The sequence below is a fragment of the Streptomyces sp. NPDC107562 genome (assembly GCF_055657325.1).
On record NZ_JBVKBE010000015.1, the window covers coordinates 1 to 55,669 of the forward strand.

Sequence of the window (55,669 nt, forward strand, 5' to 3'; positions counted from 1 at the left end):
CATCAACCGCCTGAAAGGCTTCCGTGCCGTCGCCACTCGCTACGAGAAACGAGCCTACGTCTACCTCGGCACCGTCACCCTCGCAGCACTCATCACTGGCTCCGCACATGATCCGAGAAACAGCTCCTAAGAGACCTTCTGCTGCTGCGCCCAAGCGTCGAGGTCTGTTTCCTTGAACCTAAGCCTTCCTCCGAAGTAATACCTCGGCAATCCGTGACGTTGGGATTCCCTATACATCCAGCGAGAGCTCATGCCGAGGTAAATGGCTGCTTCATGAACACCCAGATACCGGTTCCTGCAGTCACCTTGTGCCTCATCAACAGATTCCTTCCTCCTCATACTAGGCCGCTTCGCAAGTGACATCCACAACGCTCGGCGTTCTCAAGTGACCACCTTCTGTGGTGTCGTGCTCCCGCCGAAGCAGTTTCCGTACGTGCCCCTCAGACACCTTGAGGGATTGAGCCAATAGGGCAGTAGGGCTCCCAGTTTCAGCGGCCCGTCGAATTAGCTCTTTCCTCTCAGGTTTGGTTAGGTAAACGTCTCTACCGACCAGGGCTGCCTCGACCCTGGCAGGATCGCAACGCAACTCAAATCGCTTTCGGATAAGTCTACGCTCCGTTTCCGTCAAGCCACCCCGTATTCCAGCAGCATCATTGGTCTCCAGGGATGTCTCAAGGCATGTCAGCCTGACAGCGCACGATGCACAGACCTCCTTGGCAAGGCGAATACGGTACTCACTAGCACCCTTACCCGGGAAGAAGAGGTCAGGATCCCACGCCAACTCAGCGGCCACAGCACACGCCGCCCCCGCCTGCCAAGCCTGGTTTCCTCTGACTCGAGGACCGGGGTGTTCATACATCGACAGTTCCCTTTCGTTGCGGACGCGGAGCCTGCGGCCCACGCGGGCCAACAGAGCTACAAGGATCCGGAGCAACGCCGGTTTGGCCAGACGGCGATCGTCGGCTATGTTGCTCGCCGCATCAGTCCATGAAGCAGCCAACCCGACCCTGCACCTCGCCGGCCACCACGAACCCCTGCTCGCCACGGACCAAGGCACCCACGAGTTGCGCGCCAAACAGGGCAGCGCCCTCGGTGTCGCTCCAGGACTCGGGGACGGGCGCGCCAGGGAGCATGTCAACGTACAGCGGCATGAGTCTGACCTGGTATTTTCCGGGAAACCCGTTGAGGCGCAGACATGCGTCGGCACCCGCATCATGAACCCGGCACACAACCTCGTTGACGACAGGGGACCTTCATCGTGGTGTCGCAGCGGCGCGCCACCCAGAATGACCCGTCGTCTGACGGATCCAGGCCGGTGGGTAGTTCCGCTCCTTCACCGGTAGCGACCGGCTTTCGGCGTGCCCTTGACGGCTGGGTAGGGTCGCGGTACCCGAGCTGGAAAGGTAGTTAGATGACCAACGAAATTGTGATCGCGCAGACGACCAGCGACAACGAGGATCAGGCGAAGGCACTGGCCCATGGCGCGGTCGAGGGCAAGCTGGCGGCGGGCCTTCACATTGATGCGCCGATCACAGCCTTCTACTGGTGGAGGGGGAAGCGTCGAGACGGCGCACGAGTCGCGGATCTCGTATATGACTACAACGGACCGTCTCCCGGCCCTGGAGGCGTGGCTGCACGAGAAGCACCCGTACGACTTCCCCCAGTGGATCACGCTGCCCGTGACCTGCGGGTCGGAGGCGTATTTGTCCTGGGTTGTTGAGGAGACGGCACAGGGCTGAGAAACGCCGGGACTACGACCGTTCGCGTCCTGAGTTCCTCCCTGCATCGGCGCAAGGGGGGTTGAGGAGGCGAACTGCCGCAGGTAGGCGGCAAGGTCCTGTTCTCCGGGGAGCGACGCTGCGATAGTCGATGCGCGCTCCTTGCCCATCGTGTTGGGCTTGGCCTGTGCCGCGGCGGCGAACTGGCGTGACACGTAGATCCCTTGGTCGACGTCGCGTCCACGCAGCAGGGCCGAAGCGAGATCACCGAGGACCACGACGCCTCCGTCCGGGAGTTCGTCTCCGAGTCGGTCGACTGCGGTGTCTGCTGTAGCGGTGAGTTCGGGACGCCTCAACTGCACAAGGACCCCGGCCGGGAACCCCGCCCCCGCAGGCGGGCGACCTAAACCCGCCCGCACGGGGTCCGGCACCGGCGCCTGTTGGCCGCCTACGACCTGGCCAAGGACAAGCTCTACGGCCACATCAAGCCGAAGAGGAACCGGACGAGGTTCCTGGTGTTCTGCCGCTACCTGCGCAGCCTCTACCCGCCCAAGATCCGCATCGCGATTGTGCTCGACAACTACTCCCCGCACCTGACCACGAAGAGACACCCGGGTCGGCGTCTGGGCCGAGGCCAACAACGTCGAGTTCACCTACACGCCGACCAACAGCTCTTGGTGAACCGCATCGAGTTCCAGTTCACCGCCCTGCGCTACTTCGCACTGGACGGAACCGACCAGCCAGCCAGCCATAGGGACCAGGGCAGCATGATCCGCCGTTACATCATCTGGCGGAACAAGCATGCCGCCGACGAACGCCTACGCGAGGTGGTCGACAGGGCGAACGTTGCCTGATGCGGCACTGGTGTGATGCGCCAGACATTCTGAGGGTTATTTCTGCTCTGTTTTCTGGCCGGTGGTTCCGACCTTGGTGAGGTATTCGTGCGACGACGACCTCCTCGACTTGGTCGAGGAGGGTCGAAGGCGGCCGGCCCGAGCGTGGCTCGTCATGCAGACCATCGAGGCGTTTTGCGATGAACCGGGCGCGCCAGCGGTCCACGGTCGACCTGTCGATGCCGAGGTCGGCCGCGGCCTGCTGGTTCGTCCCGCCCTCCGCGCAGCGCAGCACGATCTTGGCCCGTAACGCGAGGAACTGGGCGGTCTTGGCCTGCCGCGCCCACTGCTGCAACTGCCTGCGCTCAGCATCGTCGAGGATCAGGTCGGCCTTCGGCCGGCCGATCCAGCCGGCGTCCTCAAGCCCAGCCATCCGTTCTGCCGCGAATGCCCGGCGCCACTTGCCGACCGTCTTGGCCTGGACACCGACGATCCGTGCGACACCGGCGTTCGACATGCCGTCAGCGCACGCCAAGATGATGCGGGCCTTCTCGGCCGAGCGCCGGTGCGGCATTTCCGTCCGGCGTACCAACTCGGCACGCTCAGCCTCGGACAACGTGATCGCCACAGCAGAAGGACCCGAATGCGACATGACAACAGGGTACTTACTAAACCACAGGATCTCTGGCGCATCACACTAGCGTGAGCGCGACATCCGCGGTGTCACCCGGCGCAAGAGGCGTTCGCTGACCCGGCCGGACGTGAAGGCGAAGCACGCCCCGGATCTGATCGGCCGCGACTTCCACGCCGAGCGGCCCGGGACCAGGCTGGTCGGCGACACCACCTACCTGCCCACCGCGGAAGGCTGGCTTTACCTTGCCTGCTGGCTGGACCTGGCCACCCGCGACGTCGTCGGCTACGCCATGGCCGACCACCACCGCGCCGAACTCGTCGTCGACGCCCTCGACATGGCCCACGGCCGGGGCCAACCGGAGCCCGGCTGCGTGATCCACAGCGATCGCGGCAGTGAATACACGTCAGCCCAGTTCCGGGACCGAATAAAGAAGTTGGGACTGCGGCAGAGCTGCGGACGCACCGGATCATGCTTCGACAACGCCGCCGCGGAGAGCTTCTGGGCCCTGCTCAAGGAGGAGATCGGCACCCGCACCTGGCCCGACCGGGCCACCGCCCGAGGCGAGGTCTTCTCCTTCATCGAGACCTTCTACAACCGCCGGCGCCTGCGGAAGCACCGGACTTTCGGCTACCTCACGACCGAGACCAGGCAGCGGCATCAGCACGCCCTCGCGGCATAACCATCACGTGTCCGAGATCACGGGGAAACTTCACGGCCCCCGGTACACCACGTCCATGGACGCGACCCGACCACGCAAGAGCCGACACTTCGCCGGCTTCCTCAACCTTGCCGCCACCCTGATCTGCTACAAGCAGCTCGCCAAACTCACCGCGTGCGATGGCGCCTTAGGGCTTGCGGGGAGAGCGCCATCGCTTCGGGTCACAGAGTTCTCTGCAGCCGAGATGGTGGTCCGCAGGTGTTGTACGTTGACACAGGCTCGGCGCAACTATCCAGTCTCTAGGCACCTTTCCTTGCCTGCCCTGAGCGGATGCACTGCGGGGAAAGGATCGGATTGCGGTCCGCCTACGGGCACTTGCTCTTGGCCGGGAGAAAGCCAAATGGCGAGTCGGCTGCAGCGTCACAGTGAGAAACCGGTCGGGCGCCGAGCCGCATAGTCGGTCCTCGTGCCTTACGAGGCCAGGTCCTGGCGCATCCACACGAACTGGACCGTCACATATCGGATGGTGCCGATGACGACTCCCGCCTTGACGGTCCCATCTACTCGGCGACCGCCGGAGGGGGGCGGCGCGCCAAAATGCCCGACCCCGGCGCGGCCGACGCCAGCGCGCGGATCGCCGATGCCCATTGGGAGCTGGAAGCTGGGCAAGGCTCGCAAAGCGATGGCCGGAACTCGGACCGCGCACGGAGGTGAGGCTGGCCCTGACCGCCCCCGATGTGGGCACCCTCTGGTGCGCGACCGGCGCCGGAGCAGAAGCGCTACAGCTGTCGGGCCGGTGCAAGGCCGGGCCGTTAACGGATCAGGCCGGCGGCATCCACTCCTCGGCGAGGATGCCGTGGACGACGGAGTCCCTCCACTGACCGCCGCGCTGGATATGGCCGCGGATGACGCCCTCTTCGACCATCCCGGCCGCGGTCATGGTACGGGCGGAACCGACGTTCAGCGGCGAGCGGGCGCCCCAGACGCGGTGCAGGCCCAGGTCGAGGAAGGCCACTCCTAGGAGAAGATGGACGGTCTCCAGTCCGTACCCGACGCCCCAAGTGTCAGGGCGCAGCGCGAAGCCCATCGTGGCCGCACGCTGCTGGTGGGGGTCGGTCGCCAAGCGACCGACCCCCACCAAGTGCTGCGTGTCCCGCTCAACGACGGCCAGGCCGTACTCCATACGGGGCTCCGCCGCGGCCGAGGCGACTGACCGCGCCACGATCTGGCGCACCTCGTCGCGTGTGCGCGGCTCGAACGAGAGGTGCCGCGTGGCCTCCGCGCTGCCGTAGATCGCGTGCACGCCGTCCACGTCGCCCAATTCGGTCTCGCGCAGGGCGAGGCGGGCGCTGGAACGGGCGACAGGGTACATGCCGGCGACTGTACCGGCGTGCCGTCTACCAGGGCAGGGCGGGGCGGTTGGGCTTGTAGAGCCCGATCTCCTCGTGCAACTCCCGGCCGGTGGCAGCCTCCCGCAAGGGGCCGGTGGACAAGGCGTGGCGTACGCGGTGGACGGAGGTGACGATGCCGGCGTTGCGGTAGCTGGGGGGCAGGTCCAGGACGGGGCGAACGGCGTCCGCTGCGGCTTCGAGGTCACCGCCGTTGAGCCGGACCAGGGCCAGGTTGCACTGGGAACCGGCGAGGTCGCCGAAAGCCCAGTTCGGGTCGTCCTTGTCGCTCAGGCCCTTGACCGCCTCCTCGGCGAGCCTTCCCAGTCGGTCGTCGCCTTGGCCGAGGAGGACAGCCGCCTCCACGTGGTAGTACCGCTGCTTGGGCAGGGAGTAGGTCAGCAGACCGCCAAGCTCGTCCAGCGCATCGGGGCGGATCGCCTCGCGGAGGCGTTCAGCGCGCAGGGTGGCTTCCTGGACGGCCTCAGCGTCGCCGAGCACCGCGGCGGCGCGGGCTTCAAGGCCGGGCAGCCACACGGACACGCTCCCGCCTTGGTGCCCGGCCGCTGCGCCCTGGCGGGCGAAGTGAACGGCGTCCTCGGGCTGCCCCGCCCAGTAGGCGATGAGGCTCTTGAGCCCATCGACCAGAGCGACGAGTGCCGGTTCCTCGGCCTCCCGGGCGCAGAAGCCGGCGGTGCGGGCCTGCATCCTGGCGGTCGCCGGGTCCCCCATGTCGTGGCTTCCCTTGGCCATCATGAAGGAGAGGATGGCGGCCATCCGCAGCAACTCACGGGCCTGCGTGGGCCGGGCCCGACCGCCCTCGATGAGCCGGAAGGCGTCGTCCTGCGCCTGGGCCAGGTCCTCCCACAGCTCGGGGAGGGCGACCCGCGGGTACTCCTGGGCGATGCGGGACACCTCATCGCGAAGGAAACCCAGCGTCTCCTCCCCCACCTGGTTGTTCTCGGCCCCCAGAGTGAACTCCATCGCACGTCGCGCAGCCATCGCGCCTACCCTTCTCATCTCGCGCAGGTCCGTGCCGAGGTAGGCAGGGACATCGGTGTGTGGCGTGCCGGCCGCCGCGCCAGGGGACACCTCTGCGGCTGGTCCCCAGAGCTGGTCGATGCTGTGACCGAACATGTGGGTCAGGACCCGCTGGAAGTCCTTCTGCGGCTTCCGAGCGGTGTAGTACCAAGCCTCGAAGGTGGCTGCCGCCGGCTCCAGCGTTGCCAGGTGCGGCATCCCATCGAGCTTGGCAACCTCCACGGCGGACTTCCTGAAGTGCCGCAGGAAGACGACGTGGTCCTTCCACGCGCGCCGGTCGATCTCGACGCGGAACAAGGTGGGTTGCACCGGCATATGCCCTCCTCGTGGGCCAGCACGTCAACTCGACTGACGCTAGACCGACTTCAACCTGAAGCTGCCCTCCCCAATGGGCTTTCAGCAAGGTCGAGGAAAGTCCGATGGGACATCGAAGCCTCCTCGGCAAAGGCCAGGCCAAGCCGATGGGACTTCGTGGGTGGTTTCGGTTCGTGGCATTGGCCACGCTCATTGCAGTGATCGCGCAGAGTGCCGAGGTGATCACGGACTCTGTGTATGACCTGGAGGCCAGCGATGAACTCGACGACGAGCAGCAGCGCTCCACCTGCCGAGCGAGGCGGCAAGCGCCGGCGAACTCACGCACCCCTGCAAGGGTTCGACGCCGCCTTTGCACCCGAGCGTTATCGCGTCGCTGACGCCCGCAGGATGACCGCTTCGCACCTGCGCCTGTGGCACCTGTCCGAGTCGCTGACCGCCGACGTCGTCGTCACGGTCTCCGAACTGGTCACCAACGCTATCCAGCACGGCAACGGCGACATCAGGCTGCGGGTGCAGTGCAGCGCTGACCGCCTGCTGGTTGAGGTCAGCGACCATAACCCCGCGCCGGCCCGGATACGGCCCATACACGACGAGGACACTCGCGGACGTGGCCTGCACATGGTCGACCATCTTGCCCAGGACTGGGGCGTGAGCGACGGCGGACTCACCACATGGGCGGCGTTCGGAATTCCCGTTGAGGCGCCGCGATGAACATCCAGGACGCGCAGTCAGACGTGGTCCGTGCCACCACAGGTGGCCTTCGCCTTGCACGTGTTGGCTTCGGCTTAGGACCGAGGACGTCCGTTCGCCTCATCCCAATAGGTCGCGAGCATTTCTCCCGGCCAGGCTGGCTGACGGATCGGGCCTCGCGGGCCCATCTGCTCGAAGTACGGCGCGACGTCGAGGACGGGAGTCCCGTCTACAGCGTCGAGGTCGGTGACGATCAGGTCCCGACCATCGGCCCTGAGCAGCCGCGGGTAGCTGACAGCCAGTTGATTAGGGCGTCGGTGGTTGCGGTGGACGAAGGTCCCTGTGGCCGGCCAGCTCGGATTCCCTCGGGGGCTGCGCGCGTGCAGCTGGACGTCCTCGGGTCGCGCCTGGTGAAAATGCCAGGTCACCGTCAGGTGGGAGAACTCCTCGATGCCCCTCAGGGTTTCGAGGGGGAAGGCGCCGTCCATTCGGATGATCGATTCGACTCCGCCCTGGTAGTCGTCTTGCACGCGGGTGTGGCCGCCCACGACCGTCGCAACTGTTCGGACCTCGTACGTCGTCACGGGTTTATCCTCTCCTCGGGCGATGCTGGTCCGCGGGCTGCCGTCGGGCATCGAACGTCCGTGTCACGATCAGCCTATGGCCCGGAGCATGCCGCGTGCCCGCCGGTCCAGCTCGGTTACGTGGCGGCCTCCGCGTTGCCGGACGGGCGAGAGATCGCTCTGGATGCGGAGGATCACGTCGCGCGTTCGGCCGGACTGGACGCCGGTCATGGCGTCGAGTGCTTCGTTCCAGGTGGCACACGCTTCGTCGAGGTTTCCGCGCTGGACTTGGACGGCTCCGAGGTAGCCGAGCGTCACGCTGTGCGTGCGGGCGAACTGCTGACGTCGGCGTGTGGCCACACTCCGCTTGAAGTGGATCTCCGCGTCGAGGGGCTGTCCTATGTCGCGCAGGGCGCAAGCGGTCTCGTGGGCGAGGGAGGCTTCCTGGAAGAAGCCGACGCGGGCAGGGGCTTCGGCATTGTCAGCGCGGGCGAGGTCGCGCTCCGCTCGACTGATCGCCGCCAACGTACCGGCGCGGTCACCGTCGGCGGCGAGGGCCCGGGCTTGGACAATAGCCAGCAGCGCCTTCTCGCGATGGCTGGCCTGGCCGTAGCGGTCGCGGGACATCGAGGCGTCGGCCAGATCGAGTGCCCTGCGTGGGTGTCCGAGATCCACGGCCTGGTGGGCGAGAGCCCGCAGAACATGGCCGCCGAGAGCTCCGTCGCCGGCCTCAGCCGCGATCCGGACGGCGACAGTGAGATAGCGCTGGGCAGTACGGTGTTCACCGGCGTCGAAAGCCATCCAGCCGGCGAGGTACGCCATCTCCGCGACCGCGGAGTACGTGTCGCGACGAAGCTGATCCGTACGGAATTGGCTTCCGAGCAGGGGCACCGCTTCGTCGAGCAGGTGGCTGGCGAGGGCCTTGCGGCCGGATGCGCCACCGCGCTGCTGGTCGCGTGCGGAGTAGTAGACCGTGAGGTCGCGGACATCGTCGATGTCGGCCTGGGTCACCGCGCGCGAAGAGACCGGTCGGCGGTTCGTCGCTGCGGCGAAGGCGGCTGCCCACCACGACATGGTGGGCAGAGCGAGGCCGGCGGCGGAGTACGCGGCGGTAGCCAGCAACTTGCGTCGGTGCATATCGAGATCGTCGCTTCCCAACTCGGCCAGTGCGGTCAGAGGGTCGACGCTCCAGTCGGATCCGGTGTCGGTCGTGCCGGACGGCGCTTCTTCCAGCCCGAGGTCGGCCAGGGTGAGGCGGCGGCCGAGCCTGCGGGACAGCGTCTCGCGCAGGATATGCGGCGCTCTGCCGCTCGGCTTCGTGCCGAGAACCCACATGGAGATGTGCGAGCGGGAGACCACCTCCAGCTCACGCACCCCGCACTCCCCAGCAACGCGGGCAACAGCGCTGGCGGCTTGCGGCTGGGACCAGCCTGCTTCGCGCAGGAGCGCGGCAAGAGCGACGTTGCGTTCACGGGCCATGGGCTGCCCCTCGGTTCCGAAATGATCTTTGGCGCCTTTGGCGGCCTTCCCCTCCGCGAAGGCATACCCGTCGCGCGGGATTTGCGGTTCGCTCAACGTAGCGATCAGATCACGCACTTCGCACGCTGGTCGTCGGCTCGGACCGGGGTCGTAGCCCCATTTTGGCTTGATCCGAACAGGAGTTGTGTCATGCGCCCTTCGCCGGCCCTTCGCCGACACGCCCAGCTTGCAGACTGGCTCGGGCTACGAGCGTCCGTCACCGAGGCGCAAACGCCGGAGCGTGATCACCTGGTGGCCGCGTCAGAAACGGTCACGCTGGTGCTGGGCGAGGATTCGCCACTGCCCGAGAGCCCTGCCGATGTGGAGGACCTCGTACGCCTCCTGCGCGGCCACGTTGCTCAGCTGGGCGCACACACCGTCCAGGGGATCCCAGCGCTGCTGCGCGCGCAGCAGCTTTGCTCCGAGAGCATCCCCGAGGGCTACATGCCGAGCAGGGTGTACCTGGTCAGACTCGCCGAGGCCACGCGGGAGCTGTCGATCCACGTGGACAGCGACGCTCCCGGCACGAGCAGCGTGAAGCGCTGGTGGCACTGGCGAAAGCCCCCGGTCAACGTACTGCGCGGGACCGTCTTCGCCGTCGCCTTGGCCTGCCTGGCCCTCGCTGCTTCGGTGCCGCGGACATGACGGTAACCGGTGCGGTCGTCATTGCTCTGGTCCTCGGGCCGATGGCCTGGCTGGTGCTGCGCGGCGATCGGGCCGCCAGGCGGCCTCGGACCGTCGAGAAACTTGCCCCCGCCCGGCAACGCTCCCCCTCACCACGGTGAGGACCGGCCAGCCTCCTGCCTACCGCCCCCGGCCGCTGCCGCGGCCCCGATACCACCCCGCACCCGCAGGGCTCACGGAGATCCACACGATGAAACAGCTTCCCCGAATCGAGCAGTATCGCCTGGTCGGCGACACGCAGACCAGCGCCCACGTCCGTGACAACGGCTCGATCGACTGGCTGTGCCTGCCCCGCTTCGACTCGCCGGCCGTCTTCGCCGGCCTGCTCGGCACGCAGAAGCACGGCACCTGGCAGGTCGCACCGGCCTCGTCCGTAAGCCGGGACGGTTCCGGGACGGCGGACGAGCGCCGATACCACGGCGACTCGCTCGTCCTCGAATCGCTGTGGCGTACCCCGACGGGTTCGGTCCGCGTCCTGGACTTCATGCCGCCGCGCGACGGTACCGCGCAGGTGATCCGCATCGTCGAGGGCGTGACCGGTGTAGTGGAGATGGTCTCGGCCATGCGTCCCAAGCCGGGGTACGGCAGCGTCAGCCCGTGGATCCACGAGGTTGGTGGACGCATGGTCGCTGAGGCCGGCGCGGACGCACTGTGGCTCGACACCTGCGTCCCGCAGGTGGAGAAGGACGGCGTCGTCGTCAGCGCCTTCGCCGTCGCCGCCGGGCAGAGCGTGGCGTTCGTGCTCAGCTGGTGCCCGTCCCACGCCGCCGCCCCGGACGTTCCCGACCCGGAGGCCGCGCTCACGGAGACGCTCGCCTTCTGGCAGGACTGGACGACGGAATGCACCTACGGGGGGCCCTACCGCGAGGCCGTGGTCCGGTCGTTGATCGCCCTCAAGGCGATGACGTACGGGCCGAGCGGCGGGATCGTCGCGGCGCCGACCACCTCCCTGCCCGAGCTGATCGGCGGCGACCGGAACTGGGACTACCGCTTCACCTGGCTGCGCGACGCCTCCACGACGCTGGCCGCACTGCTGGGGACCGGATACCGGCAGGAGGCACAGGCATGGCGACGATGGCTGCTGCGCGCGGTGGCTGGCGACCCGGAGAACCTGCAGATCATGTACGGGATCACGGGGGAGCGTGACCTGCGCGAGCGGGAGCTTCCCTGGCTGCCCGGGTACGAGGGCTCAACTCCCGTACGGATCGGCAACGGCGCGGCCGACCAGCTCCAGCTGGATGTGTACGGCGAGGTGATCGAGACCCTGGACCTCGCGCACCAGAGCGGTGTGGCCCACTGCGCCGACACCGCCGTGCTGCACCGGCGGCTCGTGGAGCACCTGTCCCGGCGCTGGCGGGAGCCGGACGAGGGGATCTGGGAGATCCGAGGAGCGCGCCGGCACTTCGTGCACTCCAAGGTGATGGCCTGGGTGGCCGTCGACCGCACCATCCGTCTGGCCGAAGCCGGCGCCCTCGACATGAACCCGGCTCCCTTGGTCGAACTGCGATCAGCGATCCACCACGAGGTCTGCACCGAGGGCTTCGACCCGGTACGCAACACCTTCACGCAGTCCTACGGCTCCCAGGAATTGGACGCCGCCACGCTGCTGATCCCCCGCGTCGGCTTCCTGCCGCCCGACGACCCGCGCGTCGTCGGCACCGTGGACGCTGTAGGCCGCGAACTCTCCACCCCTGACGGTCTCGTGCGCCGATACCCGACCCGCGGCGACCGCACCGGGGTGGACGGGTTGAAGGGTGATGAGGGCGCCTTCTTGCTGTGCTCCTTCTGGCTCGTCGACGGCCTGGCCCTGACCGGCCGCATCAACGAGGCCCGTGCCCTGTTCGAGGGCCTCTTGGAACTGCGCAACAACCTCGGACTCCTGGCGGAGGAGTACGACCCCGTCCAGCAGCGCCAGCTCGGGAACTCCCCGCAGGCGTTCAGCCACATGGGGCTGATCGAAAGCGCCCGGCTCCTTCAGGTCCTGACGGCGGGACCCCCGCACCGCCACGGCCCGGTCTCGGTGCCAGCGCCGCGCTCGGCCGCCTCCAGCACGCGCACGACCAGCCCCGACCTGACGCCGCAGCACGCCACCCACGCCTGACGAGGATCCTCATGCCTGACAGCGCCATCCCGGCACGGCCGGCCGCCACCGACCATCGCAGACGGCGGCCTCCGGTCGAGGCGATCACGCTGCACCGTGCCCGCCGCGCCGTGGCCGTGCCCCTGTTGCTCCTCGGCACGTTGCTGGTAGCCGCCTTCGCCCTCCGGTCGTTCTCTGCGGTGGGCCCCGGCTGGCTCCTGACGGGTCTGGTCTGCGGACTGGGTGGGGTCGCAGCCATCACGGCTCGCCAGGCGCGCACCTTCGCCCAAGCCGTGCAGACGGCAGCAGAGGAAGCCCAGGCAGCAGCGCAGACGGCCGTGGAGGGGGCCAGGGCAGCAGCGCTGGCGACCGTAGCGGAAGCGGCGGCGGCCGTTGAGAAGTCGGTGCAGTGGTCGGCGGACGAGCTGTGCCGCGGCGGGGGCCCCACGCTGCAGGACCCACAGGCGCCGCCACCGGCCGGCGCGAACGACGGCATCAACAACGCGCTGGGTGCACTGCAGGTGCAGGCCATCGCCTCCCTGATACGCGTCCACGACGAGTCCCAGTCCGTCGTCCTGCTGGAAGTGCTGCGCCGCCTGGCCATGCGCGAGCACGCCCTGGTCGGCAAGGCACTCCAGGCGCTGAGTCGGCTGGAGATGCTGACCGACGACCCGGAGCTGCTAGCCGCCATCTTCGAGATCGATCACCTCGTGACGCGGATGCGGCGTCAGGTGGAGAGCACGGCGGTGCTGGGCGGGCAGTCCCTGCGCAGCGCACGTCACCCCGTGCCCGTCACCACCACGCTACGCGGGGCGGTCTCCGAGGTCGTGCAGTACCCGCGCGTGGCCGTCGCCGCCGGGTCCGTAGGCGCCGAGCTCGGCCTCCCCGGCCATGTGGGTCCGGACCTCACTCACCTGCTGGCAGAGCTGATCGAGAACGCGCTTGAGAGCTCCGACCCGGCGACGAAGGTGATGGTGCGTGCGCAGCGAGTGCCGAACGGACTGGCGGTCGAGGTCGAGGACCGGGCCATGCCGATGCACCCGCAGACGCGGGCACAGATGAACCACCTCCTGAAGGCGCCGAGCGAAGTCGACGTGAGCGGCCAGGTGCGGGCCGGGCAGCTCGGGCTGCTGGTCGCGGCCAAGATCGCCGAGTCGCACGGTTTCTCCGTCGTGCTGCAGGAGAACACAACCGGAGGCACCACCGCCCTCGTCGTCATCCCCGCGCGACTCCTCGTCGCGATTCCCCCCGTCGAAGACTCCGGCATGCCCGCGGGGCAGCCTCGGTCCGCCCTTCCGCCGGTACGGCAGACCACCGCAGCCCCTCCTTCAGGCCAGGCCACCCGCCCCTGGCCCCCCGGCACGCCAAGCCCCGCGGCGGCAGGTCATCCGGGGAGCGCGCCCGCCCTACCAACCCGCACCCGTCAGGCAGGCGCGTTCCGCCCACCCCGCGAGCAAGCGCCCGTGGCCGCGCCGACGCCGGGGCTGGCCGCCGCCTTCCGTTCCGGCATCCAGGCCGGCGGCACCACCCCCCCTCACCCTGCTCCGGACGAGCACCCCAACCCCTGAACCATGCACGGCCCCCCTTCCTGCAGGCCCACTCCCACGCGTGGGGCCCTTCCCCTTCTGGAGCGATCCCTATGAGCACCCACCACGAGGCCGGCACCGTAACCGGCGTGTCCGCGTCCGAGAGCAGCCCGAGCGGCCAGCGGGACAACATGGCTTGGCTGCTGCGTCAGTTCGCCGGCGACACCCCGGGCGTCACGCACGCCGTCCTGCTGTCGCGGGACGGGCTGCGTCTGCTGGACAGCGACGTGGACAAGGATTGGGCGGACGAGTTGTCGGCCGCCATCAGCGGCGTCGCCTCTCTCGCCTCGAATATCACCGGCCCCAGCCACAAGAAGCGGCCGGCCCGGCAGGTCATCATCGAGCGGGACGACTGCCTCTACTTCGTCCAGAGCGCGGGACGCAGCGCCGCTTTCGACAAGACCCCCGGCGCCGAGCGCGGTGAGGTGGAGACGATCCTCGTCGTCGTCGCCACCACGGACGCCGACGTGGGCTCCGTGGGCTTCGAGATGGGCCGCCTCGTGGCGAAGTTCGCCCCCTACATGAAGATCCCCGTCAGGGTCGGCACGAGCGGCGACGTCCGGTGACCGGGCTCGGCCGCGCGGCCGAGGAATCGACGTTCGTGCGGACCTACACCCTGACGCGCGGGCGCACCAAGCCGAGGCATCTGCTCGGTCTGGACACGGTGCTGGAAGCGGGGCCGGGCCGGCCCGGCCCGGCACAGGCCGAGGAGTGCGCGGAGATCCTCGCACTGTGCCGGGCACACCGACGGTCGGTGACCGAATTGGCGGGCCGCCTCGGCCGACCGGTCACCGTCGTCAAGGTCCTCGTCTCCGACCTGCTGGACGCCGACGCCTTGGTCGTCCCCGTCACCGCCCCCTATGCCGCATCCGGCTCGGACTCGGATGCGGGCCCCTCCACCCAGCTGCTGGCGGCTGTTTCCGCCGGCCTGAAGAGGAAGTTCCCCAATGCCACCCGCTACCCCCAGGCCGGATGACTCCTGCGTGCTCCTGCGTCCTTCACCGCGCCCGCCCGCCGGCACCGCGCCGATCGTGCTGAAGGCCCTGATCGCCGGGGGCTTCGGCGCGGGCAAGACCACCGCCGTGGGCGCCGTCAGCGAGATCACGCCGCTGAGCACCGAGGAGTACCTGACCGAGGCCGGCGCGGACGTGGACAGCCTGGCCGGCCTGGAGGCCAAGCGGACCACCACGGTCGCCTTCGACTTCGGCCGCCTGAGCCTGCCCGACGCGCCCATGCCCCTGGAGCTCTTCCTGTTCGGCACGCCGGGCCAGGACCGGTTTGTCGACCTCTGGTATGAACTGGCCCGCGGCGCCGTCGGGGCGGTCGTCCTGGTCGACACCCGCCGTCTGGAGAGCAGCTTCACCCCCGTCAGCTTCTTCGAGGACATCGGTCTGCCCTTTGTCGTCGCCGTCAACCACTTCGACGGCGCCTACCGCTACCACCCCGAGCAGGTCCGCACCGCCCTCGAACTCCCGTCCTCTGTACCGGTGGTCGCCTGCGACGCCCGCGACCGTAACCACGTCGCCGGCGTCCTGCTCACCCTCGTCGGCCACGCCGAGACCCGTACCTCCGCCGGGCGCGGTTACTCCGCACCCACCACCCTCCAGGAAGCCTGATGTCCCAGGACCCCTACCGCACGCCGCAGGCCGCATTGCCCGCGCAGTCTCTTCCGCGACGCGACATGCGGGAGGCCGCACGCGGCCCCTTCACCCTGCCGGACACCGCCCTCCCCAGCCAGTCGACCCAGCCAGCGCCGGAGCTGGCGCAGCGCTACGAACTGCTGCACCGCCTGGGCGTTCCCACCACGGCCGACGAGGACTTCGACGACCTGGCCCGGGGCATGGCCACACAGGCCGGGTTCCTGTACGGGTTCGTCAACCTGTTCCTGGAGGAGCAGACTTTCGTCGGGCTGCACCAGCCGCCGGCGGACAGCGGGTTCGTGATCGTCGGCCGCACCATGAGCCGGGACCACGGCTGGTGCCCGGAGGTCATGGCCCGCAGGAAGGCCCTCCCGCTGCACGACGTGCACGCGTCCCCGCGCTTCAGCGGCAACGCGGTGGGCGACGCCGTCGGGATCCGCTCCTACTTCGGCGCTCCGTTGATCCACGACAGCGGCACGGTGCTGGGCACGGTGTGTGTGATCGACCCCGAGAAGCGGCCCCTGGCCGAGGCACGTCGTCTGCGGGACATCGTCATCAACGCCAGTGCACAGGTGATGGACCACATCGCCCGCGCCCCCGTCCGCTAGGCCGTTCCACAACTTCCCACCCGGGAGCCGTAGGCGTTCCCCGGCCGCTCCACGCGTTGCGACCTTCATCCAGGGAGAGGGAGACCATGTCCGCCACACCCACCACGCCTCCACCGGCGCTGCGTCCCTACCTCACCGCCCGCCACGATCTGCTGTGGCAGGAGGCGGACGCCTTCGCGGCCGAGCACGTCGCGCCGCGCGCCGCGCGGATGGAGGCCGCTCCGGGCAGGGTGGAGCGCAAGGTCGCCGACCTGATGGCCGCCCGGCGGTGGTTCGCCGTCACCGTCCCGGCGGTCTTCGGCGGGCTGGGCGCCGGACACGTGGCCAGGACCGTCTTGGTCCACCGCATCGCGCGGGTCTCGGCGGCTGCCGCGGCCATCCTGCAGGCCACATTGATCCCCGTGGGCGCTCTGCTGCACTTCGCCACCTACGAGCAGAAGGGCCGCTGGCTTCCCCGGGTCGCGGACGGGTCCGTGCTGCTGTCGATCGCCGTGACCGAACCGCTCGCCGGCGGACACATCGGCGGCATCGAAACCACCGCCGAACACATCGGCAACCAATGGGTGATCACCGGCAGCAAGATCCATATCGGCAACAGCCACCTCGCCGGAGCCCACCTCGTCGTCGCCCGCACCGCCGCGGCCGGAGTCAGCACCTCACAGGCGCTGACCGCGTTCATGGTCGAAGCCGACCGCCCCGGACTTTCCGTCTCCGACCACCGTGCCGGGCTCGGTCTGCATGGCTTCTCCGCCGGCCGCCTCGACCTCGATCACGTCCGCGTCCCCGAGGACAACGTGGTCGGGGAGATCGGCCAGGGACTGGCCGTGGCCCAGAGCAGCAGCATCCTCTACGGCCGCCCCAACCTGGCCGCCGTCAGCCTCGGCATCCACGAAGCCGTCGTGGACACCGCCACCGCCCGGCTCAAGACCCGCCCCCGCTACCAGGGCGCCCTGTCCGACCTGCCGGTCCTGCGGGACCGCGTCGGCGGCATGGAAGCCCGCCTGCGCGCCGCCCGGATACTCGCCTACCAGGCCGTGCACCTCCTCGACCAGGGCCTGCCCTGCGACACCGACCTGATCAATTCGAAATACCTCGGCCACCAGTGGGCCGTCCAGTCCGCCCAGGACGCCATGGAACTGCACGGCGCCAACGCCCTCGATGGCGACTACATCGTCCAGCGCCTGTGGCGCGACATCCAGCACACCTACCCACCGGCCGGAACCGGCGAAGTCCAGCGCATACGCCTGGCCGACGCCGCCTTCGCAGAGGACCACATCCAGTGGTCCGAGCGCCTCGCCGCCGAAGCCGCCTGGGCACGACCCGATCCGACCGCCGCATGAGCCCCCGTGCGCGGCACCCCGTGACTCCCCATCGCCGCGCACGGGCCCGTGCCGCCGGCCCCCGTCCCCCGCGGGGACCGGCGGCACCCCTCCCAGTGACCATCCACTCAGCCGAGAGAGACACCGTGACCCCGCCCGTGACGACCAGCGCACCGATCACGCCCCTGACGCCGACCCTGCAGCGCGTCGCCCAGCACCTCGCGAACGGCCTCACGGCCAAGGAGATTGCGGCAGAGACCAGCCTGTCGGCCGTGACCGTCCGCCAGTACATGCGCGACATCCGTGAGAGCCTGCACTGCCCGCCCCGCTGCAAGCCCCCGGTGATCGTGCACCGCCTGTTCACCACCCAGCAGGTGGCCTCACCCACGGCGGACCGGCCAGCGCCATCCCTCACCCCGGAGCAGCGGCTGCTGCTCCGAGCCGTCGCCGAGCACAGCGACCCCCGTGACATCGCCGTCGCCGCCAAGCTCGCCCCCGCCGACCAGCGCGCCGCACTCGACCAACTCCTCGCCGACACGGGCGCGCGGGACACCACCCACCTGGTGATCCTTGCCCACGGCTGGAAGCTGCTGCCGACCGACCCGGCGGCGCGGAGCGGAGCGAGCCAGTGAGAAGGCCCCCCACTCCCCTGGCCAACGAGGGGGCTCCGGCTTCCACCTCGTTCGCAGCGAAGTACCCGGGCGCCGTGTACGCGGTGCGCAGGTTACGTACGGACGCCGAGCGCGCGGAAGCCGCTGCCCTCGTGCAGGACCGGCAGCGCTGGCTCACCCTGCGCGGTCTCCCCGTGCCCGCCCAAGCCGACGTGCCGGCCCTGTTCCGCGACCCGCACACGACGTCGGCCGGTCTGTGCGAGGACGGAAAGCTGCTCGCCTGCATGGTCCCCGCGCGCGACCCCGGACTCAGCTGGGGCGAAGGCCCCTGCCTCCGCCTGGGCCACGTCCACACGCTGCCCGAGCAACCCGACGACATCACCCGGCTGATCACCCTATGGGCCTCCGACTTCGCCGCCCGGCAGAGCCTCCCGCTCGTACGGGCCGAAATCCTGGCGCGCCACACCCTGCAAGCCGAACCCATCGCCGCCCTGCTGCGTCGGCTCACGGACATGGGCTGGGATGTACGCGGTTCCGGCCCAGGACGAGAGGGTGACCGAGTGGCCCGCCTCGAACTGGCCGCCGAGCACCGCCCCCGACTCAGCACACTAATCAGCTGCCAAACCCAAGCTCCCCATCTTGCCGCGGAAGAAGGGAGCAGCACGTGACAACCGAAAAGCCGCAGCGGCCCGACATCGCCCGCGAGCTGATCGCCCGCGCCACGGAATCGGCCGCGCACCGGGCCACACGCGTACGCAACCAGCTCGACGGCGTCCAACTCGGCCGTGGTCGGCACACCGACTACGCCAACGCCAAGTTTCTGCGCCGCGTCCTGGGCGAATACGAGTGGCCCGGCCACCGCCTCGTCGGCCCTGCTGCTGCCCGAGCCGCCTGGAGCATCGCCCTGCACAGCGACCACGACCTCGTCTTCCAGCGCGCCGCCACCATCCTGCTCGGGCGTGCGGTCGAGGCCGGCGACGCGCTCGTCCACCACTGGGCACACCTGCACGACCGCACCCTCATCAACACCGGCCAGGACCAGGAGTACGGCACCCAGCTCCTGCTGAACGCCGACGGGATCGAGCTGTGCCCGCTACGTGCGCCGGAGTCCGTCGACGCACGCAGGGCAACCGTGGGCCTGCCGCCGCTTGCCATCGCCCTCAAGGCGGTGCGCCGCCGCTACACGCCGGACCACTCTGCCGATGAAACCCCGACCGTCGTCCTCGCGGGGGCCGCGTGAACAGGGGCCTCCAGGTTCCAGTCGGCCTGCCGGCCGCAACCCCGCCCTGCGAAAGGATCGTTGACCGATGAAGCTCACCACCGCCGTCCTGACTGCCGGTGCGGCCGTCTCCCTCACCACCGCCGTGGTCGGAGCCGCCCGGCTCAGGCAGGACGCGCGGCACCAGACCGAGCGCAACGAGACGGTTCTCGCCCGCAACCAGCTCGACTGGTTGGCCCAGATGTCCACCAACCCTGACCTCGCCAAGCTCTGGACGCCCGAGGACATGGACGTCGAGGAGTACATGCAGTTGCTGAAGGCCAATCAGCTCATCTGCATGCTCAGCCTGCGCAACCGCCTCGGCTGCGTGCGCGCCGGACATCTGCCGTGGTACGCCGCGAAGCTGATGGAGAGCGGCGTCTGCCAACGTTACTGGAAGCGGTTCGGCGGCCTCCGAGCCGAGGAGGCCGAGGGCGATGAGCAGGCCGAGCACTTCACCCGGGTGCTGGACCAAGCCGCCAAGAATCCCCCGCGGGCAGAGGCCGCTACGGCCTGACGGCACCACACCGACTCCCCGGCGCGCGACCACGCAGGCGCCTTCACCGCCCGTCGCCGTCTGGTGGCAGACCCCGGGGTCCGACCGGGCCTCGGCATCCCGCACCACCCACTCCTAGGAGGCATGCATGACCGCCATCCAGGCCGAGAGGCCGACCGCTCCCGCGCAGGCGAACCTCGCGAAGACCGACAACGACCCGTTCCAGCTCGACATCACCTTCATCGAGGGCACGCCGGCGACCGAGACGGTCCTGATGTGCAGCACGGGCGACACCTGCGGCAGCTCCTGCCCCAGCGCCTGCACCACCTCGTAGGCCGGGACACCCCGGCAACGAGGGCCGGACGGGGACTCTCCCCGTCCGGCCCGCCCAGCCCGCCACACCAGAAGATGAGGAGAGCCCTGATGACACGGCGACGGCCCACTCTGTACGAGGCCGCGGGGCAGGCCATGCTGCGCGCCGCGGTGCACACGACCGAGCCCGCCATGCCGCCCTGGCCGTCATCCACGGCGCCCGTGGAAGAGTGGCGCGCGTGGCTGCGCACGGTGTGGTCCGACACCGACTTCCGCCGGACCGTGACGCAGGCGAGCCCTCACCTCGCCGAGCAGCTGCAGGGCATCATCGACTGCCACACACCGAAGGCGCGCCGGATGCGCCGGGCGGCGCTGGCCAGCGCCCGCTACGCCATCCGCTACGCCCGCCGCTCCACCCCCTTCGGCCTGTTCGCCGGCGTCGCCCCGCTCGGCTTCGACCAGACCACGTCCGTCCGCATCGGCGACGAGCACCAGGTCGTGGCTCGCCCCGAGCCGGACGGACTCGAGAAAATGCTCAGCGCCTGGGAGAGCGACGCGGCGCGCATGGCCGACGCCGAGGTCTGCGTCAACACCTTGATCCGGCAGCGCGACCAGCACATCCACGTACCGTCCGAGGGCGACGCCGAGTTCCGCCTGGCTCTGAGCCCCGCACTGCGTCTCGTACTCGACCTGGCCCGATCACCCATCGCGTACCGCCAGTTGACAGAGAAGCTGGCCGCGGAGTTCCCCGCTGTGGACGGCACCGCGCGTGACCGGTTGCTCAGTGAACTGCTGCGGGTGCGGCTGTTGCGCTCGTCGCTGCGTGCGCCCGCCACCGTCGCCGATCCCACCGACGTCTTACCGCCTGCGGCGCGCGCTCAGACAGCTGGCCTGCGGGCCGCGTGCGACCTGCAGCTGGACGCCGACGTGCGGCTGCCTGAGCAGGTGCTGACCGAAGCGGAGACCGCGGCGACCGTCCTGACACGCCTGGTCACCCATCCGAACGGGACACCGACCTGGCGTCGGTGGATCGAGCAGTTCTCCGAGCGCTACGGCGAGAGCACCGCGGTCCCGGTGGAGGTGGCCACGGACCCCGACCGGGGCGTGGGCTTCCCGGCCGGGTTCGTCACGGCGAGCGAACCACCCAGGCCGATGTCCCGGCGCGACCGCATGCTGCTGGAGCTGGCCGGCACCGCCGCCGCCGAAGGCAGCCGCACCGTCACGGTGACCGGAGCGATGATCGAGGAACTGGAGGCAGCGGCCGGCGGCAAGCCTCGCAACGCGGCGCCCCACCTCGAACTGGCCGCACAGGTCCACGCCACCTCCGTCCCTGCCCTGGACCGGGGTGACTTCCGGCTGCGCGTTCTGACCGTCTCCCGCTCAGCCGGATCGATGACCGGCCGGTTCTGGCACCTCTTCCCCGGCACCGAGACGGCGTACGCGACCCTGCCCACCGTCGATCCGGAGGCGGAACTCGCGCAGCTCTCCTTCCACGCCGGGCGGGTGGCGGCCGATCTGCTCACCCGCGCGCCCCAGGCTCAGCCCCGGATCGTGAGCGTCGGCGAATACCGCCACCCCGCCCCGCACGTCCTCTTCCCCCGCGACCTCGCGGTCACCGTCACCGACGGCCGCCCCCAGCTGGTGGAATCCGCAACGGGCAAGCCGCTGGAGCTACTGGCCCCCACCGCCATCAACTTCCTGTGGAACAACTACACCCCGCCGATGGCCCGCTTCCTCGGCGAGATCAGCAGGGCCACCTCCTCGCAGGTGACCTGGTTCGACTGGGGCGCCGCCTGGACCCTGCCCTTCACCCCGGCCCTCACCTACCGGCGCACCATCCTCACCACCGCTCGGTGGAAGATCCGCAGCCGCACGCTGCCCGCCCGCACCGCACCACTCCAGCAGTGGGCGGACCAACTCCACGCCTGGCGTGCCCGGTTCCGGGTGCCGGAGCGGGTCCTGCTCGCCGAGGACGACCAGCAACTGCCCCTCAACCTGTCCCGCGACATCGACCTGGACCTCCTGCGCGCGCACCTGGACGCCAGCCCCTTCGGCATCGCCACCCTGCACGACGCGCCCCCTCCGGACGCCGACGGGTGGATCGGCGGCCGGGCCCACAGCATCGTCGTCCCCCTGGCCAGGCGCTCATGACCGCGACGACCGTGCCCCGCACGCAGGACCTGTCCGAGGGCACCCTGGGGATGGCCCTGCTCGACATCGAGCGCCGCGACCTGTCGACCGCCCGCCGCCACCTCACCCAGGCCACCGCCCGAGGGGTCAGCACTGGCAGCAACGCCAGCCTCTTCCACGGCGCACCCGCCCTGGAGTTCGTCCTGACCCGCGCCCACGGAGCCGACGACAACGTCCGCACGGCCGTCGACCGCGTCGTGGACGCCCGGCTCGCCGCCGCCCACCGCCGCCAGGCTGCCGGCGCGCTGCCCCACCTCGCCGAATGGGACCTCATCCGCGGCCTGACCGGACTCGCCGCCCTCCTGCTCTCCCGCCAACCGCCCGCGCCCCGGCTGCCCGACGTGCTCACCTGCCTCGTCGCGCTCGCCCACCCCACCCCCGGTGACGGCCGGACACTGCCCGGGTGGTGGTCGCCTGTCGGCCCCGACGGGAAGGAGATGGCCGGCGGGCACAGCAACAACGGCATGGCTCACGGCATCGCCGGGCCCCTTGCCGTGCTCTCCCTCGCCCTGCGCGAAGGCATCAGCGTCCCCGGTCAGGAGGAAGCCGTCGACACCTTCGCGACCTGGCTCGACCGGCACGGCGCCCACTACTGGTCCACCGCAGCCCACCTGGATGCCGACCAGCCGCCCGCGCCTGAGCCGACCCGCCAGTCCTGGTGCTACGGCCAGCCCGGCATCGCCCGCGCCCAGCAGCTCGCCGCGCTCGCCCTCGGCGACCCCGCCCGCCGCCGGGCGGCCGAGGACACCATCGAGACCACCCTGACCGACCCGCTGCACCTCGCCCGCATCACCGACTCCACGCTCTGCCACGGCTGGGCCGGGCTGCTGACGCTCACCCGCGCGGTCGCCGCCGACAGCCCCGCACCCGACCGCTTCAGCCCGATCATCCAGGACCTGCACCGACGGCTGGCCACCAGCTGGGAGCGCCTGCCCAAACCCGGATTCATGGAAGGCCGCGCCGGAGCCCAACTCGCCCTGCAGGCACCCGATGCCACCGGCTGGAGCCGCGCCCTCCTGCTCACCTGACCCCGAACCTGCCGACGTGCAAGGAGTTGCCTCCCCATGACCTTCGACGACGAGAACCTGCCGACCCCTCCGGCCACGTCCTGGTGGCACGCATCCGTGGCCTTCGCCGACCCGCACGTGGACGCCGCTCGGGCCCTGGCGTCCGCGCTGGCGAAACTCCGCTTTCACTTCCTGCGCAAGGACGCCGGCGTGCGCCTGCGCACCGAACAGCCCGTCGTCGACTTGCTGGACCAGCTCGTCGCCGACGGAGTGATCACCGGCTGGGTGGGCGGGATCTACGAGCCGGAGACGCACGCCTTCGGCGGCCCCGAGGGCATGGAGGTTGCGCACGACGTGTTCTGCGCCGACAGCCCGGCCGCGCTCGCCGAGACCGGCACCCCCGGCGCCCGCGAGCGCAGCGTGATGCTGCTGTCCGCCATGATCCGCGAGGCCGGGCTGGACCCGTTCGAAGCCGGAGACGTCCACGCCCAATGGGCCACCCTACGTCCCCCCATCACCCCGCCCCAGGGCCCCGCGCTAAAGCAGGCCGTCTCCGCTATGCGGCGGCTCATGAACGCGGACGCCGCCCTACGCCCCGACGCGGAAGCCGGCTGGGTCGAGCGCGTCGCCGCGTTCGAGGACGCCGGCCGTCGGCTGCGCCGGCTCGCCGCCGACGGCCGACTGATACGCGGAATCCGGGGCATCATCGCCCATCACGCGATCTTCGCGTTCAACCGCGCAGGCGTTCCTGCCGACGTGCAGGCCGCCACCGCGTGGCTCGGCCGTCACGTCGCCTTCTCCACACAAGAAGGAGCTGACGTGTCTACCCGCAAGTCCGCCTCGGCGGACCCTAGCCTCCCCCGAATGGAGACCACCGTGACACCCGAAACCGGCCCCCACCAGCTGCACGAAGCCCTCACCCAACGGCTCGTCGACAGCAGCCACTTGCGCAGCCAGGCGGCCATCGACGCCTTCCGCACCACCGACCGGCACGCCTTCCTGCCCGGCGTCGACCTGGAGAGCGCGTACAAGGAGGATGCAGTCCCGATCAAGCACGACGAGCACGGGGAGATGATCTCCTGCATCTCCGCGCCGTCCATCGTCGCCACCCAGCTCGAACAGATCGGCGCCCAGCCCGGTCACAAGGTCCTGGAAGCCGGAGCGGCCACCGGCTACAACGCCGCCCTCCTCGGCAAGATCGTCTCCCCCGGCGGGCAGGTGTGGACGCTCGACGTCGACCAGGACCTCGTCGCCGGCGCGAGCAAGAACCTCTCCGAGGCCGGCATCGCCAACGCCACCGCGGTCATGGCCGACGGCGCGGCCGGACTGCCCGAACACGCCCCCTACGACCGGATCATCTTCACCGTCGGCACCGGCGACGTCCCCGTGAAGATCCTCGACCAGCTCGCCCCCGGCGGGCGCCTGGTCCTGCCGATGCGCATCCGGGGCAGCATCTCCCGCTCCTTCGCCTTCGAACGCGACGGCGACACGTGGAAGACCGCCTCCTGCGAGATGGCCACCTTCATCCCGCTGCGCAAGGGCATCTGCGACGACGTGTACACGCTGGTGCCGATGGCCGGCGAGGGCAACGTGCGCCTGGAAACGTTCAGCGAGCAGGACGTCGACCGCGACGCCCTGGGTACCGTCCTCGACCAGCAGCAAACCAAGATCTACACCGGGGTGAAGTTCCGCCAAGGCTCGGCGTGGGAGTGGCTGTACCTGTACCTGGCCTGCGTGCTGCCCAACGGCCTGTCCCGCCTGCCGGGCCAACGCCCCGGCTTCACCCCGCACTTCGGGTGGGGCTCCATGGCCGCCCTCGACGGCGGGTCGCTCGCGTACCTGACCATCCGCGAGGGCGAGGACGAGCAGGGCCGGTACTGGGAGGTCGGCGTGATCGGCCACGGCGAGGGCGGCGCCGGCCTCGCCGAGCGCGTGGTGAGCGAGATCCGCGCCTGGAACACGACCGGCGGCAACGACGCCCCCGAACCGGGCTTCCGGATGGCCGTCGCGGACTCGCGCGACCGGCTGACGGCGGACGACCCGCGCTTCGTCGTCGACAAGCCGTACAGCCGACTGGTCGTCGACTGGGCGCGCAAGGGCTGAACCGATAACCCCCGCGATAGCCAGCCGCGTCCCCCTGGTCCGCCGCACCAAGGCGCCCGCGCTCCCCTTGGAGGAGCGCATCAACCACCTCACCGGGCTGACCGTCGCGCCCGCGGATGCGAGCCACCACGACCTGGTGGCTCGCACCTGCGGGGTCCTCAACTACGCGGCGCTCATCGCCTCCGACGTCGGCCTGCCCGACCTGGCCGAGGATCTGTGCTGGCGCCAGCACCAGGTCTTCGCCAACGCCGGACGCCTCAGCGGACGAATCGCGGTCATGTCGCTGATGCCGCTGGTCAACCTCGCCCGGCTGCAGACCCGCGCCGGCCACGGCGAACTCGCCTACAGCTTGTTGCACTGCCTCAACGACGCCGCCCGGCACCGTAACAAGACCGACATCAACGGCCGCACCGTCGACCTCTCGACCCTCACCGGCACAGACGAGGACCACCGCACGGTGTGCCAGGAGCTGTACGTCACCCTGCTCGTGGACGGCGCCCGCGCCCTCGCCCAGATCGGGCGGTGGACCGAGGCCGCCGACGCCATGGCCCAGCACCGCGGCATCGGCAACCGCCTCCTCGACGGCCGCCAGATCAAGATCATGGCCCTGATGGAGCAGGGCCTGGACCAGCAGGCCCGCGACCTGATCGACACCACCCAGCCCGCCGAGCCCTGGGAGAAAGCCGTCGCGCTCCTCCTGCACGCGCACTGCCAGCCTGCCGAGGCCCCCGTCCCCGGAGACGATCTCGACCGCACCGTGGAGGAAGCCGTCCAGCTCCTTGCCCATCCCGATCCGCCGACCGCCGTCTTCCAGACCCGCACGGGCCTGTCCGCCCTGGAACTGGACCACGCTGGCCGCCATCATGCCCGGATACTCGACTCCCTCCTCAGCGTCGCCCGACTCGACGCCTACGCCGCACGAGAGGCTCTGCATCACCCCGTCGCCGCGTCAGCCCTGGACGACCAGGCGACGGGGGCGCTGACCGCGGTGATCGACGCGGCCGGACTGGGAGCCGGCGCTCTGTCCGCCCCCGACCACGAGGCCCTGACGGGCGCGGTCGGCCACGCCGAGCGGGAGCTGGAAAGGCTGCTGCAGTCCGATTCCAATCCCGGTTAGGAGGCGGGCGACCTGCGGTGCCGCGGCGTACTGCCCACGCGGTGTGGCGGTGTCGGCCTTTCGGCCATTTCCTGCCCGCAGCCGCTCCAAGCCAGGCCAGGGATGTGGCGCCTGCGGGTTCCACGGACGCAGGGAATCACGGGCTTTCCAGCACGACCGAATGACGTGTGTTCGATATCGCGCCCGCGTCGTTAGACCTCACGACCTTGCCGCAGCGACCGTCCCAGGGGGAACGATGACCTCGGCCATTACGCAGGACCAGCCGCCGCAACCACCCGAGGGGACCGCGCCGGACGACGAACAGCAGGATGCCGGTGTTCGAGAAGAGGAATACCTCTATCGCGACGAGTCGAGGCTCCGGGCCGGGTCCCTGTTGACCTCTCGCACCATGGCGCGGCGCCTGCCCTCGCTGGTGCGGCGCTCGGTGCGGATGGCCTGGCGCGTGGACCGCGGCGCGACCGTCGGCCTGTTGATGTGCCAGATCGGGACGGGTGTCCTCGCGGCCCTCGGCCTCCTGGCCGTCACGGGCACGATCACGGCGCTGGTCTCCTCAGGCGACATCACCGAGCGGCTGTGGGACGCCGCCCCGCAGCTTGCCGTGATCGCCGCCGCCGCCGGCCTGCGCGCGTTGATGGGTATCGCCGTCGTCTGGCTCACCGGGCGTCTGCGTCCGGTGCTCGGCCGGGCGGCGGAGCTGACGATGATCGAGGCCGCGCTCGGCGCGGAACTGGCCGCCAACAACAAGCCCGGCTACAACGACGCCTACGACATCGCCGACCGCGGCGCCCAGGTCACCCCCGACCTCGTCGAAGAAGCGCAGGACGTGCTGGCGGCCACCGCCACGCTGGCGGCCGGCGCCACCGTCCTGACCGTCCTGCACCCCCTACTCCTCCCCCTGCTCTTCCTCGCGTGCCTGCCGCAGGCCGCCGCATACGTGCGCTCCGCGCGGGTGCTCTACCTCGCCGGGCTGGAGACCTCCGGGCGGCGCCGGATGCTGAGCAAGCTCCGCTGGCACATGGCCTGTCAGGAGTCCAGCGAGGAGATGCGTGCCTGCCTCGCCGGCCCCTTCCTGATCGGGCGGTACCGGCGGCTGGCCGCCTCGGTCAACGCCGCCGAACGCCAAGCCGCGAACACCGGTGCCTGGATGGGACTGGCCGGAGCCGTGGCCGGCGGGATCGCCTCGACCGCGGTGTGGGCGGCGCTGCTGTGGCTCCTGGCCTCCGGGCGGATGAGCCTGGCGGCCGGCGGCGGCGCCGTATTCGCCCTTCAGACCGCCACCGGCTCAGTGCGCGGCATCATCAACGGCGGGGCCCGCCTGGTGCGCACCGGCTGGTACGTACAGGACTGGCAGAACTTCCTCGACAACGCTCACGGCCAGGCCATGATCGACTCACGCGGCACCGCGTCGCTCCCCGCGGCCCCGGAGCGCTTCGAGGTCCGTGACGTCACCTACCGCTACGACGGCGCCCCCAAAGACAGCCTGAGCAACGTCTCCCTCCATGTGAAGCGCGGCGAGATCGTGGCGCTGGTCGGGGAGAACGGCTCCGGCAAGACGACCCTCTCACGCCTGCTGTGCGGGTTGCTGCTGCCCACCGAGGGCGACGTGGCCTGGGACCACGCCTCCACGGCGGACCTGGACCCGTGGGGGTCGTGGGAGCACGTTGCGCTGGTGCCGCAGAAGTTCACCTACCTGCCGCTGACGATGCGCGACAACATCACCTTCGGGCAGGGCGACACCAGCGACGCCGCCCTGCTCGCCGCGTGCGAGGCGTCCGGCGCCGCGGAGATGCTTCCCAGGCTCCGCTCGGGCCTGAACACCCTCCTGACCAGCGAGTGGTTCGGAGGACAGCAGCTCTCCGGCGGGCAGTGGCAGCGCCTGGTCCTCACCCGCGCGTTCCATCGGCGGGCGGCACTGCTGGTGATGGACGAACCCACGGCCGCCCTCGACGCCCGCGCCGAGCACCGGATCTTCGCCGGCCTGCGCGAACTGGCCAAGGACCGCGCCGTCCTGCTGATCACGCACCGCCTCACCAACGTGGCCGTCGCCGACCGGATCGTGGTCCTGGACCAAGGGCGGATCGTCCAGGAGGGCACCTACGCCCAACTCACGCAGCAGCCGGGGCTGTTCCGGTCCCTGTGGGAGCTGCAACTCCGGATGAGCGGCGACGCCCCCTGATCACCTGGCCGCGCCGGGCCACCGGTCCGCCGGATAGAGGCACCAGCCCGTTCCCGATACGCCCTCCGCCCCACGTCCCTCTGAGGTAGTCCCCATGTCGTTATCGCACCACCACATCCGCACCACCGTCGATACCTACCTCGCCCGTCACCCTCACGAGCGCGAGCAGCTCAGCGTCCTCCTGGGCGCCCTCGACCGGCCTGGCGAGGACATCGCCAGCCGCTCGACCTTCACCGGGCACGTCACCTGCGGCGCGATCGTCGTCGACCAGCTCGGCCGCGTCCTGCACGTGCTGCACCTGGCTAGCGGGAAGGTCCTCGTTCCCGGCGGACACACTGAGCCCACGGACGACTCCCTGGCAGCGGCGGCTCTGCGGGAGCTGCACGAGGAGACCGGGATCCCGGCTCGGGCCGTCACGTCGTGGCCGGGCTACGAGACCGTGCCGCTGGACATCGACATCCACGACATCGACGCCCATCCGGGCAAGGGCGAGCCCGGACACCAGCACTTCGACCTCCGGTTCCTCTTCCGTCTGCAGACGACCGAGGTGTCGGTCGTGCTGCAGGAAGAGGAGGTCGGCGGCATCGAGTGGCGTCCCGTGGACCGGGTGACCTCGCCGGCACTGCGCGAGAAGCTGCTCAAACTGCCGCTCCAGGTCGACCTGGAGACGGCCAATGCCTCGGCCCTGGTCTACAACGACCGCGGCGAGTACCTGCTCCATCTGCGCGACTACTTCCCCGGTCAGATCTGGGAGCCGGGCATGTGGTCCCTGCTCGGCGGCGGCCGAGAGCCCCAGGACGCCACCCTGGAACACACCGTGCGGCGCGAACTGGCCGAGGAAGCCGGTCTCGATCTCGCCGACCTGTCCCCGTTCGCCACCGAGTACGCCTCCCACGACGACGGCGCAACCGTACCCATCGCCATCTACGCCGGCCGCTGGAACGGCGACCCGCGCGAACTCCACCTGACCGAAGGGGTGATGCTCGCCTGGTTCGCCCCCGACGACCTTCACCGCCTGCGCATCGCGGACACCACCAGCGACCTCGTACGGCGCCACGCCGCCAGCCTCCCGACGACGCAGAGCGGCCCCGATCCCGAGGAACAGCATCTGGCGTCACCGCACGGCACGGTCCCCAACATCATCGGCGTCCACCTCTACCTGGAACGCCCCGACGGGACGGTGCTGCTCGGGCTGCGCCACCCCGACTCCGCGTTCGCGCCGTCCACCTGGCACGTCCTGGCCGGCCACTGCGAGCAGGAGAACGCCATCGACTGCCTGATCAGGGAGGCGATGGAGGAAGCCGGGCTGCGCATCGAGCGCCAGGACGTGGAACTCGTCCATGTCGTCCACCACATCGGTCAGCCCAGGAACCCGCCCCGCATGGGCCTGTTCTTCCGCGCCCGTACCTGGGGTGGCGAGCCGGTGCTGCGCGAGCCGGACAAGTGCACCCAATGGAAGTTCTGGGATCCCGCCGCCCTTCCCGACGACCTTGTCCCCTATACCCGACTGGCTATCGCGAAGATCCAGACCGGCGAGCTGTACAGCGAGACGGGCTGGCCCGCATGACCGGCGCATCGACCAGCGCATCCAGTCGCGTGCCCACTGCGAAAGCGACCGGGCGTCCAGATACCCGCCTCGTGGTGATCCGCGGCAACTCGGCGTCCGGCAAGTCGAGCGTGGCCCAGGGCCTGCGAGATCGCTACGGCCGCGGTATCGCGATCGTGGGCCAGGACATGATCCGCCGGAACGTGCTCAGGGAGCACGACACCGCGCGAGGCGCCAACATCGCCCTGCTGAGCACGATCGCCCGCGCAGCCCTCGACGCCGGCTTCCACGTCGTCCTTGAAGGGATCCTGTACGCCGATCGCTACGGCCACATGATCACGTCTCTGGTACGGGACCACCGCGGCGTCTCCAGGTGCTACTACCTGGACGTTCCGCTGGAAGCGACGTTGGTACGGCACGCGTCAAAGGCGGATGCCGCCTACCTGGCGCACGTCACCGACGACCACCTCACCTCCTGGTACCGCGAGCTAGACGTGCTGCCCGGCGGTCTGGAAACCGTGGTCCCGCCCGACAGCACGCTGCAGGACACCGTCGCCCGGATCGTGCGCGAGACCGATCTGACCGCTGCCGCCCCCGCCTCGCCACCTCAACGCAATCCGTCACAGGGAGACTCGATGATTCCTCCGGTGCTGATGTCCGATCCGCAGGTCGCGGCGATCCGCGTGCGCGAGTGCGGAGAGCCGCTCGTCGACGTGCGCGACCACGACTTCCGCGTCGATCCCCGCAAGCAAGACCCTCTGGGGGCGTTCGCCCGCGTCCGTGAAGGCGTCCTGGCCCGGTTGAAGCATGCCCGCTCGCTCCTGCCCGCCGGCACCGACCTGCTGTTCATCGAGGGCTACCGGCCGCTGGCCCTCCAGCAGCGCTACTTCACTGACTACCGTGACGCGCTGGCCGCAGCTCACCCTGACTGGGCACCTGAGCAGCTGCACCAGGCCGCCAGCCGGTACGTGTCGCCGCCAGAGATCGCGCCTCACTCCGCGGGCGCGGCCGTGGACGTGACCCTCGTCGACCAGGACGGCCACGAACTCGACCTCGGCACCCGCGTCAACGCCTCTCCCGAGGAGAGCGACGGCACTTGCTTCACACACACCCCGAATCTCAGCGAACACGCGCGCCGCCACCGCACCTTGCTGCTCAACGCCATGGAGGGCGCGGGATTCACGAACTACGGCACCGAGTTCTGGCACTTCTCGGCAGCAGACCGGTACGACGCCCTGATGCGGCAGGAGCCGCACGCACGCTACGGACCGGTCGAACTGCCGTAGCACGCCCGTGGACTCGTCCACGGCGCGCCTCACGGCCGCAACGGGCGGAGAGCATCGAACGGAGACACGTATGCCTGACGACACCCAGCAAGCGGTCCCGCCTGTCCCGAGCCCGGCGGCCGGAGATGAACCGCCCGAGCACCATATGCACCTGCTCGGGCGGTACTACCGCCAGGTGGAGGCAGGGCGCAAGACCATCGAAGTGAGGGTGGCCACCGCGAACAGGCGCGCCATCAGCGTCGGCGAGACAGTCGTCTTCCACGACCGGGACACAGGCCGGGAACTCGACGTCATCGTGCAGCGGGTCACCCCGTACCCCTCCTTCGCGGACCTGCTCCGCTCGGAGGACACCTCACGTATCAACCCGGACGGGTCGCCCGATCAGCTGCTCGCCGACCTGCGCGGCATCTACCCGCCGGCCAAGGAAGCCCTCGGCGTTCTCGCCCTCGCGTTCGACCACCGCCCTGCCCGGCCCGGCCGCGCCCTGCCGATGACAGCCGAGGAGTACGCGCAGACCGTCCCCCATCACACGGTGTACGGCTGCCTGTACATCCGCGACGAACATGACCGTCCGGTCCAGCTCCGTTCGGTCTATGGCTCGAGGCTCTGGCAGTTCCCCGGCGGCAACCTGGATGCCCCGGGCGAGGACCCGCTGCAGACCGCCCGGCGGGAGACGGTCGAGGAGACCGGCCTGGAACTCGCCCTCAACACGCCGACCCTGCTGCTGACGCACTTCCTCCACGCGGGACCGCGCCAGCCGCTGAACAAGGTGGGGCTCGTCTTCGACGGAGGCCAACTGACCGCCGACCAGCTCGACCGGATTCGCCTCGACCCGGCGGAACACGATATGTGGGCCGTCCACGACCTCGCGACCTGGCAGGAGCTGATGGCCCCACGAGCCTTCGCGCGCCTCGACGCCATCGAACGAGCCCGACGCGGCGAGGGCCCCGCCTACTTGATCACACACACCTGACCCCCAGAACACCCGCCCACTAGGAGGCAACCGTGCCCGCCGAGGACACCAACACCCGGGCCTGGCTGATCTACGGCCAGCGCCAACTCGCTCGCGCCTACGCCCCGCCCGTCCCCGAACGGCTCGGCTGGACGCCCTGGGAAGGCATCGGGCCGGGAGCAGAAGTCCTCGGCGACGTCACTGGCCGCCGCGTCCTGGACATCGGTTCCGGGGCCGGCCACCACGCCGTTCACCTCGCCCAAGTACACGGAGCGCGGGTCACCGGCATCGAGCTGTCCCCGACCCAGCACGAACGGGCCGTCAGCACCCACGTGGACGTGGACGGCGTGGAGTTCGTCCGGGCAGACGTGGCCGAGTACCTGGACGGAGCCGAGCCTTTCGACGCCGCGTACGCGATCGGGACGCTCGCCTTCATCGACCCGCACCGCTCACTGGCTGCGCTGCGCGATGGTCTGCGTCCCGATGCCCCGCTGATCCTTTCGCTCCTGCACACCGATCTCCACGGCCACGGTCCGTCCACGGCAGTGGCGCCGCGCGAGCAGATGATCCTGCTGCGCGACGACCCGCCGTTGCCGACGCAGATGTGGGTCCTGGCACCGCAGCTATGGGAGGACCTGCTCACCGAGTACGGCTTTCGCGTCGAAGCCATCGACCTGTTCCCGCACCCCGGCGAGAACGCCAAGGTAATCCAGCAGCTCATCCGCGCCCGGCGCCTTCCCGACCGGCCGACGCGCGTCTCCAGCCGACCCCGCAGCACCCGAGGCCCGGCCGCCCACGCGGCAGTCGGCGTCGGAGCGATCCTGCTCAGCGAGCAGGGCATCCTGCTGGGCCGACATCGCCGCGGCACCCTCGAACTACCCGGCGGCAGCGTGGAGGCCACCGGAGAATCCTTCGAGGAGGCGGTCGTCCGAGAACTCGCCGAGGAGACCGGCCTGGTCGCTCAGACCGGCGACGTGGAACTCCTGGGCACGTTCGTCGATCACGTCGAGGGGGTCTTGCGGGTCACCGTCGGCGCGCTCGTCCACGCCTGGCAAGGACAGCCACTGACGCAGCCGGACGAGAGCGTCGGCGACTGGGCGTGGTACCCGCTCGACCAGCTCCCCAACGGCCTGTTCGTATGCAGCGCCCAGATCCTCACGTCCTGGCGGCCCGACCTGCCCGTCGACCACCCGCCGGCGCACTTCACCGCCTTCGCCCCAGCCAAGTAGGCCGCGCTGACTGCCGCCTCCGATGCCCTCCCGCGACACGACGTACGTGTCGCATCCCCGGTAGCAACACACACCGCTCAACACCAAGCTGGAGTTCTTCATGCCTCACCTCTCCATGCGCCGGTCCATAACCTCAGACGGCGCCGTCGGTACCGACCGACTGCACGATCTGCAGCAGGTCGCTCTTCGCCACGGAGTCCCTGTCGAGGACGTGCTGCTGATCGCCGTCAACCTGTACGGGATCACTTCTGACCACGACCGTCACCGGGCCCGGGTCAACCTACGCCTCGTACGCCGCCCCGACACTGCCTGGCAGATCATCGTCCCGCTGAACCAGCCGGCCAGCCCGTTCCGGCTGCGTGGCGACGACTTATCGCTGAACGGCGCGGTGGTCGCGCACGTCGAGCGCATTGATGCCGACGAGGCAGTTGGAGGCTACTTCCGCAACGGTGGCCGGGCCGCGACCCTCAACCCCAATGCCCGGAGCCGGTGTGTCGGGTGCGGCTGGTGCCCGAACACCCTGGAGGCCGCCGCCGATCCGAGGATGCAGGAGGACCAGGGCCTCGATGCACTCCTGCGGGCCCTCAGCAAGCAGGCCGCAATTTGGCCGAGTTGGAGGAGGTCACCGTCTCCACCGGCTGCTTCGAGCGCGAAGGCGCCGCAGTCGCGCACCTGACCGCTCTGCGACCCGCCCTGGAGCGGGCCGGCGTCACGGCCCGGATTGGCTTCCTCACCTCCGTGCTGCGCAGTGACGAGGTGTTCGAGGCCATCGCGTCACAGGTGTCGCCGTTCGTGCTCAGGCTCACGACTGAGCATTTCACCCGGCGCGAGGCCCTGATGAAGGCGAACAAGGCCGACCTTGGGCCGGCCAAGATGCCGGACTTGCTGGCACGGGCGCGTAAGGCAGGGCTGGACACCTCGTACACGTACATCGTCGGCCTGGACCCGATGGACGACCTCGCGCGCGGGGTGAACAAGCTTGCGGACGAGGTCACCGCGTTCCCGAACTTCCAAGTCTTCCAAGCACACACGGTGATCATGCAAGGGATGCGGACACCGGGCGCGGAGAGCCTGGAGTACTACCTGCAGGCGCGCACGGTGATCGAGCGGGCCATGGCGGCGACCGGGCTGCGGCCGGTGGGCTGGGAGTGCTACCGGCCGCTGTGGTATTTCACCTTCGCCGGAGAGGACCTCGTCGATGGACCCCGCTGACGCGGTCATCGATCGGGTGCGGGTCGAGCGCCTCGACGAGAGCGTGGCCGGTCCGTGGAAGGCGGGCGACAGTCGGCACGCGGTAGTGGTCGAGGCCAGCGGGGAGACCGGGGTGTTTGCCCCGGTCGACGAGCTGCCCGCCGCGCTCGTCGCCACCCGGCTCGGCCAGAGCGCGCTGCGGCACCACGTGGCCGACCACACGGGACTGCTGCGCAGGCTCCTGGCCGAACTCGGCCCGCACGCAGAAGGGCTCGGGCGCTGGGCGGTCGGGGTGCTGGACTGCGCGGTCTGGGACCTGCACGGCCGCCTCGCCGACCTCCCTGTCGCGGCTCTGCTCAGCGACCGGCCCGCGCGGCGGGTGCCGGTCTACGCCTCCTGGCTCTCCCTAGACCTGGCTGCTGCCTCGGCCGCCGACTCCGTCAAGGCGACCGCTGGCGAGGGGTTCACCTTCACCAAGTGGGCTTTACGTGGCGGCGCAGAAGCCGCAGAGATGGTGTTGCTGGCCAGACGCGCGGCAGCGTGGGCGGGGCACAGTGTGGCGGTGGACGCCCTGGGCACCTGGGGCCACCTGCGGACCATGGAGGTCGCACCGCTCCTCGACCCGGAGACGGTGCGCTGGGTGGAGGACCCGCTCGCGCGGACCGACCGGACCGCGTACACCCGGCTGCGCAGCCGGTCGGAGGGCCTTCGGGTCGCGTTCGGCGAGCGGCTGTCCCACCTGGAGGACGCCAGGGGGTTGCTGGAGGACTGCCGGCCGGAGGCGTTCACGTTCGACGCGGTGTGGTGCGGCGGCATCACCGAGGCGCGAGGCTGGCTGGGCGCCGCCCACGACGCGAGGGTGCCGGTCCACCTGCACGGCCGGGCGTTCCTGCCCGCCGTGCACCTGGCCGCCGCCTTCCCCGACGCGGCGGGGGCGGTGGAGTACCAGGTGGTGTGGGAGCCGAGGCGGCAGCGGGCCCTGCGCGGCACGCTCCGGCCCGACGGCGGGCACGTCGTTCTCCCCGACCGGCCCGGCCTCGGGATGGAGGTGCGCCGGTAATGCCCAGGCACACCGGTGGACTGGCGGTCCACGGCCACCTGCGGCAGCGCGAAGGGAAGACGCTGCTCGTCGTGGACGAGCGGCTGAGCGGGCGCGATACCTTCCTGTCCACGACCCTGCGCCTCGAACAGCCGGTGCACCTGCCCGAAGTCGCGGTGCGGATCCTCACGTTCGACGACGTCACCGTTCTTTCTCCCCTCGCCCCGGTCCTGCCGCAGGAGCGAGCCGGCGAGGAGTGGAGCGGCACGCTGCTGATTCCGCACGGTGCCCGCCCGCCGGCGATCCCCGACGACCTCGCCCAGGCGGCTGCCGAAGCCGGCGTCGACACCGGTGGCTGGTCGCCGGCCGAGGCTCGGCAGCTGCTGACCTTCCTCGGCGAGGCCCGCTCCGCATCCGTGCGCACCGAGCGGATCGCCATGATCATCACGACTCTGGGAGGCCGTTCGTGAACGCGGCGCCAGTGCGGCTGGTGAGCCTCGATGTCGGGTACACCCTGGGCGAGCCGTCCGGGACGACGCTGACGCAGCGCCTGGTGGAGCTGTCCCCGCGCCCGGCCCGGGAGGCGAAGCGGGTCGCCCAGCGGATCCTGCACGCCCTGGACCCGAGCACCGATACGACGGGGCCGCAGACGGTGTGCGCCGCCCTGGGCATCGCGCCGTCCGCCTTCCCCCACGACCACCGTCCGCCCGCCTTCGCCCTGTGGCCCGGCGCGGTGGAGGCGGTGGCGCGGATCGCCCGGGTCGTGCCGGTGGTCACCCTGTCGAACGTGAGCCACTGGGACGAGCGGGAGACCGACGTCGCCGCCCTTCTCGCCCCCCACCTGCGGGCCCATCACCCTTCCTGGCGGATCGGGTTCGCCAAACCGGACCCGCGCGCCGTGGAGACTGTTTCCCGGCTGCACGACAGGGATCCCGCGGAGGTGCTGCACGTCGGCGACAGCCTCGACTACGACGTGCGCGGCGCTCTCGCCGCCGGAGCCCAGGCTCGGTGGATCACCCCGCGCCCGCCGTCGGCCGAAGCCCTCCGGCTGCTGGCCGAGCACCCCGGCCGGGTCGCGGTCGTACCGGGCCTCGCCCGCGCGGTCCGGTAGATCGAGCAGACCCTCCTCCCGTCAACCCACACGATCAGGAGCACCACCTCGTGAGCAAGAGCGAGTTCGACACCACCGCCCCGTTCTACGCCACCTACCGGCCCGGCATCCCGAAGGAGGCCGTCGAGCTGCTCGCCCGGCGGGTGGCCGGCCAGGAGCACCGGGTCCTGCTGGACCTCGGGTCCGGCACCGGGCAGGTCCCCCTCGCCCTGGCCGGGGAGGTGACGGAGATCGACGTCGTCGAGCAGGACGCGGGGATGCTCGCCGAGGCGGACAAGGCGCTGGCCGGGCTGCCGGTCACCGTCCGCCTGCACAACTCCCCGGCCGAGGACTTCACCCCGTCTGCCTCCTACCGGGCCGACCTGGTCACGGTCTGCCGCGCGTTCCACTGGATGGACCAGGACGTGGTGCTGTCGCGGCTGGAAAGCATGACCGCGCCGGACGCGACCGTCGCGGTCATGGGCGACGGCAGCCTATGGACCGCGCGCACCGCGTGGACCGACGCCCTGCGAGCCCTGATCCAGGAGTACCTGGGCGAGGAGCGGCGGGCCGGGGCGGGCAAGACGTACGCGGTGCACAACCGGCCGTACCGCGAGATCCTCGCCGAGTCCGCCTTCGGCCGGGTCGAGGAGCACACGATCGCCGTCGAGCGGGAGTGGAGCACCGACATGGTGATCGGCTACCTGTACTCGACGTCCTTCGCCGCCCGGCCGCTGTTCGGCGAGCAGGTCGATGACTTCGAGCGCCGTGCCCGGGCTCTGCTCGACGAGCACACGGCCGCCGGCGGGCTGACCGAGCACGCCTCCTTCCAGGTCGTCCTCGGCCGGCGCGGCTGACCCGGGCCCCCCTCTTCGCCGGGGCGGCCACCTTCCCGCCCCGGCCCTGTCCCGTTCTTCCGGAAGGAGATCCACCGTGCCCCGACCCGAGATATGGAGCGACGACGATCAGAGTCTGTTCGTCAACGACGGCGTCCTCATACGCCGTGGCCTGGTCCACGGCGACGTCCTGTCCCGGGCCCGTGACCTCGTCGGCGGCTGGCTGACCGAGGCGTACGACCCCGCGTGGCTCACCGCCTACACCGAACGCAGCTTCGCCCCGGAGCTGGAAGAGCACCCCCACCTCCTCGCCCTCTACCAGCACAGTGGGTTGGTGGAGCTGGCCGAGTACCTGCTGCGGCCCTCGTGCATCGCCCCGGTCACCCGGACGCAGATCCAGATCCGGCTGCCGCACGGCGCCGAGCAGCCGGTGAAGGCGATGCACGTCGACGGCGTCTCCTGCCCTCACCTGGAACCGTCCGACCTGCGCACGTTCACCTTCATCATCGGCGTCGTCCTGGACGGGAGCGCCACCGCGGACGCCGGCGCTCTGCACTACGTGCCCGGCGGGCACCACTGGATGGCCCGCTACTTCGCCACGGACTGGGTCCTGGGACAGCCGGCCCAGACCACCGACGACATAGACGCCCAGGACGGCACCGCCTTCACCGCCGAGCCCGGCGACGTGATCGTGATGCACCACCTCGTCCCGCACCGCGTCGGCATCAACACCAGCAGCATCCGAGGGTGATGGCGTACTTCCGTATCCAACACACCCAGCACCCCGACCTCGCCCTGGCCGCCCTGTCGAACCCGTGGCTGGAGTACCCGGCGCTCGCCGACCGCGCCCGCCTCGGCACCGCTTGAAGGGGCGGAGCACCGTGGATGTCCTCACCCCCGACCAGCTCCCCGCCGCCGCCCGGCTCCTGGCCGCCGGGCGGGTGGTCGCCGTGCCCACCCCGCGCTGGTACATGCTCTGTGCCCACGCCGCCGAACCGGCCGCCACGGACGCGGTCTTCCGCGCCAAGCAGCGCCCCACTGACAAGCCGCTGCTGCTCCTGCTCGACTCTTTCATCACGGCCGAGGACCTGTTCGACCTGAGCGCCGATGCCCGTCTGCTGGCCGGCGCCCTGTGGCCGGGGGACCTCGCGCTGCGCCTTCTGTGGAAGCAGGACGCGGAGACCGTCGCGGCGGTCGGCTCCCCGGCGCTCGCCGGATGCCCCGACGGGATCCTGGGCCGCCTCGTCGCCCTGGCCGGCGAACCGCTCGCCGCCGCCGTGTGCAGCATCTCCACCCCCGCCGCCGGCGAGAGGGACCACCCGGCGCTCACCGCCGCCCAGGTCGTCGCCTTCGAGGGGACCGCGGGGGCCGGGATCGCCGCGGTCGTCGACGGCGGGATCTGCCCGCACGGCCGGCACATGACCATCGTCGACTGCCCCGCGGGCGCCCCGGCCCGCCTGGAGCGGGAGGGCACCGTCCACGCCCGCGCCGTCGAAGCCGCCCTCACCCGGCAGGGAGGACCGCATGTGGGCTGACCTCGCCCGCCGCACGAACCGCCTGGTGCCCGACGCGTCGGTGGCCGCCGTCGCCGACGCGCTCGACTACCTCTGCCTCGCCCAGCTCTACCTGCGCGACAACCCGCTCCTGGCCCGACCGCTGACCCCGGCCGACATCAAGCCCCGGCCGGCCGGGCACTGGGGGGTGTGCCCGCCCGTCAACCGGATGCTCGCCGCCCTGGGACCGCTCCAGGCGGCCGTCCCCGACGGCTACGACCTGCACGTCCTGCACGGCGCCGGGCACGCCGGGCCCTCCGCCCTCGCCCACGCCTACCTCACCGGCCGACTCGGCCGCGCCCACTGTCGCCGGCAAACACACGCACCTCCAGCACCCGCTGGAGACCGTCGACGAGGAGCTGCGGCACGGGATCGCGATCTGGCCCCACCTGACCCACCCCGGCCCTGGCGAGCCCGGCCTGATCCTCGCCTCCGCCGGCGACCTGCCCGCCGAGGCCCTGACCACCCTCGCCCGGCGGCTGCGCGCCGAACGCCCCGGCCTGCGCCTGCGGTACATCCACGTCCACGACCTCACGGCCCTCGACGAGAACGGCACCGCCCCCTCGCCCTCGACCCGGACGCGTTCGCCCGCCACTTCGGCACCCGGGCGCCGATCATCCTGGCCACCAGCGGACACCCCGCCGACATCCACGCCCTCCTCGGCCGCCGCCACCCCGGGGCCCGGCTCGCCGTCCTCGGCTACCGCGACCCCGGCCGCCCCGTCTCCCAGGAACACCTCCGCCGCCTCTGCGGCCTCGACGAAGTCGGCCTGTGGAAGCTCGCCATCACCCTCCCCGACACCCCGAAGGAGACACCGGTCCCATGAGCACCCCGCTCCCGCCCGCCGCCCCCGACGCCGGCACCATCGACGCCTTCGACCGCGACGGGTACGCGGTCATCCGCGACGCGATCACCCAGGACCTCCGAGACCGGCTCCTGACCGCCGCCGAGAAGCTGCTGGCCAGCAACATCACCCAGGGCCGCGACCGAGGAGGCGACGGCAAGGACGGCTTCCGCGGATGCCTCACCCTCGACCGCGCCTTCCTCCCGCTCCTCGCCAACCCGGCCGTCCTGCCCACCGTCGTCCAGCTCCTCAGCCCCAACATCCACCTGCTCTCCGCCCACCTCATCGCCCTGCCCAGCGGCCAGCCCCGCACCATCCGCATCCCCGAGCGCCACGGCTGGCATCGCGACATGTACGGCGTCACCGCCGACCTTGGCTTCCCCCACACCCCCCGCATGGCCATCAAAGCGGCCCACTACCTCACCCCCGTCACTCCCGACTGCGGGCTGACGATGTTTTTCCCTGGCAGCCACCGCCTCACCGAAGAACCCGTCGTCCCCGCCGGCGCCATCGACCCGCCCGGCGCTGTTACGCCCGACATTGCCGGAACCGACGCAGTCCTGTTCGAGAACCGGACGTGGCACACCGGAGGCATCAACTTCTCCGGCCGCCCCCGCATCGCCCTCATGCTGCAATACGGGTACCGATGGCTCCACCCCGTCGACGACCCCGCCACCGACCTACGGAAAGACCCCACCCTCACCCCGATCGAGCAGCAGCTGCTGGGAGTGCCCGACCGCCACCCGGACGGATCCCTCGCCAAGGGCAGCGGAGCCGCCTCCATCCGCTCATGGTGGGAATCCCGCCCGTGGACGTCCACGTCTGCTTAGCCTCTGCAACCTTCGGCGGAGCCTTAGTGACACCGGAACAACGGACGGCGGGTCTGAGATGCGTAGCGGTCGCCCTCAACCACGCCCCTCCCTCGGATCAGCGCGCCAGGTGGAAGACGGCTGCGGCCACGATGGTGCCGAGGATGGTGCCTGCGATCACTTGGTTGCGTGTGTGGTCGCGCAGCTCGACGCGGGACCAGCCGACGACGACGACCAACAGGAAGCCCAGGGCCATCCACGGGCCGTAGGTCTGCACGAGCATCGCGCAGGCACCTGCGGACACGGCCTGGTGGACGGAGATCTTCCAGGCGAAGGTGATTGCGGTGAGGATCGCGAGCGTCACGAGCATCGAGACGATGAGGGCAACCATGGTGCGCGGCGCCCCCGCGACAAGCATCAGGACGATGCCGGTGGCTACTGAGAGCAGGATGACGGCCATCACGACTAGCCGTGCTGGCTTCGCTCCGACGTGTCTGTCGCCCCAATGGCCTTTGCGAATGCCGTACTTGATGAAGGTGATCGGGACCACGGCCGCGAAGAGGGCGCCGACCACGCCCCAGGCAACACCTGTCCATTGTGCGGTGTGCCAGCCGACCAGCAGCGTGACAGCGATGATCCAGTTCTTCGGCTCAAGCCAGTCTGTAATGCGGCGGGCCAGCCGCGATTCGCTCGGGCGGACATCAGTTGTCATGTGAGGAGATCCTTTCCGAAGCGCCCTGCTCGTGGGAAATGGACGACTGTTCTTGTCGGACGAATTCGGAAACGACTGGCGAGGTTAGGTACGCGCGGGCAACAGTGCGCAGCCATGACAGTTCGCTCGCTCTGTCTCGGCCAGTGACGCCGAGAGGTGGATATTCCACTCCCCGCAGTCGCTCCCCGTTTCGCGCGCTCTGGACGGCTGCACGCAGCCAGCAGGCTTCCGCCACTGCGTCAGAGAGCTGCGCATCGACCCCTTCTTGACGGACGAACCTCCGAGCCTTTGCGTACATGTCGACTGACACGTACTCGCGAAGCGCCAGGCAGGCATCCTCGATCTCGATGACGCACCGCTCCAACCGGAAGGGGATACGCCGCCTGCCTACGGAGGTTGTCAGCACCACGTACGGGGCTGCTTCCGTGAGCTGCGCCCAGAGGGGACGCAGCTTCCGCAGGGTGCTCCACGCCGCGACGTACTCCACGGCGACAGAGAGAGGAGGCAAGCAGACGCCAAGTGCGACCGACAGGACGGTGGCCTGCTTGAGCGTTGTGGAGAGAACGTTCTCCAAGTCTGGGTAGCTGGTGCCGGAGGCGAGCTGAACCGTCACGAAAACGATGCGCTGGAGGGCGTACAGGGCTCCGAGCAGGGTTCCCAAGCCCAGAAATCCGAGGCCGGCCTTCCCAAGGAGAGTCCGGCTGTGGCGTACGCCGCCGAGGAACAGCCATGTCGCTACGACCATGGCGATGCCGATGTACAGCGTGAAGACCGTCATGTAGAGGACAGGAAAGAGGGCACCGCGGCCCTCTCCGAGCCTGACCGGCCCTCCCGGCGTCCAGTTGGCCAAGGCGTAGAAGGCAAGCATGAGGGGCAACGTCACGCCGGCGGCCACCAGTCGTGTGCGACGCGCCAGGCCCTGCGGTCGAACGACTGCGATGACGAAGTCGAGCAGGTACACCGCCGAGGTAACGCCGAGCAGGTGCTTCAGCAGCGGCGACAGTCTGGCGTCTGCACCGACGGCGGCATCGACTGCCTCTTTGACCTGCGGAACCTCGAACGTCATGGCAGCCGCGAGAGTCGTCAGGGTCAGCGCCAGGCTTCGCTGCTTGCGAGAGTGCCGGAGGGACGGCAGTCGCCACAGAGCCACCAGCCAGAGGACGCCGGCGACGATGGTGGGTGTGCTCATGAGCGTCGGTTCCTCCGTGGGTGGACCAGCGCGTCGTCGAGCCGCGACACCGCGCCGGACCGGCCGCGCTCTCGGCCCGAGTGGGCAAGATCGTGAAAGAGCTCCCCCAGGCAGGAGGCGGCCATCTCGGCGTCGTACTCGGTCTCGCTGTCGTAGCTCGTCCGACCGAGAGCGGAGAGCACGGCAGAGGAGTCGACCCCGTCAGGGAGGATTCCCAGTAGAGACTTGACGACGCTCTCGCTGCTCCCGGCATGCCCGAGCAGCAGGTGCGCTAGCTCGTGGCGCACGATTTGCGCACGATGCCGCTCGCTGGTAGCGGCGACGTGAAAGACGTAATCCCCGTGGTCGAACGAGAGAACCATTCCACAGGGAGCGTTGGCCCCTCCGGTCTCAGGCAATTCGTGGAGGTGCAGAGGGCGGCCACGCTTGATGGCGAGCTGCCGGCATATTTCATCCACCGCGTAGGGATCGGATATCTCGACCCCTCGCAACTGCTCCTCACACAGTCGCCTCAACTGCGCCTCTCTGCGCGCAAATTGCCGCTTGAACATGGACGAGATCCTTGCTGTAGCCCCCGAATGAGCGCTGTCACGGCCTGCGCTAACCGGAACCCACCATTCCGCGTGGTTCTAGCGGAGTTTTGCATAGGTCCAGATGGTTACCCAAGGCGATCTTGAAGGACCGTGTACGGCATACCAGTCAAATCCGCCCCGCGGGTGAGGGAGGTCACATCACCGCTCGGGCTTGTCGAGCCCTTCCCACCGTCGCGCCTGATTGATCACAGCTGTGATCATCCTCAAGCTGTCCGCCGAGAGGCCGTTGGCCCGAAGCGCAAGGCCGCGCACGTCGCTGTCGGCTACGGCCTCGATGAGTTCCATGGAGGCGCGCACCTTCTCGGCCTCCTCGGCGTCGTAGTCCGAGAAGAAGTACTGCTCTTTGACGTGGAAGTGGCCGGCAAGTCGTTCCACCGTCGTATAGGTGGGGTTGGGCTTCGCCCCGGTCCGCAGCTGCGAGATCGCGCTCTCGGACACGGAGATCGCCCGGGCGACCTCGGCGTTGGTGTAGCGCTTGCCGGTCTCCGGGTTCGTCACGGTCTGGAACAGGTGGTCGAGCTTGTCGGCGAATGAGCGCCGAGCGTCGGCCGCGCCACCGGGCGCCTCCGCCGGTCCACTGGACTCCACCATCACCGACTCCTCTCATCTAGACGGCGACTCCGGACTGTACTGCAGTGTAGTTCTCAGGGCCAAAGACCGAGACGCTTCACTTCAGTGTTGACAGACTGGGATCACTTTGGCGTAGGTTTTCGATCACAGCTTCACTGAAGTGTTGCGGCACCGGCGGGGGCGTCCCTGTCCGGCCTTCGTGACCTACGTACGCGCTAGGACCGCCCATGATCGCTCCACCCTCGTCGCAGCAGCTCACGCGACTTCTACAGGGTTTAAGAACCAACTCTGGACCTTGACGCGGAGCCGTGCGTATGTTCGTCGTCCCCCGCCGGGCAGACCGCCCGCATGGACGAGCACAGGAGCCAATGACGTGCACAACCTCCGGGCCTCATAGGTCCCTGGACACAGCGACGGCGCCCGAGAGCTGCAACTCCCGGACGCCGGACGCTTAACGGCTGTACCGCCCCGGCAAGGGCGGAGATCGCCACCATCACCACGCTGATCCCTTCCACGGGGCGTCTCAGCGTGGCAACACCAAAGGAGATTCTTGCATGCGCTCCGCCCTGCGCAAAAGGCCCTTCCGTCCGGCCTGCGCGGCAGCTAGCTCCGCCTCGGCGCCTCAGCGCCCCGAGCCGGACCGCACCATCCCGGCCCCCGCGAGCCGCCACTCCCGCCCGCTTGCCGGGAGCGGCCGATGAGCAGCGAAGCCCGCGAGTGGGTGTGGGAGCACAGCTCCAGCCGAGGGGCCGCGCGTCTGGTCCTGCTGTCGATCGCCGACCGGGTGGCCGACGATCAGTGCATCTCCTGGGCCTCGCTGTCCAGCCTGGCCAAGCGCACGCACGCCTCAGTCTCCACGGTGCGCGAAGCCGTCGAACGCCTCGTCCTCGCCGGCGAGCTGGAACAGCTCGACGACCTGGTGGGCCCGCAGCGGAGCACGGTCTACCGCCTGCCGCTCGCCGCCGAAGCGGTCGCCCAGGCGCTGCGCGAGCAGCGGGAGGAAGCGGGTGACACGGCGTCGCCGGACGAGCCCGCTGGTCCTGCGAAGCTCCGGCTCTCGGTCCTGCGGCGGTACGGAATCCGCCCGCTTGAGGTGCCGGAATCCCCCGCGAGGGTCCGGAAACCGGCAGTACCGGAAACCGGCAGGTCCAGGCGGAAACCGGCACAGCGGCGTACCGGCCACCGGCACAGCGATGTACCGGCCACCGGCACACAGAACCGTAGTGAACCTGATTTGAACCGGAGGTACAGCAGTAGTGGTGGTGCTGCGGTCACCTCGGCTGCCGAGTGGCAGGTCGACCCCGCCACCCACACCTGGGCCCGCCAGCAGGGACACCTCGACCGCCTCGGCGAGCAGGGCCTGCAGGCCGCCGACGCGAAGTGGCGTGCACATCGAGCAGGCCATGCTCCGAGGCCGGCGGAAGCCTGGGCTGCCGACTGGCGAGCCTGGATCACCCGGGAGCACGCCCCCAGCCGCCCGAAACTCTACGCCGTGCCCGGCCAGAACACCGCCGCGCCCGGTGGCATGACGCGGGCCGAGAAGCACACCGCCGCCCTTCTCGCCGCCCTGGACGAGCCGACCGGAACGGAGGGCTGACCGTGGACCGCCGCGAAATCGCCGCCCTGCTGGCCTACATCGGCAGGCTCGACCCCCGCAGCATCCGCACCGACGAGGGCGAGGCCCGCGACCAGCTCGCGCAGTGGAACGAGCTGCTCGGTGACGTGCCGATGGCCACCCCGCATGGCTGGGACGCCCGCGTCGCCGCCCGCCAGCACTACCGCGCCTCGCCGTACCAGATCCAGCCCGCGGACGTGGTCCGCCCCTGGGAGAGCTACCGGCGCAACCGCCTGGCCCTCCACTCCGACCCCACACCGTCCGCGGACCCAGACGACCAGGCCGCCTGGACCGCCGAGCTGGTCGGCACCCGCCACGCCGTCGCCAACGGCATAGCGCAACCCGCACAGGCCCGGGCCATCACCAGCAGCCAGGAGGAGATCAACCCGAGGCTGCAGGCTCGGCTGGACCAGATCGGCTCCTGCATACCACCCGCCGCCCGAGCCGCTCTCGCACCGTTCCGGCCCGCCCGGGCAGCACGCGAAGCCGCCGTCGCGCAGGGGCTGCCTGACGCCCTGAGCGTGCGATGCGAGTGGTGCTTGGCCCCGGTCGGCGAGCCGTGCCGCCGCCGGATCGGCCCCAACGACGGAGTACGCGCCATCACGCCGCGCGCCACCCCGCACCCCGGCCGTGTGGACCTCGCCGCCCAGCAGGCCCAGCACACCGAGCAGGCCCAGCAGCCCGCCCTGGCCTGACCGGCGCCTCCGGCGCGTGCATCCCGTCCGCTGCACCGCCGCAACCTCACCGTCCCGCACCGGCTGCGGCGCACGCCCACCCGCCGCAGCCGGCACCCGACGCCGCACCCGCCAAGCACTGCGCTAGCCGGCCGGTGTGGCAGCACATCGGAGACTCGCCTTGCGCCACATCACCACCCACGACGCGCCGGCCACCGGCCTGCGCGGCATCGCAGACACCAGCTGGCACGTCCGCGGAGCGTGCCACGGCATGGACGTCGAGGACGCCGACGCCGTGTTCTTCCCCGGCCCCCGGGATCACGAGGAGATCGCGGAGGCCAAGGAGCTGTGCGGCTGGTGCCTCGTACGCCGCGCGTGCCTGGACTTCGCCCTGGAAAACGTCCTCAAGGAGGGCGTCTGGGGCGGGCTCACCGAAGCCGAGCGGCGCCCGCTGCACGACAACCTGCACCGGCGCCTGGACTACCGGCGTGTGACCGCCTTCTTCCATGGCCGCGACGTGCACCTGACGGAGACCGAGCGGCAGGTAGCCATCGACCACGCCTACGTCCGCGGCTGGCAGCCCGACCGGCTCGCCGCCGCCCTGCAGATCAGCCACAAGCACGCCCGCGACCTGCTCCGTCAAGCGGCCAACAAGGTCTTCGACCGGGACCGCAACTACGGCGTGCCCCGCTCCAAGAAGAAGCGGAAGAAGACCTCCAAGCCCAAGGGCACCCCCGCGCCCGCAACTCCCGGCACTCAGCAGCCGACAGGCCGCCCAGCGGCGTCGACCCCGGCGCACGCACCCCTCGGAAAGGCAGCATGACCCACCCTGTCCTCGCCTTCGGTGCTACCTCGGACCTCCCCCTCCTCCTCGCCGCCGTCGTGCCCGCCGCCCTCGCGCTCATGCTGACCGCCTGGGCGATCCGGCGCCGGGGAACCCGCTCGCAGAAACGTCTCGGCGGCCCGGCGGTCAAGGTCGCCGCCGTCGCCGCCCTGGGCTGCACCGCCTACAGCGCCGACACCAGCTGGCGCTTCGCGGCCGACTACCTCGACATGGCCGGCACCGCCGAGCGCGCCGGCATGTTCGCCGCCGCCGAACTCGCCCTGTTCGCCACCGCGCTGATGGCACGGCAGAACCTCGCCGTCCAGGGCGCCCCCGGTCTGCCGGGCACGCTGGTCTGGGTGATCACCACAGTGCAGGTGATCCCCGCCTACGCCGAGAGCGGCCCCGTCGGAGGCACGGTCCGCGCCTTCGTCGGGCCGGTCATGGCGGCGATGCTGTGGCACCTGGCCATGGGCATCGAACTGCGCCTGCGCACCCCGGGTGCAGCCTCGAACGGACTGATCTCTGTCCTGGGCCGGGAGGCACGCGAGCGGCTGCTGTCCCGCCTGGGCATCGCCGCGCGAGACCGGGATGCCGCGCAGATCACCCGGGACCGGGCCACCGCCCGTGCGGTCACCCTCGCCGCCCGCCTCGCCGAGCGCACACCCGAGCAGCAGCAGAGCCGTCGCGGCCGGCGGCTGACGCGGCGCCTGTCGAAGGCGGTCGGCAGAGCTTCGGTCGGCACCGACCCTCTCCAGCGGGCGCAGCTGCTCGACCAGCTCGCCGCTCGGCGACACGCGCTGGCGCTCGCCACGGTCCCGCTCCCTTCTCCCTGGTCCCCGGCGCACAGCAGCGCATCGGCGGCCACGGTCCCCGTACAGCCGGCATCGAATGTGCCGGTCCCCGTCCCCGGTCCCGACGAGCCGGTCCGGGACCAAGGACCGAGGGCTTCTCGGGGACCGGTCCCCGTGCTGGCGGACCCGGAAGCCAAGATCGGCGCGGGAACCAAGCCCTCTGAAGACTGTGCGCTCCCGGGGGCCGAACTCGCCGGTCCGGAAGCCGCAGCGCGGGACGCAGCGGCCATGAGGACCGACCACACCACGCGAGAAGTAGCAGCTCAGGACCCGGATTCTCATCGGGGGCCGGGCGTCGCAAAGTCGGGGACCGAGACCACCCAGGACCGAGGACCGACCGCCCCACAGTCCGGGACCGAGACCACCCAGGACCGAGGTCACAAGGTCCCGCTTCGCCGGAAGCCGGCCAGGACGTCCCGGACGAAGAACAAGGACAAGCGTGCCCGGTCCCGCTCTCCGCAGACGGAGCGCCAGGCACGCGAGCTGGGTGAGTCTGAGCGCCAGCTTGTCCGTGAGGTGCGCCCCCATGTTCCCGCCCTGCTCGAACGGGACGGCAACAGCGCGATCACTCGGGTGCAGCTGCGCGAAATCATCCGCCGCCAGGGTCTGACGGGAGTCGGTAACGACCGACTTGGCCTGGTTCTCCAGGAGCTGCGGAACGAGGACATCACGACGACGAGGAGCACCGCCCGATGAAGACCTGCCACCAGTTCAAGACGGTCCGTGCGGAGTACGAGCGCGAGATCGGATTCATGCTCGCTCACTCCGAGCGGCATGCGGGCAGGCCGGCGGCGAAGTCCAGTGCGAAGCAGGCTGCCTCGGCGAAACAGCGGATGGCCCGCGCGCTCAACAGTCACGTCGGGCGCTGCCCCGAGTGCGGTTGAACCGGCAAACCCCAGCTTAAGGCCCGTATCCGTAAAGGTGGCCCGGCTCAAGCCGGGCCACCGCCCCTCCTAGGAGGTACGCCATGATTCCTCGTCCCCCTCGCCTTTCCGGGCCCACCACCGCCGAAGCCGATGCCTGGGCGGACGTCCTGGTCCGCCGGCAACTCCTCCACGCCGTCGTCCTCACGCCGACCGGACAGCGGCTCGTCCAGGACCGTCCCAACAAACCTGTCCGCGTCCTTGCAGGCCCAACCAATGTCCTCGCGCTGGCCGCAACCATCCAGCAACGCACCCGCTCTACGAGGCCCGAATCCCGATGACAAACGCACCCAAGAACGGCACCACCCCGGAACCTGATCCCGACTCCAACTCAGTCTCGGGGCGAGCAAGTTGGGGCGGAAGCATAGCTTCCGCCAATCCCGCCCCCAAGGGGGCGGGAGAGGACCTGCACCGGGGGGCGCAGGTCCTTCAGGCTTCGACCGAGGGCGGATCGAAGCCTGGGCAGGAGGAACAGAAGAACGAACCGCGTGCACGCCGACAGCGCGCTCCCCGCGCCCGTCAGCGCCCGCGTCAACCGCCCGAGACGAAGCGCCTGCACCAGCCCGCCACGCGTTTCAACGAAGACGAGTTCGCCTTGATCAAGTCCGCCGCCGCCCGATGTACTCTGTCCGTCGCCGGGTTCCTTGCCCGATCCGCGCTCGCTGCCGCCCGCGACCTCGACCGCACCAGCGCCGAGATCGCCGACGAACGCGAAGTGATCACAGCCCTGTTCGACAGCCGACGTCGGCTCGGTTGGGCCGGCAGCAACCTCAACCAGGCAGTCAAGGCTCTCAACTCCGGCGCAGACGCCCCCCAGCTCGAAGCGGCCGTCGCCGCCGTACGGCGAGCCGCCGATACCGCGCACGAAGCCGCCACACGTCTGATCGAGCACCACGGCTCATGATCCCCAGCGTCAACAACTCGGGGTCACGGACCATCGGTCTCCTGTCTTACCTCTACGAGACCGGCCAGTACGAGGATCACACCGACCCCCACCTCGTGGCCTCGTTCGACGGCATGTCCCCCGACCCCGGTCGCGACCCGAACGCCACCCTCCAGGACCTTGCCCAAATCCTGGACCAGCCCGTGATGGCCCTCGCCGAGCACGCCCGCCCGGCCAAGCACGTATGGCACACCTCCGTACGCGCGGACCCCGGAGACCGCACCCTTTCCGACGAGGAGTGGGCTGACATCGCCCGCCGCATCGTCGCAGCCACCGGCATCGACCCCGGCGAGGGACAGTCCGGCTGCCGCTGGGCGGCGGTACGACACGCGGACGACCACATCCACATCGTCGCCACCCTCGTGGCCGAAGACGGACACCGCCCCGACGACTTCCGCTCCGGTGCCCGCGCACAGGCCGAAGCCCGCCTCATCGAAAAGGAACTCGGCCTCCGCCAGGTCGCGCCTGGCGACGGCACCGCCGCACAGCGGCCCACCAGCGCCGAACGTCACAAGGCCGAACGTCAGGGACGAGAGCGCACCGCCCGCGAGGAACTGCGCGAAACCGTGCGCCGCGCGGTGACCGGAGCGAGGAGCGACGAAGAGTTCTTCGACCGGCTCGCCGCCGGCGGCCTCCTCATCCGCAAGCGCGCCGCGCCCTCCGGCGACCTGCTCGGATACAAGGTTGCTCTGCCGGACGACCTGAACAAGGACGGCGAGCCGGTGTTCTACCCCGGCGCGCGCCTCGCCCCCGACCTCTCGCTGCCCCGCATCCGGGAGCGCTGGTCCGGCGACGCCCAGAACAACCCAGCTGCCCCGCAGGAGGAAGCACCCCGTACGGGGCCGGGCAGTCCAGCCGCCGCCCGCCGCGGGACGGCATCGGCCGCGTGGCAGGCCGTACTCGTCGTCGAGTACGGCGACGATGCGGTCGCCGCCGCCCACATCGCTGCTGCCGGCGAGGTCCTGGATGCCCTCGCGAAGACGTCCGCCGCCCACACCCGCCTCGAACTGCGCGACGCTGCAACGGCCTTCGAGCGGGCCTCGCGCTCCCACGTCCGCGCCGCACGTGGGCACGACCGCGCGCTGCGGCAGGCAGCCCGCGACCTCGTCCACGGCGGCCCCGCCCTCGGCCGCGGGGAAGACGGCGCCACCACCGCGATGGCCATCGACATGCTGTTCTTCCTCATCACCGCCGCCGCGCACTGGCACGCCAGAAAGGGCCACGCCCAGCAGGCCGAAGCCGCAACCCGGGCCGCCGAGCACCTGCGCACCGCCTACCAGGCCGCCTCCGCGCAGCCCCTCGGCGTGCTCTACCAGCGCGGCCGGCGCCTGAGCCGGCCGATGCTCCAGCGGCACACCGTGGTGCTTCGCGAGACGCTGCCGGAGCTGGCCGAGCAGATCCTCGCCGAGCCCGGCTGGTACGCCCTGGCCGCAACCATCGCGGAGGCCGAAGCCGCCGGCCACGACCCGGCCACCCTCCTGGCCGACGTTGCGGAAAGCCGCGAACTCGGCACCGCGGACTCCGTCAGCGACGTGCTCGTGTGGCGGATGCGCCGGACGGCCGACCTACCCGCCGACGCGTCTCACCTGCCCGAGACCAGCACCGCAGGAAGCCGCAACGCACCGCGCCGTTCAACTTCCAGGCCCTCCGCGCCCGGTAGGCGGCGCAGCGGGGAGGAGGCATCGCGTGCTGCCCGGTAGGCCCGCCGGGTGCCGCTGCGCGGCCTCAACGCACCGCCGAGAGAAGCGACAAGCGCCACCGCTCCGCCCGCAATCCACAGCACGGTCGTACGCCACACCGGACCTCGGTGAGGAGCCACGCCGCGTGGGAGGCCGTCGGCATCCGTGCACCTGCAGGACGGACGGGCACGACTCAGGTGCGGCGAGTCGAGCCAGTACACGTCTTGAAGTTGAGCGGTCGAGGGAGACGACGTGTGATCGGGCGCACCGTGGCAATGGCCATTCGCCGCACGGAGACACGCACCGTGGCCAACTCGTCATCGGGGCAACGGAGAAGCCGGAGAACCCCTGCGGACCTGGCCAAAGGCGACTGTGAACTTTGTGAATTGAAACCACCGGGGACGTGGGGCACGATCACGAAGCGCGCCGGACGAGGTGACGAGGTAAAGGAGGACGCCAGGGTGTTTCACCGGATACGCCGCAGGGCCAAGGAGCAGAGCGAAGCTCAGAGACAGTTCGCCGAACTGCACGCGCGGCTGCAGGGCCAGGTCCCGCCCGGCTTCGGAGTGCCGGCGACTGAGCCGGAGCCGGCCGGGCCGGCCGGCGTCGTGGACGACTTCCTTCCGCCCGAGCTGCGCGTGCCGAGCCACGACCAGGTCGAGGGCAAGATGATGCCGTGGAAGCAGCCCCTCGTCCTTGACGGCGAGATGGCCGCCTGCGCCGAGTGCGGCGCATACCGTGACTGGCTGATCCTCTCCACCCGCGGCGAGATCTGGCTGCGCTGCCGGGCAGGCCACCAGCAGCGGGAAACCCGCCTTGACACCGCCTGGTACAACCGCAACAGCGGACCCGCAGACGCGACGCACGCCACGTTCGAGGACGGCCTGCGCCACCTCGGGCACTGACCACCACTCCTACGACCCACCGGGTCCTCGGGCCCGCACTGACCACCCGTCGCCTAGCACCAAGGGGTCAGTTCCGTCATGCGCGTTCGCGTCGCCACCACCGCCCTCGGCATCACCGCCGCCCTCCTCGCCCTGCCCGCCTGCTCCACCGACACCCCCGGGGCCAAGCACCAGACCCCCTCCTCCGCCCGGGTGAGCAAGCCGGCCGACGCGGTCCAGAAGCCGGCCTCGCTCTCCTCGGCCGCGCTCGAGTCGCGCCTGCTCGACCAGAGCGACCTCGGCAGCGGCTACGTGCCCAAGCCGGAGCGTCCGGCCCAGCACGACGACGTCACCGTCGTCGGCTGCCCGGCCCTGAGTGAGCTGGGCGGCAACGCAGCGACCGGCGGCACGCTCTCCTTCCCGCACAAGGCGAAGGCAGACTTCACCTACGGCGGCAGCTCCTCGGAGATCTCCGAGGAGCTGTACAGCGACAGCGCGAAGAAGCTGTCCGACGGCATCGGCCGGATCTTCGACGCGATGACCGGCTGCCCGACCTATCAAGTCGTCGCGGGCGGCACCCCGGTCGACGTGACCCCGCAGAAACTGCCCGCGCCCCACGACCTCGGTGACGAGCAGTGGAGCCAGCTCCTGACGTTCTCCACCGGAGGGCGGAGCACCGTGGTCCAGCAGACCGCGGTCCGCGACGGCAGTCTGCTGCTGATCGTCTCCGGCTCCCCGGCCCTCGTCGACCGCCACCTCGACAAGGCCCTCGCCAAGGCCACGGCAATGAGCTGACCTGCCTGCCCGTCACGCTGCTGCCTCCGACCCCCGTGGGTCGGAGGCAGCAGCGCGTTACTGGCCAACGCGTTGAGCAGCGCGAGCAGCCTGGCATGGCACCCAGGCACGGACCTGGCCGGGCTGTACGTAGAGCACGTTCGGGTTGCGGCTGTGCGGCCCGTAGCCGCTGGAGGCGTTGACGAGGAGGTACGCGCCTGCGGGAATGTGCCAGTTCCAGAACCAGGCGTCCTGTTGTCGACCGGTGTCGCACCAGGTCACGACGGCTTTTGAGCCACGGCGTCCGTGCTGGTAGACCCGCGTGACCTGAAGGAGTTGCCCGTGCCCGGAACGTCGGTGCTGCTGGAATGCCTGCCACTGCGCCACGAGGGCAGCCGTGCGCTTGCGGCGTGACCGGACCGTCAACGCGATCGTCACGGCGACGATGAAAGCGATGGCCATGAGAACGCCGGGGCTGGGGTGCACTGCCGCATCGTGCATCGTTCCGTCACAGGGCGGCAAACCATCCTGGGCGTCGAAGACCGAGCGACTACTTCGCCCGAGAAGCAAGAAGTCCGGCACCCCCACTGGGAGGGTGCCGGACTGCGATCACCAAGAGCTGCGCGCGGGACGTTAGATGGCCGGCGCGCGAAGAAGGCGCTCCTGGGTGGCCTCGGGCAGCACCCGCCGCAGAACCGGTGCGGTCGAGCTGAGGGAGGCGGCGAAGGCGGCAACGAGATCGTGCGGGACGCTGGCGGCGAAGGAAGCCGCCCACAGACAGGGTGCGCCGAGCGCGGGCTCGGCCCACGCCTGCCATCCGTCCGGTCCCGTCTCGTCGGCCTCGGCCGCCAGGGCGCGCGCGTCGGCGTCCTGGATGAGGGGCGGCACCTCGCCGAGGCTGATGTGCGAGGTGAACGTCGGATCTGTCGCTGCCGCCTGGGGCTGGTCGATGTCGCGGAGCCATCCGTGGGCGGCGACAGCATCGAGGACCAGCTCGGGTCCGGCTAGTGGGGCGGCAGGCTGATCGCGTGCGTCGAGCGCGACGAGGAAGTCGGCCACCGCCTCACCGGGAACATCGCGGGTGAAGTAGGCCGACCACTGGGCGAGCGGGCTGCTCGCCTCGGCGCGGGCGGAGATCTGCCAGGCGATCGGCAGCTCTCCCAGGTGGAACGGCTCATCCGCCAGGCTCCACTGGGCCCAGCGCAGAGCGTCGGGGCTGATGTGCAGGACAGTGCTGCGCAGGACCTGGCGGTCCTCCGGTGCCTCGTCCGGCTCGTGCCGTCCGCGGACGATCGTCAGGCTCGTCCAGTCCAAGCCAGCGAGCGTGTCGGCGACCATGTCGTAGAGGCGCCCATCGTCACCGGCCAGGTGCCGGGGGCCGACCCAGAACGCGGGCTGGCCGCCACGCGAGGCGGACGGGTCGGGCGGAAAGTCGGGGTACAGGGGCGCCTCCAAGGGCTCGGTGAGGGTCTAGCTGCCGCCGGCGCGGCGGCGGGGGCGACGCGGAGGCGCCTGGACGGGGCCCTGCCACGTCAGCTCGATGGCAACCTCGGGCGGCAGGTGGCCGAGCTGTGCGTCCTCGTCCGCTCCTTCGGCGAGGTAGACGACGGTCCGGCCGGTCTCATCCACCGACTGCACGACCTGCGCCAAGCGATGTGCCATCGGGAAGAACGGGTTCATGGCCTGGCGGACCGGAGCACTCCGGTCGCAGCCGGACAGCAGGTCGATGAGATCGCCGACGGTCATCTCCGAGGACGTCACGAACAGCCTCCTGGGGTACGAGGAAAGGGAGAGCGATGCAACGGTTCGGCGGTACAGCCGGCCGATCGCAGGGCCGACGCTTCCTGGCGGTGCCTGCGCTGTCAGAGGCGGCGTGAGGTCTCCAGCACGCGCGCTACGACCGCGGCGACGATGTCCGCCGGCGTCTCGGTATCGAACGACAGTTGGTAGCCACGGACCTTGGCGGTGCCGGTGACGGCGATCTTCCATCCCTCGCCGTCCGTGCCGGGGCGTCCGAGCGGGAACCAGCCGAGGTAGAACCGGCCGTCCTTCGAGCTGACGTGCACGTCCGCACGATCGTCGACGATCAGGTGGAAATCCTCCGCGGAGAACTGGTCCATGACCAGCGTGGGCTGGCCGGGGCCGAGCTGCCACTCGCGCAGTCGCAGGGCTTCAACGGTAGTGGAGAAACCGGGGTCCGCAGGGGCTACGGTCACAGGCAATCACCTCTCTGACCTGGGGTTTCTTGCACGGTCGTCTACGTTGACATGACCTCGCAGCCGTTGGCCAGTCATTCCGCGATCTTTCCTGTCTGCCCCCGGCGAACTTGTGTCCCTTGACGATGAACTCAGCTCGCCGGAACTCGTTGACCTGCGGCGGCTAACTTTGCTGTCAAGGTGGCGGTGGGGCATGTGTTTCTGCGTCCAGCCCTGCGGCCTGCGGCGACTGAGTTGGATGGCAGGAGTGGCCGTTGGGCTGAGTTCGGTGTCGGCAGACAACTTGTCCTCGGACAACGT

57 protein-coding genes and 5 pseudogenes are annotated in these 55,669 nt (G+C 70.2%); 46 read left to right on the forward strand and 16 right to left on the reverse strand.

Annotated elements, in window-relative coordinates:
* Positions 1–126: 126 nt before the first annotated feature.
* Positions 127–363, reverse strand: a complete 237-nt coding sequence (locus ACZ7LV_RS31325) for a helix-turn-helix domain-containing protein (RefSeq protein WP_471944287.1) — start codon at positions 361–363, stop codon at positions 127–129.
* Entirely contained in the window at positions 341–1,216 is an 876-nt protein-coding gene (locus ACZ7LV_RS31330) for a WhiB family transcriptional regulator (RefSeq protein ID WP_471944289.1), read from the reverse strand. Before ACZ7LV_RS31330 ends, ACZ7LV_RS31325 begins: the two co-directional genes overlap by 23 nt.
* Positions 1,217–1,411: 195 nt before the next feature.
* Here ACZ7LV_RS31330 and cutA point away from each other — a divergent pair.
* A pseudogene (cutA, locus tag ACZ7LV_RS31335) lies at positions 1,412–1,739 on the forward strand (divalent-cation tolerance protein CutA).
* A gap of 65 nt (positions 1,740–1,804) precedes the next feature.
* Here cutA and ACZ7LV_RS31340 read toward each other — a convergent pair.
* Positions 1,805–2,077: pseudogene (locus ACZ7LV_RS31340) on the reverse strand (transcriptional regulator); the annotation flags it as partial.
* Between ACZ7LV_RS31340 and ACZ7LV_RS31345 the strand changes: the two are divergent.
* Positions 2,042–2,572: pseudogene (locus ACZ7LV_RS31345) on the forward strand (transposase); the annotation flags it as partial. The pseudogenes ACZ7LV_RS31340 and ACZ7LV_RS31345 overlap by 36 nt on opposite strands.
* Here the strand turns inward: ACZ7LV_RS31345 and ACZ7LV_RS31350 are convergent.
* Entirely contained in the window at positions 2,502–3,203 is a 702-nt protein-coding gene (locus tag ACZ7LV_RS31350; RefSeq protein WP_471944291.1) for a helix-turn-helix domain-containing protein, read from the reverse strand. The pseudogene ACZ7LV_RS31345 and the gene ACZ7LV_RS31350 overlap by 71 nt on opposite strands.
* Before the next feature lie 61 nt (positions 3,204–3,264).
* Here ACZ7LV_RS31350 and ACZ7LV_RS31355 point away from each other — a divergent pair, with 61 nt between their 5' ends.
* Complete coding sequence (locus ACZ7LV_RS31355; RefSeq protein ID WP_471944626.1) at positions 3,265–3,864, forward strand: IS3 family transposase; 600 nt, start codon at positions 3,265–3,267, stop codon at positions 3,862–3,864.
* 799 nt (positions 3,865–4,663) lie between these two features.
* Here the strand turns inward: ACZ7LV_RS31355 and ACZ7LV_RS31360 are convergent.
* Both ACZ7LV_RS31360 and ACZ7LV_RS31365 read right to left on the reverse strand, forming a co-directional pair.
* Positions 4,664–5,215 carry a GNAT family N-acetyltransferase gene (locus ACZ7LV_RS31360; protein WP_471944293.1) on the reverse strand — a complete coding sequence of 184 codons (552 nt, stop codon included), beginning with the start codon at positions 5,213–5,215 and terminating at the stop codon, positions 4,664–4,666.
* A 25-nt stretch (positions 5,216–5,240) separates the two neighbouring features.
* The gene (locus ACZ7LV_RS31365; protein WP_471944295.1) at positions 5,241–6,587 is read right to left on the reverse strand and encodes a hypothetical protein; all 1,347 of its coding nucleotides are present in this window, start codon (positions 6,585–6,587) and stop codon (positions 5,241–5,243) included.
* 255 nt (positions 6,588–6,842) lie between these two features.
* On the opposite strand from ACZ7LV_RS31365, the gene ACZ7LV_RS31370 reads away from it, so the two are divergent.
* Entirely contained in the window at positions 6,843–7,298 is a 456-nt protein-coding gene (locus tag ACZ7LV_RS31370) for an ATP-binding protein (RefSeq protein ID WP_471944297.1), read from the forward strand.
* Positions 7,299–7,372: 74 nt separating this feature from the next.
* On the opposite strand, the gene ACZ7LV_RS31375 is transcribed toward ACZ7LV_RS31370, so the two are convergent.
* Both ACZ7LV_RS31375 and ACZ7LV_RS31380 read right to left on the reverse strand, forming a co-directional pair.
* Positions 7,373–7,861, reverse strand: a complete 489-nt coding sequence (locus tag ACZ7LV_RS31375; protein ID WP_471944299.1) for an SAM-dependent methyltransferase — start codon at positions 7,859–7,861, stop codon at positions 7,373–7,375.
* 69 nt (positions 7,862–7,930) lie between these two features.
* Entirely contained in the window at positions 7,931–9,319 is a 1,389-nt protein-coding gene (locus ACZ7LV_RS31380) for a Tat pathway signal protein (RefSeq protein ID WP_471944628.1), read from the reverse strand.
* Positions 9,320–9,610: 291 nt separating this feature from the next.
* On the opposite strand from ACZ7LV_RS31380, the gene ACZ7LV_RS31385 reads away from it, so the two are divergent.
* The 33 genes and pseudogenes from ACZ7LV_RS31385 (at position 9,611) to ACZ7LV_RS31545 (ending at position 40,941) form a co-directional block, all read left to right on the forward strand.
* Positions 9,611–10,003, forward strand: a complete 393-nt coding sequence (locus ACZ7LV_RS31385; protein ID WP_471944301.1) for a DUF6415 family natural product biosynthesis protein — start codon at positions 9,611–9,613, stop codon at positions 10,001–10,003.
* 229 nt (positions 10,004–10,232) lie between these two features.
* Positions 10,233–12,143, forward strand: a complete 1,911-nt coding sequence (locus ACZ7LV_RS31390; protein WP_471944303.1) for a glycoside hydrolase family 15 protein — start codon at positions 10,233–10,235, stop codon at positions 12,141–12,143.
* Positions 12,144–12,154: 11 nt separating this feature from the next.
* Positions 12,155–13,690: a sensor histidine kinase gene (locus ACZ7LV_RS31395; RefSeq protein WP_471944305.1), complete on the forward strand. Its 1,536-nt coding sequence runs from the start codon at positions 12,155–12,157 to the stop codon at positions 13,688–13,690.
* 71 nt (positions 13,691–13,761) lie between these two features.
* Complete coding sequence (locus ACZ7LV_RS31400; RefSeq protein ID WP_471944307.1) at positions 13,762–14,274, forward strand: roadblock/LC7 domain-containing protein; 513 nt, start codon at positions 13,762–13,764, stop codon at positions 14,272–14,274.
* Entirely contained in the window at positions 14,271–14,684 is a 414-nt protein-coding gene (locus ACZ7LV_RS31405) for a DUF742 domain-containing protein (RefSeq protein WP_471944309.1), read from the forward strand. Before ACZ7LV_RS31400 ends, ACZ7LV_RS31405 begins: the two co-directional genes overlap by 4 nt.
* 7 nt (positions 14,685–14,691) lie before the next feature.
* Positions 14,692–15,324: a GTP-binding protein gene (locus tag ACZ7LV_RS31410; protein WP_471944311.1), complete on the forward strand. Its 633-nt coding sequence runs from the start codon at positions 14,692–14,694 to the stop codon at positions 15,322–15,324.
* On the forward strand, positions 15,324–15,956 hold the full coding sequence (locus ACZ7LV_RS31415; protein WP_471944313.1) for a GAF domain-containing protein: 633 nt from the start codon (positions 15,324–15,326) through the stop codon (positions 15,954–15,956). Before ACZ7LV_RS31410 ends, ACZ7LV_RS31415 begins: the two co-directional genes overlap by 1 nt.
* Positions 15,957–16,042: 86 nt before the next feature.
* Positions 16,043–17,296, forward strand: coding sequence for an acyl-CoA dehydrogenase family protein (locus tag ACZ7LV_RS31420; RefSeq protein WP_471944315.1), 1,254 nt, complete (start codon positions 16,043–16,045; stop codon positions 17,294–17,296).
* A 137-nt stretch (positions 17,297–17,433) separates the two neighbouring features.
* Positions 17,434–17,907 (forward strand): LuxR C-terminal-related transcriptional regulator, encoded by a 474-nt coding sequence (locus tag ACZ7LV_RS31425; protein ID WP_471944317.1) that lies wholly within the window; start codon positions 17,434–17,436, stop codon positions 17,905–17,907.
* Positions 17,908–17,981: 74 nt separating this feature from the next.
* A complete protein-coding gene (locus ACZ7LV_RS31430; RefSeq protein WP_471944318.1) occupies positions 17,982–18,554 on the forward strand; it encodes a hypothetical protein in 573 nt (190 codons plus the stop codon).
* Complete coding sequence (locus tag ACZ7LV_RS31435; protein WP_471944320.1) at positions 18,551–19,126, forward strand: DUF6624 domain-containing protein; 576 nt, start codon at positions 18,551–18,553, stop codon at positions 19,124–19,126. Before ACZ7LV_RS31430 ends, ACZ7LV_RS31435 begins: the two co-directional genes overlap by 4 nt.
* A 67-nt stretch (positions 19,127–19,193) precedes the next feature.
* On the forward strand, positions 19,194–19,661 hold the full coding sequence (locus tag ACZ7LV_RS31440) for a DUF6082 family protein (protein ID WP_471944322.1): 468 nt from the start codon (positions 19,194–19,196) through the stop codon (positions 19,659–19,661).
* A 127-nt stretch (positions 19,662–19,788) separates the two neighbouring features.
* The gene (locus ACZ7LV_RS31445) at positions 19,789–19,974 is read left to right on the forward strand and encodes an FxLD family lanthipeptide (RefSeq protein WP_471944324.1); all 186 of its coding nucleotides are present in this window, start codon (positions 19,789–19,791) and stop codon (positions 19,972–19,974) included.
* An 89-nt stretch (positions 19,975–20,063) separates the two neighbouring features.
* Positions 20,064–22,103 carry a lantibiotic dehydratase family protein gene (locus tag ACZ7LV_RS31450; protein ID WP_471944326.1) on the forward strand — a complete coding sequence of 680 codons (2,040 nt, stop codon included), beginning with the start codon at positions 20,064–20,066 and terminating at the stop codon, positions 22,101–22,103.
* The gene (locus ACZ7LV_RS31455; RefSeq protein WP_471944328.1) at positions 22,100–23,170 is read left to right on the forward strand and encodes a lanthionine synthetase C family protein; all 1,071 of its coding nucleotides are present in this window, start codon (positions 22,100–22,102) and stop codon (positions 23,168–23,170) included. Before ACZ7LV_RS31450 ends, ACZ7LV_RS31455 begins: the two co-directional genes overlap by 4 nt.
* Before the next feature lie 36 nt (positions 23,171–23,206).
* The gene (fxlM, locus tag ACZ7LV_RS31460) at positions 23,207–25,252 is read left to right on the forward strand and encodes a methyltransferase, FxLD system (protein WP_471944330.1); all 2,046 of its coding nucleotides are present in this window, start codon (positions 23,207–23,209) and stop codon (positions 25,250–25,252) included.
* 67 nt (positions 25,253–25,319) lie between these two features.
* The gene (locus ACZ7LV_RS31465; protein ID WP_471944332.1) at positions 25,320–26,369 is read left to right on the forward strand and encodes a hypothetical protein; all 1,050 of its coding nucleotides are present in this window, start codon (positions 25,320–25,322) and stop codon (positions 26,367–26,369) included.
* Between the two features lie 235 nt (positions 26,370–26,604).
* Positions 26,605–28,545 carry an ATP-binding cassette domain-containing protein gene (locus ACZ7LV_RS31470; protein WP_471944334.1) on the forward strand — a complete coding sequence of 647 codons (1,941 nt, stop codon included), beginning with the start codon at positions 26,605–26,607 and terminating at the stop codon, positions 28,543–28,545.
* A 94-nt stretch (positions 28,546–28,639) separates the two neighbouring features.
* Complete coding sequence (locus tag ACZ7LV_RS31475; protein ID WP_471944336.1) at positions 28,640–30,112, forward strand: NUDIX domain-containing protein; 1,473 nt, start codon at positions 28,640–28,642, stop codon at positions 30,110–30,112.
* Positions 30,109–31,377, forward strand: coding sequence for a M15 family metallopeptidase (locus ACZ7LV_RS31480; protein WP_471944338.1), 1,269 nt, complete (start codon positions 30,109–30,111; stop codon positions 31,375–31,377). The genes ACZ7LV_RS31475 and ACZ7LV_RS31480 overlap by 4 nt, the downstream gene beginning before the upstream one ends.
* A gap of 70 nt (positions 31,378–31,447) precedes the next feature.
* Positions 31,448–32,350, forward strand: coding sequence for an NUDIX domain-containing protein (locus tag ACZ7LV_RS31485; protein ID WP_471944340.1), 903 nt, complete (start codon positions 31,448–31,450; stop codon positions 32,348–32,350).
* A gap of 32 nt (positions 32,351–32,382) precedes the next feature.
* Positions 32,383–33,558: a bifunctional class I SAM-dependent methyltransferase/NUDIX hydrolase gene (locus tag ACZ7LV_RS31490; protein WP_471944342.1), complete on the forward strand. Its 1,176-nt coding sequence runs from the start codon at positions 32,383–32,385 to the stop codon at positions 33,556–33,558.
* 100 nt (positions 33,559–33,658) lie between these two features.
* Positions 33,659–34,234: a hypothetical protein gene (locus ACZ7LV_RS31495; protein ID WP_471944344.1), complete on the forward strand. Its 576-nt coding sequence runs from the start codon at positions 33,659–33,661 to the stop codon at positions 34,232–34,234.
* Positions 34,171–34,770 (forward strand): hypothetical protein, encoded by a 600-nt coding sequence (locus ACZ7LV_RS31500; protein ID WP_471944346.1) that lies wholly within the window; start codon positions 34,171–34,173, stop codon positions 34,768–34,770. The genes ACZ7LV_RS31495 and ACZ7LV_RS31500 overlap by 64 nt, the downstream gene beginning before the upstream one ends.
* The gene (locus ACZ7LV_RS31505; RefSeq protein WP_471944348.1) at positions 34,757–35,809 is read left to right on the forward strand and encodes an enolase C-terminal domain-like protein; all 1,053 of its coding nucleotides are present in this window, start codon (positions 34,757–34,759) and stop codon (positions 35,807–35,809) included. The genes ACZ7LV_RS31500 and ACZ7LV_RS31505 overlap by 14 nt, the downstream gene beginning before the upstream one ends.
* Positions 35,809–36,258, forward strand: coding sequence for a hypothetical protein (locus tag ACZ7LV_RS31510; protein ID WP_471944350.1), 450 nt, complete (start codon positions 35,809–35,811; stop codon positions 36,256–36,258). The genes ACZ7LV_RS31505 and ACZ7LV_RS31510 overlap by 1 nt, the downstream gene beginning before the upstream one ends.
* A complete protein-coding gene (locus tag ACZ7LV_RS31515) occupies positions 36,255–36,899 on the forward strand; it encodes an HAD family hydrolase (RefSeq protein ID WP_471944352.1) in 645 nt (214 codons plus the stop codon). The genes ACZ7LV_RS31510 and ACZ7LV_RS31515 overlap by 4 nt, the downstream gene beginning before the upstream one ends.
* A gap of 50 nt (positions 36,900–36,949) precedes the next feature.
* Positions 36,950–37,735 (forward strand): class I SAM-dependent methyltransferase, encoded by a 786-nt coding sequence (locus ACZ7LV_RS31520; RefSeq protein ID WP_471944354.1) that lies wholly within the window; start codon positions 36,950–36,952, stop codon positions 37,733–37,735.
* Positions 37,736–37,811: 76 nt separating this feature from the next.
* Positions 37,812–38,465 (forward strand): phytanoyl-CoA dioxygenase family protein, encoded by a 654-nt coding sequence (locus ACZ7LV_RS31525; protein WP_471944355.1) that lies wholly within the window; start codon positions 37,812–37,814, stop codon positions 38,463–38,465.
* Between the two features lie 130 nt (positions 38,466–38,595).
* Complete coding sequence (locus ACZ7LV_RS31530; RefSeq protein ID WP_471944357.1) at positions 38,596–39,249, forward strand: L-threonylcarbamoyladenylate synthase; 654 nt, start codon at positions 38,596–38,598, stop codon at positions 39,247–39,249.
* Positions 39,239–39,523, forward strand: a pseudogene (locus tag ACZ7LV_RS31535) (phosphoketolase family protein); the annotation flags it as partial. The gene ACZ7LV_RS31530 and the pseudogene ACZ7LV_RS31535, both read left to right, overlap by 11 nt.
* 133 nt (positions 39,524–39,656) lie before the next feature.
* A pseudogene (locus ACZ7LV_RS31540) lies at positions 39,657–40,093 on the forward strand (phosphoketolase family protein).
* Positions 40,090–40,941, forward strand: coding sequence for a phytanoyl-CoA dioxygenase family protein (locus ACZ7LV_RS31545; protein WP_471944630.1), 852 nt, complete (start codon positions 40,090–40,092; stop codon positions 40,939–40,941). Before ACZ7LV_RS31540 ends, ACZ7LV_RS31545 begins: the two are co-directional and overlap by 4 nt.
* A 97-nt stretch (positions 40,942–41,038) precedes the next feature.
* Here ACZ7LV_RS31545 and ACZ7LV_RS31550 read toward each other — a convergent pair whose 3' ends face one another.
* From ACZ7LV_RS31550 to ACZ7LV_RS31565, 4 genes are all read right to left on the reverse strand, one after another.
* Positions 41,039–41,632: a hypothetical protein gene (locus tag ACZ7LV_RS31550; protein ID WP_471944359.1), complete on the reverse strand. Its 594-nt coding sequence runs from the start codon at positions 41,630–41,632 to the stop codon at positions 41,039–41,041.
* Positions 41,622–42,821 (reverse strand): MAB_1171c family putative transporter, encoded by a 1,200-nt coding sequence (locus tag ACZ7LV_RS31555; protein WP_471944361.1) that lies wholly within the window; start codon positions 42,819–42,821, stop codon positions 41,622–41,624. Before ACZ7LV_RS31555 ends, ACZ7LV_RS31550 begins: the two co-directional genes overlap by 11 nt.
* Positions 42,818–43,372: a secondary metabolite protein gene (locus tag ACZ7LV_RS31560; RefSeq protein ID WP_471944363.1), complete on the reverse strand. Its 555-nt coding sequence runs from the start codon at positions 43,370–43,372 to the stop codon at positions 42,818–42,820. The genes ACZ7LV_RS31555 and ACZ7LV_RS31560 overlap by 4 nt, the downstream gene beginning before the upstream one ends.
* Positions 43,373–43,552: 180 nt before the next feature.
* Complete coding sequence (locus ACZ7LV_RS31565) at positions 43,553–44,005, reverse strand: helix-turn-helix domain-containing protein (protein WP_471944365.1); 453 nt, start codon at positions 44,003–44,005, stop codon at positions 43,553–43,555.
* A gap of 676 nt (positions 44,006–44,681) precedes the next feature.
* On the opposite strand from ACZ7LV_RS31565, the gene ACZ7LV_RS31570 reads away from it, so the two are divergent.
* The 9 genes from ACZ7LV_RS31570 to ACZ7LV_RS31610 all read left to right on the forward strand — a co-directional run bounded on the left by ACZ7LV_RS31570 (position 44,682) and on the right by ACZ7LV_RS31610 (position 53,174).
* On the forward strand, positions 44,682–45,581 hold the full coding sequence (locus tag ACZ7LV_RS31570) for a helix-turn-helix domain-containing protein (protein WP_471944367.1): 900 nt from the start codon (positions 44,682–44,684) through the stop codon (positions 45,579–45,581).
* A 2-nt stretch (positions 45,582–45,583) separates the two neighbouring features.
* Complete coding sequence (locus ACZ7LV_RS31575) at positions 45,584–46,294, forward strand: zinc finger domain-containing protein (protein ID WP_471944369.1); 711 nt, start codon at positions 45,584–45,586, stop codon at positions 46,292–46,294.
* A gap of 160 nt (positions 46,295–46,454) precedes the next feature.
* The gene (locus ACZ7LV_RS31580) at positions 46,455–47,096 is read left to right on the forward strand and encodes a WhiB family transcriptional regulator (protein ID WP_471944371.1); all 642 of its coding nucleotides are present in this window, start codon (positions 46,455–46,457) and stop codon (positions 47,094–47,096) included.
* Positions 47,093–48,646 carry a hypothetical protein gene (locus ACZ7LV_RS31585; RefSeq protein WP_471944373.1) on the forward strand — a complete coding sequence of 518 codons (1,554 nt, stop codon included), beginning with the start codon at positions 47,093–47,095 and terminating at the stop codon, positions 48,644–48,646. The genes ACZ7LV_RS31580 and ACZ7LV_RS31585 overlap by 4 nt, the downstream gene beginning before the upstream one ends.
* Positions 48,643–48,834 (forward strand): hypothetical protein, encoded by a 192-nt coding sequence (locus ACZ7LV_RS31590; RefSeq protein WP_007491133.1) that lies wholly within the window; start codon positions 48,643–48,645, stop codon positions 48,832–48,834. The genes ACZ7LV_RS31585 and ACZ7LV_RS31590 overlap by 4 nt, the downstream gene beginning before the upstream one ends.
* A gap of 316 nt (positions 48,835–49,150) precedes the next feature.
* Positions 49,151–49,777 (forward strand): hypothetical protein, encoded by a 627-nt coding sequence (locus ACZ7LV_RS31595; RefSeq protein WP_471944375.1) that lies wholly within the window; start codon positions 49,151–49,153, stop codon positions 49,775–49,777.
* Complete coding sequence (locus tag ACZ7LV_RS31600; RefSeq protein WP_471944377.1) at positions 49,774–51,516, forward strand: relaxase/mobilization nuclease domain-containing protein; 1,743 nt, start codon at positions 49,774–49,776, stop codon at positions 51,514–51,516. Before ACZ7LV_RS31595 ends, ACZ7LV_RS31600 begins: the two co-directional genes overlap by 4 nt.
* A 440-nt stretch (positions 51,517–51,956) precedes the next feature.
* Positions 51,957–52,400 (forward strand): hypothetical protein, encoded by a 444-nt coding sequence (locus tag ACZ7LV_RS31605; protein WP_471944379.1) that lies wholly within the window; start codon positions 51,957–51,959, stop codon positions 52,398–52,400.
* Positions 52,401–52,478: 78 nt separating this feature from the next.
* Positions 52,479–53,174, forward strand: a complete 696-nt coding sequence (locus ACZ7LV_RS31610) for a hypothetical protein (RefSeq protein WP_471944381.1) — start codon at positions 52,479–52,481, stop codon at positions 53,172–53,174.
* A 57-nt stretch (positions 53,175–53,231) separates the two neighbouring features.
* Here ACZ7LV_RS31610 and ACZ7LV_RS31615 read toward each other — a convergent pair whose 3' ends face one another.
* From ACZ7LV_RS31615 to ACZ7LV_RS31630, 4 genes are all read right to left on the reverse strand, one after another.
* Entirely contained in the window at positions 53,232–53,615 is a 384-nt protein-coding gene (locus ACZ7LV_RS31615) for a hypothetical protein (RefSeq protein WP_471944382.1), read from the reverse strand.
* Positions 53,616–53,786: 171 nt separating this feature from the next.
* On the reverse strand, positions 53,787–54,608 hold the full coding sequence (locus tag ACZ7LV_RS31620; protein ID WP_471944384.1) for an SPDY domain-containing protein: 822 nt from the start codon (positions 54,606–54,608) through the stop codon (positions 53,787–53,789).
* 15 nt (positions 54,609–54,623) lie between these two features.
* Entirely contained in the window at positions 54,624–54,914 is a 291-nt protein-coding gene (locus ACZ7LV_RS31625; RefSeq protein ID WP_471944386.1) for a hypothetical protein, read from the reverse strand.
* 101 nt (positions 54,915–55,015) lie between these two features.
* Entirely contained in the window at positions 55,016–55,369 is a 354-nt protein-coding gene (locus tag ACZ7LV_RS31630; protein ID WP_013000019.1) for an SPDY domain-containing protein, read from the reverse strand.
* Positions 55,370–55,669: the final 300 nt, after the last annotated feature.

Coding starts and splice junctions, on each gene's coding strand:
- ACZ7LV_RS31590 (WP_007491133.1), top strand. CDS start 48,643: ATGAAGACCTGCCACCAGTTCAAGACGGTCCGTGCGGAGTACGAGCGC.
- ACZ7LV_RS31495 (WP_471944344.1), top strand. CDS start 33,659: ATGCCTCACCTCTCCATGCGCCGGTCCATAACCTCAGACGGCGCCGTC.
- ACZ7LV_RS31400 (WP_471944307.1), top strand. CDS start 13,762: ATGAGCACCCACCACGAGGCCGGCACCGTAACCGGCGTGTCCGCGTCC.
- ACZ7LV_RS31595 (WP_471944375.1), top strand. CDS start 49,151: ATGACAAACGCACCCAAGAACGGCACCACCCCGGAACCTGATCCCGAC.
- ACZ7LV_RS31415 (WP_471944313.1), top strand. CDS start 15,324: ATGTCCCAGGACCCCTACCGCACGCCGCAGGCCGCATTGCCCGCGCAG.
- fxlM (WP_471944330.1), top strand. CDS start 23,207: ATGACCTTCGACGACGAGAACCTGCCGACCCCTCCGGCCACGTCCTGG.
- ACZ7LV_RS31365 (WP_471944295.1), bottom strand. CDS start 6,587: ATGCCGGTGCAACCCACCTTGTTCCGCGTCGAGATCGACCGGCGCGCG.
- ACZ7LV_RS31560 (WP_471944363.1), bottom strand. CDS start 43,372: ATGTTCAAGCGGCAATTTGCGCGCAGAGAGGCGCAGTTGAGGCGACTG.
- ACZ7LV_RS31550 (WP_471944359.1), bottom strand. CDS start 41,632: ATGACAACTGATGTCCGCCCGAGCGAATCGCGGCTGGCCCGCCGCATT.
- ACZ7LV_RS31370 (WP_471944297.1), top strand. CDS start 6,843: ATGAACTCGACGACGAGCAGCAGCGCTCCACCTGCCGAGCGAGGCGGC.
- ACZ7LV_RS31325 (WP_471944287.1), bottom strand. CDS start 363: ATGTCACTTGCGAAGCGGCCTAGTATGAGGAGGAAGGAATCTGTTGAT.
- ACZ7LV_RS31570 (WP_471944367.1), top strand. CDS start 44,682: ATGAGCAGCGAAGCCCGCGAGTGGGTGTGGGAGCACAGCTCCAGCCGA.
- ACZ7LV_RS31360 (WP_471944293.1), bottom strand. CDS start 5,215: ATGTACCCTGTCGCCCGTTCCAGCGCCCGCCTCGCCCTGCGCGAGACC.
- ACZ7LV_RS31600 (WP_471944377.1), top strand. CDS start 49,774: ATGATCCCCAGCGTCAACAACTCGGGGTCACGGACCATCGGTCTCCTG.
- ACZ7LV_RS31440 (WP_471944322.1), top strand. CDS start 19,194: ATGAAGCTCACCACCGCCGTCCTGACTGCCGGTGCGGCCGTCTCCCTC.
- ACZ7LV_RS31455 (WP_471944328.1), top strand. CDS start 22,100: ATGACCGCGACGACCGTGCCCCGCACGCAGGACCTGTCCGAGGGCACC.
- ACZ7LV_RS31610 (WP_471944381.1), top strand. CDS start 52,479: ATGCGCGTTCGCGTCGCCACCACCGCCCTCGGCATCACCGCCGCCCTC.
- ACZ7LV_RS31555 (WP_471944361.1), bottom strand. CDS start 42,821: ATGAGCACACCCACCATCGTCGCCGGCGTCCTCTGGCTGGTGGCTCTG.
- ACZ7LV_RS31420 (WP_471944315.1), top strand. CDS start 16,043: ATGTCCGCCACACCCACCACGCCTCCACCGGCGCTGCGTCCCTACCTC.
- ACZ7LV_RS31475 (WP_471944336.1), top strand. CDS start 28,640: ATGTCGTTATCGCACCACCACATCCGCACCACCGTCGATACCTACCTC.
- ACZ7LV_RS31565 (WP_471944365.1), bottom strand. CDS start 44,005: ATGGTGGAGTCCAGTGGACCGGCGGAGGCGCCCGGTGGCGCGGCCGAC.
- ACZ7LV_RS31390 (WP_471944303.1), top strand. CDS start 10,233: ATGAAACAGCTTCCCCGAATCGAGCAGTATCGCCTGGTCGGCGACACG.
- ACZ7LV_RS31395 (WP_471944305.1), top strand. CDS start 12,155: ATGCCTGACAGCGCCATCCCGGCACGGCCGGCCGCCACCGACCATCGC.
- ACZ7LV_RS31380 (WP_471944628.1), bottom strand. CDS start 9,319: ATGGCCCGTGAACGCAACGTCGCTCTTGCCGCGCTCCTGCGCGAAGCA.
- ACZ7LV_RS31615 (WP_471944382.1), bottom strand. CDS start 53,615: ATGGCCATCGCTTTCATCGTCGCCGTGACGATCGCGTTGACGGTCCGG.
- ACZ7LV_RS31450 (WP_471944326.1), top strand. CDS start 20,064: ATGACACGGCGACGGCCCACTCTGTACGAGGCCGCGGGGCAGGCCATG.
- ACZ7LV_RS31470 (WP_471944334.1), top strand. CDS start 26,605: ATGACCTCGGCCATTACGCAGGACCAGCCGCCGCAACCACCCGAGGGG.
- ACZ7LV_RS31445 (WP_471944324.1), top strand. CDS start 19,789: ATGACCGCCATCCAGGCCGAGAGGCCGACCGCTCCCGCGCAGGCGAAC.
- ACZ7LV_RS31485 (WP_471944340.1), top strand. CDS start 31,448: ATGCCTGACGACACCCAGCAAGCGGTCCCGCCTGTCCCGAGCCCGGCG.
- ACZ7LV_RS31480 (WP_471944338.1), top strand. CDS start 30,109: ATGACCGGCGCATCGACCAGCGCATCCAGTCGCGTGCCCACTGCGAAA.
- ACZ7LV_RS31585 (WP_471944373.1), top strand. CDS start 47,093: ATGACCCACCCTGTCCTCGCCTTCGGTGCTACCTCGGACCTCCCCCTC.
- ACZ7LV_RS31505 (WP_471944348.1), top strand. CDS start 34,757: ATGGACCCCGCTGACGCGGTCATCGATCGGGTGCGGGTCGAGCGCCTC.
- ACZ7LV_RS31545 (WP_471944630.1), top strand. CDS start 40,090: ATGAGCACCCCGCTCCCGCCCGCCGCCCCCGACGCCGGCACCATCGAC.
- ACZ7LV_RS31510 (WP_471944350.1), top strand. CDS start 35,809: ATGCCCAGGCACACCGGTGGACTGGCGGTCCACGGCCACCTGCGGCAG.
- ACZ7LV_RS31330 (WP_471944289.1), bottom strand. CDS start 1,216: ATGATGCGGGTGCCGACGCATGTCTGCGCCTCAACGGGTTTCCCGGAA.
- ACZ7LV_RS31350 (WP_471944291.1), bottom strand. CDS start 3,203: ATGTCGCATTCGGGTCCTTCTGCTGTGGCGATCACGTTGTCCGAGGCT.